A 57,671-nucleotide genomic window follows, 5' to 3' on the forward strand; every position below is an offset into this window, starting at 1 on the left:
CTCCCCGGCCGAGCCGGGGAGCGCCCCTCCGTCGTGCGTGCGGTCGTCGTCCGTCAGTGCCGACGCGGTTCGTCGTCGACCACGCCCGCGGGCTCGTAGGCGCCGACCAGCGTGGACTCCGTCTCCTCCGTGAGCGTGATGCGTCCGGGGGTGGCGTCCACCGGGGCGTCCGAGCCGAGCAGGGCGGCCTCCTTCTCGAGGCGCTCCTGGAGGCCGGTCTTGGTGCCGAGCGGCACCTCCTTGAGGAACGACACGGCGATGAGCGCGACGAGCGCGAGCGGCACCGCGACGAGGAAGATCTCGGCGATCCCGTCGCCGTAGGACTTCTCCACGAGGTCCTTGACCGGTGCGGGCAGGGTCGAGACGTCGGGCACGGCGTTGCCGCCGCCCATCGAGCCGGCCGGGACGCCGAGCTGCGTGAGGCCGTCCTGGATCGACGTCGTGACCTTGTTCGCCAGCACCGCGCCGAGCACGGACACGCCGATCGCGCCGCCGAGGCTGCGGAAGAACGCCACGGTCGAGGTCCCGGCGCCCATCTCCTCCACGGCGAGCGTGTTCTGCACGGCGAGCACGAGGTTCTGCATGAGCATGCCCATGCTCACGCCGAGGAAGAACAGGTAGACGCTGATCAGGGTGAAGCTCGTGTGGTAGTCGATCGTCGACAGCGCGAACAGCGAGGCGACGAGGACCGCGCCGCCGGTGACCATGAAGGCCTTGTAGCGGCCGTAGCGCGTGATGAGCTGGCCGAAGAGGGTCGACGCGACGAACGTGCCGACGATCATCGGGATCGTGAGCAGCCCGGACTCGGTCGGGGTCTTGCCCCGCGCCACCTGCATGTACTGGCTGAGGAACACGGCGGTGCCGAACATCGCGACACCGACCGCGACGGACGCGACGACCGCGAGGACGAACGTGCGGTTCTTGAACAGGTGCAGCGGGATGAGGGGCTCGGGCGTCACGCGCTCGACGAGCACGGCACCGACGAGCGCGACGACCGCGCCGCCGACCATGGCGAACGTCTGCCACGACAGCCACTCGAAGTTCTGCCCGGCGAACGTGACCCACAGCAGGAGCGAGGAGACGCCGGCGCTGATGAGGATCGCGCCCCAGTAGTCGATGCGCACGACGCGGCGCGCGACCTTCGGCAGGTGCAGCGTGCGCTGGAGCACGATGATCGCCGCGATGGCGAACGGCAGGCCCACGAAGAAGTTGAGGCGCCAGCTCACGGCGTCGGTGAGGACACCGCCGAGGAGCGGCCCGCCGATCTGGCTGACGGCCATGATGCCGCCCATGAGGCCCATGAACTTGCCGCGCTCGCGCGGCGAGATGATGTCGGTGATGAGCACCGTGGCGAGCGCCATGAGGCCACCGGCGCCGATGCCCTGGAACGCGCGCAGCGCGATGAGGGTGCCGACGTTCTGCGAGAGCCCCGCGAGCGCGGAGGACACGACCGCGACGACGAGCGCGATCTGGATGAGGACCTTGCGGTTGGTGAGGTCGGCGAGCTTGCCCCAGATGGGGGTCGAGATCGTCATGGCGAGGAGGGTCGAGGTGACGACCCACGTGTACGACGACTGCGAGCCGTCGAGGTCGCTGACGATCTTCGGGAGCGAGCTCGAGACGATCGAGCTCGCGAGGATCGCCACGAACATGCCGAGGAGGATCCCGGAGAGGGACTCCATGACCTCGCGGCGGGTCATCGGTGCGGGGGCGCCGGCGGTGCCGGGCGGTGCGGTGCGTTCTGCGGGGGTGCTGGTCATCAGGCGCTGGGTTCCTTGCTCACGAGGCCGGGGCGGGGCGCACGTGTCGGGGGCGGTGTCAGGTGGTCGGGGGCCGGTCCGCGGTGCGGTCGGCGGTCGGGGGACGTGCCCGACGGCGCGGGGCCGCCGGGCGCCGCGGTCACCCGGCGCTGCGGGGGGAGTCGTGGACCGCGACGACCGCCGCGGCGACGCGCTCGATGTGGCGCGTGGCCTCGACGATCTCCTCGTCGCCCCACTCCGCGAACGTCGTCGCGGCGAGGACGTCGATGTGCGCGTACGCCCGTACCAGGAGCGCACGACCCTCCTCGGTGAGCTCGACGGTCCGGGCCCGCCGGTCGTCGTCGTCCACCGTGCGGCGCACGAGGCCCGCGTCGACGAGGTGGCTCACCTGGCGGCTCGCGACGGAGAGGTCGACCCGGAGCTTCGCCGCGACGTCCCCGAGCTGGACGGGGCCGCAGTGCTGGAGCATCCGGAGGAGCCCGAACGACGCGCGCGGCATGTCGAGGTCGCGGGCGATCCGGACGGCGGACTCCCGCTGGGCGCGCGCGAGGTCGTCGAGCGCGCGGACGAGACCCGCCGCGGGGGACGGGTCGGGGGTGAGTCCGGGGTCCGCGACGTCGGTCGCGGGAGGGGCGGTCACAGGCACGGGCACTCCTTGGTTGCTGCAGGCAAGCATACTCCGCGAAGTTGCTTTCAGCAACCATTGTGTGGGGCAAGGAATTCCCGCCCGTCGAGCCCGCGTGGGAACGACGGAGCCCGGGCCCTCCTCGTCGCCGCAGCGGCGGGGGAGGGCCCGGGCTCGGTGGCGACCCGGAGGGCGGTCAGCGCGCGGAGCGGCCCCCGGCCTGGTTGCCCATGTCCTCCAGCTCGACGCCCTTCGTCTCCGGCACCTTGCTCAGGACGAAGACGAACGACAGGGCCGCGAAGATCGCGTACATCAAGTAGGGGATCGAGGCGCCGAAGGCGGCGAGCATCGGCGGGAACGTCAGGGTGATGGCGAAGTTCGCCAGCCACTGCGCCATGGCCGCCACGCCCAGGGCGGCGGCGCGGATGCGGTTCGGGAACATCTCGCCCAGCAGGACCCAGACGAGCGGGCCCCACGACGCCCCGAAGAACACGACGAACGCGTTCGCGGCCACGAGGGCGATCGGGCCCCACGGGTCCGGCAGGCTGATGTTGTCCCCGCTCCCGCTGGCCTGCGTGAAGGCGAGCGCCATGATGCCGAGCGAGAGCGTCATGCCGGCGGAGCCGATGAGCAGGATCGGGCGCCGACCCACCTTGTCGACGAGCGCGATCGCGATGAACGTCACCGCGACGTTCGTCACGGACGTGATCGTCGAGACGAGGAACGACTGGCTCTCGTCGAAGCCGACGGCCTGCCAGAGCGTCGTCGAGTAGTAGAAGATCACGTTGATCCCGACGAACTGCTGGAACACCGAGAGCAGGATGCCGACCCACACGATCGGCTTGAGGCCGAGCGCCGAACCCTTGAGCGTGCCCTCCTGCGCGTTCTGCTCGTCGACGGCGATCGAGCGGTGGATCTGCGCGATGCGGTCGTCCACGTCCTCGTCCGGCCCGAGCACGGACTCGAGCACGGCGCGCGCCTCGGCGTCCCGGCCCTTCGCCACCAGGTACCGGGGCGACTCGGGGATGCGCAGGGCGAGGATGCCGTAGACCGCCGCGGGGATGACGCACACGAGGAACATCCAGCGCCACGCCTCCCAGCCGAGCCACAGCTCGTTGGACGCTCCGCCGGCCGTCTCCGCGAGGAGCTGGTCGGAGAGCAGCGCGGCGAAGATGCCGATCGTGATGGCGAGCTGCTGCAGCGAGCCCATGCGGCCGCGGAGCCGGGCCGGCGCGATCTCCGCGATGTACGCGGGCGCGATGACCGACGCGATACCGATGCCGACACCCGCCATGAACCGCCAGATCGCCAGGTCGAAGGCCGACCAGGCGATCGCCGACAGGATCGAGGAGGCGAAGAACAGCACGGCGCCGAACACCATGACGCGCGTGCGGCCCCACCGGTCGGCCAGGCGTCCGCCCGACCATGCGCCGAGCGCGCAGCCGAGGAGGGCGATCGCGACGACGAGCCCCGTCACCGCGGAGTCGAGGTCGAACTGTCCCTCGATCGCCGCGACGGCGCCGTTGATGACCGAGCTGTCGAACCCGAAGAGGAAGCCGCCGACCGCGGCGGCGACGGCGAGACCGATCGCCTTCCGATGGGCGCTCCGCTCGCTCACGGTCCTCTGACCTGCTGCGCCGCTGCTCGACATCTCGCCCTCCGCTCCGTCCCGGAGCCGGTGGCAGCTCCTGTCGTCCCTCTGTCGTCACTGTAGGGCGGGGTCCCGACCGTGGCGCGGTGAACGGGGTGGGGCCCCGAGCGGCGCCCCGGAGGCTGCGCGCGTCCCGGCGCCGGGTGGAGACTGGGCGGGTGCCAGACTACGTCCCTACCCCCGGAGCGCGGCCCGACCCCGGTCGGTCCGACCGCACGCAGCGACCCCGCCGCCCTGCCATGCTCGACCCGCGCGACGCCGACGAGCTGCCCGGCGAGCTCGACCCCGCGCTCCGCGACCGGGTCGCGCACACCACCGCGCACGCGATCGTGCACCGGGCCCGCGACACCGAGGACCCGGAGGTCGTCGAGCGGCTCGTCCACCTCGTCGAGACCGAGGGTCTCGACGTCGTCGCCGGCCTGTGGTCCGACGCCGCGCCCAACTCCTTGCCCGGCGCGCTCTGGCGGCTCTACGTCCTGCGCGAGTGGGTCCGCCGCGACCCGCAGACCGTCACCCTCCGCTACCGGCTCGGGGTCGACGCCGCGCCCGTCCACGAGGCGATCGCGGGGGTGCCCCGGCCGCCGGGGCCGCAGGACGTGCGCGACCTCGCCGACGCGGTGCTGTCCGGCGTCTTCACGGGCGACCTCGCCGTCGCGCTCGAGCGCGCGGGGTCGTTCTGCCGCATCCTCGCCACCGGCGCCGCGTTCGACGCCGACGCGCGCGAGGTCGCCGACCCCGACGGCGCCCTGCGCACGACCCGGGGAGCGGGCTCGCTGCTGCGGACCGCGCAGGAGCTCGAGCACGCCGCCGAGCTCTGGCGCGCCGACCGCCTCGACTGAGCGCGCACCCTCCCCGCTGCGAGGCCCCGGTCGTCGCCGAGCAGGCGGACCTGGCGCGTCCGTGCCATGTCACGAGCCGAGACCGCCTGCTCGGCCGACCGGAACCTCCTGGTCGGGCCTGTCGGGACCTCGCGGGCGCGGAGGGTGCGGGATCCGCCGTCGGCCTGCACGGCGGGCGGGGGCGGTCTCGCGGAGCGCGAACACGGGTACCCCGACCGGGGTGCGGCACGTACGATGGATCTCGACGCCGGGCCGCGGTAGCCCCGGGCTCCACACTCAGCCGCTACGAGCGGCCACGCGCCGAGAGGCGCTCCCGGTCCGGCGTCACTACTTCCCCCCGCCCACCGCCTCGTGCGGTGCGCGGGCGCGGTGGCCGCACCGGCGAAGACGCCGGGCGCAGGCTGTGGGCGTCCTGAGCATCCGGGACCTTGGACCCGACGATTCCAGCATCGCTCCGCGCGTCGGCTACATTTGACGAGAGTTCGACGTGCGTTCACCGAGAGATCATCCGACCAGAGATCGTGACCACCCCGACCGTCCGGTTCCCCCGGCGGCCGAGCGGCCCTCGCGGCCGACGCCAGCTCAGACCCCTACCCCGCGTCCCTTCCGGAGCCCCCCGTGCGCCTGCGCCTGACACCGCGCGACACCTCGTTCTTCGACCTCCTCGCCGCCTCGGCGCAGCACCTGGTCACAGGGTCCACGCTCCTCGCGGAGCTGCTGGGGGCGGACCGCCCCACGCGCAAGCAGCTCGCGAAGCAGCTGAGCGAGACCGAGCACCTCGCGGACGACGCGACGCACTCGATCATGCGACGCCTCAACCAGACGTTCGTCACGCCGTTCGACCGGGACGACATCTACGCCCTCGCGTCGGCGCTCGACGACTGCATGGACTACATGGAGGAGGCGGCGGACCTCATCGTCCTCTACAAGGTCGACGAGCTCCCGGCCCGCGTGTCCGAGCAGGTCCAGGTGCTCCAGCGGGCGTCGGAGCTCACGGCCGAGGCCATGCCGCGCCTGCGCTCCATGGACGACCTCCCCGAGTACTGGGTCGAGGTCAACCGCCTGGAGAACCAGGCCGACAAGGTCCACCGCAAGCTGCTCGCCGAGCTCTTCGACGACGTGTCCGACCCGGTCCTCCTCATGAAGCTCAAGGAGATCGTGGAGGTCCTCGAGCAGGCGGCCGACGCCTTCGAGAAGGTCGCCAACACGGTCGAGACCATCGCCCTCAAGGAGTCCTGAGCCCCGTGGAGGCAGTGCTCGTCGTCGTCGTCGTGGCCTTCGCCCTGGCGTTCGACTACACCAACGGGTTCCACGACGCCGCGAACGCCATCGCGACCTCGGTGTCGACCCGGGCCCTCACACCGCGCGCGGCGCTCCTCATGGCGGCGGTGTTCAACCTCATCGGCGCGCTGCTCGGCACGGCCGTGGCGCAGACCATCGCGGAGGACATCGTCGCCGTCGGCGACGTGCCACCCCACCAGGGGCTCGTCATCGTCCTGTGCGGGCTGGTCGGTGCCATCACGTGGAACCTCATCACGTGGTGGCTGGGCCTGCCGTCGTCGTCGACGCACGCGATCATCGGCGGCCTCGCGGGCGTCGGGCTCGCGTCCGGGATCACCGTCCACTGGGACGCGATCCTCGACAAGGTCGTGCTCCCCATGATCTTCTCGCCGCTGATCGGCTTCGGCCTCGCGTTCGCGCTCATGGTCCTGCTGCTGTGGGTGTTCCGGAACGCGGCGCCCGCCCGGGCGTTCCGCCGGTTCCGGATCGCGCAGACCGCCTCCGCCGCCGCGATGGCGCTGGGCCACGGCCTGCAGGACGCGCAGAAGACGATGGGCGTCATCGTGCTCGCCCTCGTGGCGGGCGGGTTCCAGGACGACAACACGATCCCGCTGTGGGTCAAGCTGTCGGCCGCGACGGCGATCTCGCTCGGCACCTACGCGGGCGGCTGGCGCATCATGCGCACGCTCGGCCGCAAGATCATCGAGCTCGACCCGGCGCGCGGCTTCGTCGCCGAGTCGGTGTCGGCGGTCGTGCTCTACGCGAACGCGTTCATCTTCCACGCGCCCGTCTCGACGACGCACACCATCACCTCGGCGATCATGGGCGTCGGCGCCACCAAGCGCCTGTCCGCGGTGCGCTGGGGCGTCGCCAAGAACATCGGCGCCGCATGGGTGCTGACGATCCCCGCCGCCGCGCTCGTCGCGGCCGTCGTCTACTGGATCCTCAGCCCGATCCTGCTCTGACCCGCACCGGCGACGCCGGTCCCCGCACGACGACGGCGCCCCGTCGGAGGGCTCTCGCCCACCGACGGGGCGCCGTCGTGCGTCCGGACGTCGCCCGCGCGGCGACGTCGGCCCGGTCTCAGTGCAGCGGCGGGGCGACCTTCTCCGCCGCGACGACGCGCGGGCCCTTGGGCGTGCGTGCCACGTGGGCCACGATCATCTCGCCGGGCTCGAGGAACGGGTCGTGCGCGGGGAGGGCGTTCGCGACCGGTCGGCGCGAGTGCTGGCCGAGGACGTCGAGCACGGTGGGCAGCACGGGCCGGTGCGTGCACAGCACCGACGACCGCTCCGCCTCGAGCAGCTCCCGGACCGTCCGCGCGACGCGCGCGGGGGAGCGCTCGTGCTGCGCCTCGGTGAGGTGGTCGATGCTGACCGTGGCGAGCCCGGAGGCGGTCGCGTAGGGCGCGATCGTCTGGGCGCAGCGGTCCCAGCGGCTCGTGACGATCGTCTCGACGCCGTAGGCCGCGAGCACCGGCACGAGCGCCACCCCCTGGGCGTGGCCCGCGGGCGTGAGCGGGCGGTCCTGCTCGTCGCCGTGCCACGCCGACCGCGCCACGGCCTTGCCGTGGCGCGCGATGACGACGACGTGCGTCGCGACCCGGCCCTCGTCACGCTCGCGCACGAGCGCCTCGAGCGGCGCCCGGTCGGCCTGCCGGGTGAGGCGCCGCGCGGCGTCGTCCGTGGAGAGCCACGCGGCGCGGTCGATCTCCTGGGGCGACACCGGCGGGACGGGGGCGCGAGCGGCGAGCGCGCCGGCGTCGGACCGGCCCGACGCCCGGCGTGCGGCCCAGTAGTGCACGCGCTTCACGCGGCCCTCGGGCGTGAGGTACTGCAGCCCGGGCAGCGGGACCCCGAGCACGACCGGCTTGCCCGTCTCCTCGGCGACCTCGCGCGCCGCGGCCGCCTGGAACGTCTCGCCCGGGTCGAGCTTGCCCTTCGGCCACGACCAGTCGTCGTAGCGGGGCCGGTGGACGAGACGCACCTGCAGCTCGTCGTCGCGCACGCGCCACACGAGGGCACCGGCCGACTCGATGACGGGCGCGTGCGACACGTGCGTCGGGCCGAGCGTGTCCACGAGGGGCACGCCGCCGCGCAGCGCGGAGGACGGCACTCCCATCCGCTACCGCCTCCCGACGAGCCGGCGGCGCTGTCGCTGGACGAGGCTGGCCTGCAGGTCGACGAGCGGGGAGCCGTCGGGCGCGGTGTCGGGGCGGTGCCACGTGCCGTCGGCGTCGAGGTGCCACGACGCCGTGCGCTCGGACATCGACGCGTCGAGCAGGTCGAGCAGCTCCATCACCTGGTCGGGGTCGGTGATGCGCACGAGCGCCTCGACGCGGCGGTCGAGGTTGCGGTGCATGAGGTCGGCCGACCCGATGAACACCTCCGGGCCGCTCTCCGGGCCCTCGCCGATGGCGGGTCCCGCGGAGTTGGCGAACGCGTAGATGCGCGAGTGCTCGAGGAACCGGCCGAGGATCGAGCGCACGCGGATGTTCTCGCTCAGCCCGGGCACGCCCGGGCGGACGGCGCAGATCCCGCGCACCACGAGGTCGACCTTCACGCCCGCCTGCGACGCGCGGTAGAGCGCGTCGAGCGTCGTCTCGTCGACTACGGAGTTGACCTTGATCTTGACCCACGCCTCGTGGCCCGCGCGCGCGGCGACCGCCTCGCGGTCGATCCGCTCGACGAGGCCGGAGCGGACGGTGCGGGGCGCGACGAGCAGGCGGTGGAACCGCGACTGCGGCGCGTACCCGGAGAGCTGGTTGAACAGGCGCGTGAGGTCCTGCCCGACGTCGGGGTCGCACGTGAGCAGGCCGTGGTCGGTGTACAGGCGCGCCGTCTTCGGGTGGTAGTTCCCGGTGCCGACGTGGCAGTAGCGGCGCAGGCCGTCCGACTCCTGGCGCACGACGAGCGAGAGCTTGCAGTGCGTCTTGAGCCCGACGATCCCGTACACGACGTGCACGCCCGCCTGCTCGAGCTTGCGCGCCCACGAGATGTTGGCCTGCTCGTCGAACCGGGCCTTGATCTCGACGAGCGCGAGCACCTGCTTGCCCGCCTCGGCCGCGTCGATGAGCGCGTCGACGATCGGCGAGTCGCCCGACGTCCGGTACAGCGTCTGCTTGATCGCGAGCACCGCCGGGTCGGCCGCCGCCTGCTCGAGGAACGTCTGCACCGACGTCGAGAACGAGTCGTACGGGTGGTGCAGCAGGACGTCGCGCTCGCGGATCGCGGCGAACACGTCCGTCGGGGACGAGCTCTCCACCTCGGCGAGGAGGCGGTGCGTCGTCGGGACGAACGGCGGGAAGTGCAGGTCCGCCCGGTCGAGGTCGGCGATGAGGTTGAGGCCCGTGAGGTCGAGCGGCAGCGGGATCTCGTACACCTCCTCCTCGACGACGCCGAGCTCGCGCACGAGCAGCGCGCGGATGCGCGGGCTGATGCCCGGCGTGAGCTCGAGGCGCACGGGAGGGCCGAACCGGCGGCGCAGCAGCTCCTTCTCCATCGCCTGGAGCAGGTTCTCCGCGTCGTCCTCCTCGACCTCGACGTCCTCGTTGCGCGTGACGCGGAACAGGTGGTGCTCGCGCACCTCCATGCCGGGGAACAGGTGGTCGAGGTGCTGGGCGATGACCTCCTCGATCGGCACGAACGAGGTCGGCCCGCGGTCGGGCGACGCCGTCTGCGACGTCGGCGCGCTCGGGCGGCCCCGCGCGTCCACGGCGATGAACCGGGGCAGCAGCGGCGGCACCTTGACGCGCGCGAAGTGCTCCTTGCCCGTCGTCGGGTTGGCCACCACGACCGCGAGGTTGAGCGACAGCCCGGAGATGTACGGGAACGGGTGCGCCGGGTCGACGGCGAGCGGCGTGAGCACGGGGAAGATCTGCTTGCGGAAGAACTTGTGCAGGCGCTCCTGCTCGCGCGTCTCCAGCTCGTCCCAGTGCACGAGCGTGATGCCCTCGGCGGCGAGCGCCGGCTGCACGTCGTCGGCGAAGACCCGCGCGTGGCGGTCCATGAGCTCGTGCGCGCGCTCGCTGATCGCGTCGAGCACCTGGCGCGGCGACAGGCCCGAGGCGGCCGTGACCGCGATGCCCGTCGCCATGCGGCGCTTGAGGCCGGCGACGCGGACCATGAAGAACTCGTCCAGGTTGGACGCGAAGATCGCGAGGAACCGCACCCGCTCCAGCAGCGGCTGGCTCGGGTCCTCCGCGAGCTCGAGCACGCGCTGGTTGAACGCGAGCCAGCTCAGCTCGCGGTCGGCGAACCGGTCGTCGGGCAGCGGACCGAGGTCGAGCTCCGCACCCACCGGTTCGATCTCCGGCTCCTCGGCGATGTGCTCCGCGATGTGCGCGGCGAGATCCGGGTCGAGGGTGCGCTGCGTGGACGTGTCGGTCATGGGTTCATGGTGGCACCAGATGATGAACGGTGCGTGACGCGGGTCACCGCGCGGTCGCCGCGGTCGGTGCGGGGGTCAGCGGGCGGGGCGGGCGTACTGCACGTGCACGGCGCGCCGCACGAACCCCGCCCGCTCGTACGTCCGCACCGCCGGGACGTTGTCGCCGTCCACGTACAGCACCGCCGTGCGTGCCCCACGCTCCGCGAGGTGCGCGAGCCCGACGGCGGTCAGCAGCCGCCCGAGCCCCTCGCCCTGGGCGGACGGGACCACGCCGACGACGTAGATCTCGCCCTCGCGCACGGCGTCCGGCTGGCCCGCCGGGATCTTGGTCCAGACGAACCCGACGAGCTCGGGCGCACCGCCGCCGGGCGCCGGGTCGCGCTCGAGGAGCAGGAGGCCGGCGGCGTCGAACCAGTCCTCGCGCATCCGCGCGGCCAGGTCGTCGACCGTGAGCCGGCCCTGCTCCGGGTGGTGCGCGAACGCGAGCGCGTTCGCCCGGACCCACGCCGCGTCGTCGTCCCCGGGTACGAACGCGCGCAGCCGCAGGCCTGCCGGGACCGTAGGGCGCGGGTGCTCCGCCGGGCCGCCCAGCGGGCGCTCGAGCACGAGCAGCTCGCGCACGACGGCGTACCCCGCCCGTGCGGCGAGGGCCTGCGCCGCGGGCAGGTCGCCGTGGGCCCACACGCGCAGCGGCGGGACGCCCCTGCCGAGGGAGGGGGTCGGCGCGGGGGCGCCGTCCGCCGGGCCCCCGTCCGGGAGGTGCTCGTGCGGGGTGCCCGTGTCCGCGGCGCGCTCGGACGGGCGCGGCTCGACGGCGCGGTCCGCGGCGCTCCCGAGGAGGTGGAAGCCGAGGCCGTGGCGGCGGTGCGCCGGGCGCACGACGAGCTCGGCGCTCGGCGCGTCCCCGCGCTTGTCCACCTGCGCGTAGCCGGCGAGCTCGCCGCCACGCCACGTGAGGAGGTGCACGACGTCGTCGGTCGCCTCGCGCAGGTTGAGCAGCGGCTGCTCGGAGAGGGGCGCGACGCCGTCCTCCCGCTCCGCCGCCGCGGCGAGGTCGTGGACCTGCGCGATCTCGACGTCGTCGATGAGCGGCCCGGTGTGCCAGAGGATCGCGGTCTCCACCGGTCCATCTTGCCCCCGGCGCCCGCGCACGACCGAACGCGCGCCGCCCCCCGCCTGCGGGACGGCGTCGTCGTGGCGGGAAGGTTCGGGACGGGGTGACGGTTGTCACGTCCGTGAGCGACCGGCCGTGAGGCGCGGGACCCGGGGGGCCGCGTCGGCCTGCCCGCCCCGGCGTCGTCCGACCGGTCGGACGACGGCGACGGGCTGAGAGGCAGGCGGCATGGGCGGGTGCGCGGTCGAGGAGGCGGCGGAGGTCGCGGCGGTGAGGGTCCCGGTCCAGGAGAGGGCCCCGGACCGGCCGGCCGGGGGACCGGGGGAACCGGGCAGACCGGGGGAACCGGGCGGACCGGGGGAACCGGGCAGACCGGGGGGACCGGCCGTCTGGTCGCGGAACTTCCGGTACTACTTCACCGCGCGCAGCGCGGGGCTGCTCAGCTGGGCGATGCTGCCGGTGGCGGTCTCGGCCGGGCTGCTCGCCTCGGGTTACGGGCTCGCGGTCGCGGGGTACGCGATGGCGTTCCTCGTCGCCCCGTTCGCGGGCCTCGTGCTCTTCGGCGGCGTGCTCGCCGACCGGTTCACCGCGCGCCGGATGATGATCGTCGCCGACCTCGCGAACCTCGCCGCGCACGTGCTCCTCGCGATCCTGTTCGTGCGGGGGATCGACCACCTCTGGCACCTCTACGCCCTCCTCGCGGTCGCCGGCACCGCCAACGCGTTGTTCCAGCCCGGCGCTGCGTCGACCGTGCCGCTCGTCGCGCGCGACGTCCAGGGGGCGAACGGCATCCTCCGGACCTCCGAGGCGATCACCGGCCTCGGCGGCCCGGCGCTCGCGGGCGTCCTCGTCGGGTTCGGGTCGACCGGCGGGGTGATGATCCTCTCCGCGGTCGCGTACGCGACGAGCGCGCTGTGCCTGCTCGCGCTCCGGCTCGGCGTCGTGCCGGCGCCCCCGGCGGGTACCGGGCTGTGGCGCAGCCTGGCCGTCGGGTGGCACGAGTTCCGCTCCCGCACGTGGCTGTGGGGTGTCGTCGTCATCTGGATGGTCTACGCGGTGCTCGCCTGGGGGCCGCAGCTCCCCCTGGCGGCGAGCGTCGTCGTGCCCACGCACGGGGCGACCGCGTTCGGCGTGCTCAACAGCGCGCTCGGGGTCGGGACCGTGGTCGGCGGGCTGCTCGCGATCCGGTACAAGCCGCGGCGGCCGCTCGCCGCGGGCGCGGTGGCGCTCGTGGGCTACCCGCTCTACCCGCTGGGGCTCGTGCTGGGCTGGCCGGTCGGGGCGCTCGCCGTCGCGCAGGTGCTCGTGGGCGTCGGGGTCGGGGTGTGGGGCGTCATGTGGGCCACGAGCGTGCAGACGCAGGTGCCGGGCGACGTGCTCAACCGTGTCCACGCCTACGAGGTCGCGGGGTCGGTCGGGATGTACCCGATCGGGGCCGCGCTGGCCGGTCCCGCCGTGGCCGCGTTCGGGACGGACCGGGTGCTCCTGGTCGGCGCGGTCGTGGGGACGCTCACGGTCGTGGCGCTCCTCGCCGTCCGGCCGGTCCGCACGCTCGGTCGCGTCCCGGAACGCGCCTGAGCGCGGGCAGCACGCGCGGCGGGACGTCGCCGAGCACGGGGTCGTGCGCCCTCGACCACGGGGTTGCCGTCGTCCAGAGCGCGATGAGGACGGCAACCCCGTGCTCGACACCTCACCTCGGGGCGGGAAGGTTCCGTCAGGGCGGGTCGTTGTGGTCGGCGTGAGCGAGCGGACGCACGGGCGAGAGACGGCGGCACCGGGCACGGCGGGCGCGGACCCGATCGGCCCGGGCGGGACCGTGCACGACGTCGTGGTCGTCGGTGCGGGGCAGGCTGGGCTGTCGGCCGCGTACCACCTGCGGCGCGCCGGGCTCGACCCGCTCGTGCTCGACGGCGGTCGCGGCCCGGGCGGCGCGTGGCAGGACCGCTGGGACGCGCTGACGATGGCCGAGACGCACGCCGTGCACGACCTCCCGGGCGTCCCGCTCCCGGCCGGCGACCCGGGCGAGCGCGCGAACGTCGCCGTCCCGCGCTACTACGCGGCGTACGAGCGCGAGAACGACCTGCGCGTGGTGCGCCCCGGCACGGTGCACGACGTGCGCGACGACCCCGACGACCCCGCGCTCCTGCGGGTCCGCGCGACGGTCGGCGCCGGGCCGGACGCGCGCGACGTCGTCGTCCGCACGCGCACGCTCGTCAACGCGACCGGCACGTGGACCCGCCCGTTCTGGCCGCGCTACCCCGGGATGGAGACGTTCCTAGGTCGCCAGCTCCACACGCACGACTTCCGCGCCGCCGAGGACTTCGCGGGGCAGCACGTCGTGGTCGTCGGTGGCGGGGCGTCCGCGACGCAGCTCCTGCTCCAGATCGCGCCGCACGCGTCGGGCACGACGTGGGTGACGCGCCGCGAGCCCGTGTGGGTCGAGGAGGAGTTCTCGCCCGAGCTGGGCCGGGCCGCCGTCGCGCGCGTCGCCGAGCGGACGGCCGCTGGCCTGCCGCCCGGGAGCGTCGTCTCGGTGACGGGCCTGCCGCTCACGCCCCGCTACCGCGCGGGCATCGCGAGCGGGGTGCTGCGGCGTCGGCCGATGTTCGCGCGCGTCACGGCGACCGGCGTCGAGTGGGCTCCCGGAGCGAACGACGACGGCCTCCTGCACCAGCCCGCCGACGTCATCCTCTGGGCCACCGGGTTCCGGGCCGCGCTCGACCACCTGGCGCCCCTCGGCCTGCGCGCGCCCGGCGGCGGGATCGTGCTCGACGGCACGACGGCGGCGAGCGACCCGCGCGTCCAGCTCGTCGGCTACGGACCCAGCGCCTCCACGATCGGGGCCAACCGGGCGGGGCGCGAGGCGGCACGCGGCGTGCTGCGGGCGCTCGGCCGACGGCCCGAGCGCGGCCCCGCGGCAGGATCTCGGCGACCGGTGGCGGCGTGAGGTCTCGTCAGCGCCCGCCGTCGAGCCCTAGCGTGCACCCGTGAGCACCGAGTCCCCCGACCCGTACCCCGAGCGCGAGCCCGCCCCGGCCGCGGCCGACGCGCCCGCCCTGCCGACGCAGCGCCGCACCCTGACGACCCTCGCCGCGACCCAGGTGCTGTCCGGCGTCGGGGTCGCGAGCGGCATCGCCGTCGCGCCGCTCGTCGCCTCGGCGCTGTCCGGGTCCGACGCGATCGCAGGGCTCACGTCGACCTCCGGCGTCGTCGGCGCGGCGCTCGTCGCGCTGCCGCTCGCCCAGGTCGCGGGCCGGCGCGGCCGTCGGCCGTCGCTCCTGCTCGGCTTCGGCCTCGCGACCGGCGGCGCCCTCCTCGCGACGGTGGCCGTCCTGCTGGGCTCGTGGCCGCTGCTCGTCGTGGCGATGCTGCTCTTCGGCTCCGGCACGGCCGCCGGTCTCGCCTCCCGCTTCGCCGCGACGGACCTCGCGACGCCGCAGCGCCGGGCCCGCGACCTGTCCGTGGTCGTGTGGGCGACGACCGTCGGGTCCGTCGTCGGGCCGACGCTCGCGGGCGTCGCCGACCGGGTCGCCGGCCCCGCCCTGCGCCTCGGGGACGCGCACGCCGAGCACGGGAGCACCGCGCCGAGCGCGGCCCCGTTCGTGCTCGCGACGCTCGCGTTCGCGCTCGCGGCGACCGTCGTCGCGGTGTGGCTGCGCCCGGACCCGCTGCTCGCCTCGCGTGCGCCCTCGGGGGCGGGTGCGGTGGGCGCGGGTGACGCGGAGGGTGGCGCCGCGCCGGGCCCCGCGTCGTGGCGCGACGGCCTGCGCGCCGGCTGGGCCGTGGTCGCGGCCAGCCCGACGGCGCGCCTCGCCCTCGGTGCGATCGTGCTGAGCCACCTCGTCATGGTCGGCCTCATGTCCATGACCCCGGTCCACATGAACCACGGCGGCGCGACGCTCCAGGTCGTGGGGCTCGTGATCAGCGCCCACATCGCGGGCATGTACGCGCTGAGCCCCGTGGTCGGATGGCTCGCGGACCGGCTCGGGCACGCGCGCGTGCTGTACGCCGGAGGCGCGCTGCTCCTCGCCGCGGCGGTCGTCGTGGCGGGCGCGCCGGGCGAGGACTCCGCGCGTCTCACGGTCGGCCTGGTGCTGCTGGGGCTCGGGTGGTCGTGCGGGCTCGTCGCCGGGTCGGCGCTGCTCGTCGACGCGACGCCCGGGCCGTCGCGCACCGCCGTGCAGGGCCTGTCCGACCTCGCGATGAACACGGGCGGCGCCGTCGGCGGCATCCTCGCCGGGGCGATCATCGGGTTCTCCTCGTACGGCGCGCTCGCGTGGGGCGCGGCGGTGCTCGTCGTCGTGTGCGCGGTCGTGGCGGCTCCGCTCGCGCGGCGGGCCGCGCTCCGCTGACGACGGCCGCCGAGATCGGCACCCGGAGGCGGGATCGGCGGTCGCGACCGCCGACCTCGCCCGCCGACCTCGTCCGCGGGCGCCGACCTCGCGGGGTGCGCGGCCGGGGGAGGGTCAGGCCAGCACGGCCGGGAGCGCGGTGCGCTCGTCGCGGCGGACGGCGCCGACCTGCGCCGGCGTGAGGAACAGCGCCCGGGAGAGGTCCGTGCCGCGCGCGTCGGCGCCCCGCAGGTCGGCGCCGAGCAGGTCGACGGCGTCGAGCCGCGCTTCCCGCAGGTCGGCACCCAGGAGCAGCGCGCCCCGCAGGTCCGACGCCGTGAGGTCCAGCCCGCGGAGGTCGGCACCGACGAGGTCGGCTCCCGGCCGCAGCCGACGACGCAGCCCGGCGCCCGGAGCGCGGTGCCGCGCTCCGTCGTCGGGCGGGGCCGCTGCGCGCGTGCCGTGGTGCCGCGTGGCGCCGTCCTGTGCGGGGCGGTGCCGCGCGTCAAGGCTCCGACCCGCCCGGGCCGTGTCCCGCACGAGCGCGCTCGCCCGGTCGACCAGCGGACCGACGTCGCGACGGACCGCGCCGACGTCGAGCGCGAGCAGGTCCGCCGCGGCGAGGTCGACGAGGGGCGCGGTGCGGTCGAGCGCCTGCCGGGCGTCGTCGTGCACGGCGGCGGCCGCGGGGAGCGCGAGCACCTCCGCGAGGTACCAGAGCAGCTCCTGGAGCTGCGTGACGACGGGCAGGGCGGCGAAGGCGTCGCGCGCGGCGGCGGGGTCGTCGCGCCAGGTCGCGCCGTCGTGCGCCGCCCGGACAGCCGCGGTCACGCGCTGGCCCGCGCCCAGGCAGTCGTAGGCGACGCACCCGGGGAAGCCGGACTCGGGCAGCCGGGCGTGGATGCCGCAGCCGAAGTCCGTGCGCAGGTTCGGGCAGGGCGTGCCGGCGGGCTTGTCGATCGCGAAGTCGGCGGACCGCACGAGGTGCAGGCCCACGCAGCACAGCCCGGTGCAGCGGGAGCAGTCGCTGCGCAGGTCGAGCTGCTCGACGAGGAGGGCGCGGCCGTCGGCCGCGGGGACGCGGGGCACGCCTCGACGCTACGCCGTCGCGGGGACGCCGGGCACGGGCATATCGCCGTGCGCACCGGCCGGGCGGTCGGCGCACGACAACGGGGCCGGTGCCGTCGTCGCGCGGACGACGGCACCGACCCCGTGGTCGGCGTGCGGCGCGTCAGTCGTCCGAGGACGACGGCTTCTGCAGGCCCGCCGAGATGAGCTCCATCACGGACGAGTCCGCGAGGGTCGTCGCGTCGCCCACCGTCCGGTTCTCCGCGACGTCGCGCAGGAGGCGGCGCATGATCTTCCCGGACCGCGTCTTCGGCAGCTCCGGCACGACGAGGATGCGCTTCGGCTTGGCGATCGGGCCGATCTCCTTCGCCACGTGGTTGCGCAGCTCGGTCTGCACGGCGGCCGCGCCGTCGGCGTCCGACGCCCGGCCGGCGTGCTCGCCGCGCAGGATGACGAACGCGACGACGGCCTGGCCCGTGAGGTCGTCGCTCGCGCCGACGACCGCGGCCTCCGCCACGGTCTCGTGCGAGACGAGCGCGGACTCGATCTCCGTCGTGGAGAGGCGGTGGCCCGAGACGTTCATGACGTCGTCGACCCGGCCGAGCAGCCAGATGTCGCCGTCCTCGTCCTTCTTGGCGCCGTCGCCCGCGAAGTAGATGCCCGGGAAGCGCGACCAGTACGTGTCCTTGAAGCGCTCGAGGTCGCCCCAGATGCCGCGCAGCATCGACGGCCACGGCTCGGACAGCACGAGGTACCCGCCGCCCCCGTTCGGCACGGAGCGCGCCTCGTCGTCGACGACGTCCGCCACGATGCCCGGCAGCGGTACCTGGGCGGAGCCCGGCTTGGCCGCCGTGACGCCCGGCAGCGGCGAGATCATGATCGCGCCCGTCTCCGTCTGCCACCACGTGTCGACGATGGGCGTGCGGTCGCCACCGATGACGCGGCGGTACCACATCCAGGCCTCGGGGTTGATGGGCTCGCCCACCGACCCGAGCACGCGCAGCGACGACAGGTCGAACTTCGCGGGGATCTCCTCGCCCCACTTCATGCACGCGCGGATCGCCGTCGGCGCGGTGTAGAGGATCGAGACCCGGTACTTCTCGACGATCTCCCACCAGCGGCCCTGGTGCGGGGAGTCCGGGGTGCCCTCGTAGATCACCTGCGTCGCGCCGTTGAGCAGCGGGCCGTAGACGACGTACGAGTGGCCCGTGACCCAGCCGATGTCGGCGGTGCACCAGTAGACGTCGGTCTCGGCCTTGAGGTCGAACACGTTGCGGTGCGTGTACGCGGCCTGCGTGAGGTAGCCGCCCGTGGTGTGGAGGATGCCCTTGGGCTTCCCCGTGGTGCCCGACGTGTAGAGGATGAACAGCGGGTGCTCCGCCTCGACCCACACCGGGGTGTGCGTCGGGTCGGCGGCCTCGAGCGCGTCGTGCCACCACACGTCGCGGCCCTCGGTCCACGCGGTGTCCTGGCCGGTGCGGCGCACGACGAGGACGTGCTCGACCGTCGTCGGCTCCGCGCCCTCCTTCGGCGCGAGCGCCTCGTCGACCGCGGGCTTGAGCGCGGAGGCCGCGCCGCGGCGGTAGCCGCCGTCGGCCGTGACGACGAGCTTCGCCTCGGCGTCCGCGATGCGGCTGCGCAGCGCGTCGGCGGAGAACCCGCCGAACACGACCGAGTGCGGGGCGCCGATGCGCGCGCACGCGAGCATCGCGACGACGGCCTCGACGACCATCGGCAGGTAGATGACCACGCGGTCGCCCGTCTCGACGCCGAGGGCCGCGAGCGCGTTGGCCGCGCGCGAGACGTCGCGCTGCAGCTCGGCGTACGTGACCGTCCGGGTGTCGCCCGGCTCGCCCTCGAAGTGGATCGCGACCCGGTCGCCCAGACCCGCCTCGACGTGGCGGTCCACCGCGTTGTACGCGGCGTTGAGCGTGCCGTCGGCGAACCAGCGCGCGACGGGCGCCTGCGACCAGTCGAGGGTCTCGGTGAACGGGGTCTGCCACGTGACGAGGTCGTTCGCCTGCCGCGCCCAGAACGCGAGCCGGTCGGCGCGCGCCTCCTCGTACAGCTCGGGCTGCGCGTTCGCCTGCGCGGCGAACTCGGGGCTCGGGGGGAAGCTCCGGGTCTCGTGGAGGAGGTTCTCCAGGCTGGACGTGGTGGCCGCTGCTGCGGCCTCGGGCTCGTTCTCTGGCACGCTGACCTCCGGTGCGCATCGACTCTGGTGCGGTCCCGCCGACCGCGGCGGCCGCCCGGGGGCGGCGTGACGGTACGACGGTACGACGGGGCGGACGGCCGCACGACCGGGGCCCCGACCTGGCGAGTGTAGACCTCCTGCGGTGAGCGCGGTCACATCCGTCCGGGATTCGGCGAGAGTGCTCGCAAAGGAGCGGGCGAGCGCCTGGGACGGCGGGGGAGCGCGCCGTCGGACGACCCGCCGGGCGCCCCGGCGCGCTGTTGCCGCACGGGGGGTGGTGCCCCACCATGGGCTCACGTTCCTCGCGGAGCGTGCGGCCTCACGGCGAGGCACAGGGGGCGGGTTGGCGTACGCGGCGGTGCGGGGCGCGCGGTCGCGCCCTGCCGTGCCCGCACGCCGGGACGACGGCGTCGACGTCGCGTCCCGGGACCGCGTGCTCGCCGTCGCGGTGGCCGCCGGGCTGCGCTCCGTCGGCCGCTGCGGGGCGCGCACGGTCCCCGAGGACGCCCTCCGGCCGGGCTCCGGCGGCCGCCGCGGGCTCGTGCTCGTGGCCGACGACGCGGGCTCCCTCCCCGGCCCCCCGCTGCTCGCGGTCCTGCGGCGCCCGGGCCCGGTCGTGGTCCTGGGAGGCGCGGTCGCGGCGGAACGGCTGCTGGTCGCAGCACGCGCCGGCGCCCTGGTCGTCGCCGCGGAGCGGCCGTTCGGCGACCAGGTGCGGACGGTCGCCCGCATGCTCGCGGGGGACGTGCGCGCGGGCGACGCGCTGCTGGTCGACCAGCTCGTCGGGGTCGTGCGCGACCGCCGGGCGGTGGCGTCGCTCACGGGCCGGGAGACCGAGGTGCTGGAGCACCTCGCGGGCGGTCGGTCGGTGGCCGAGATCGCGGCAGCGCTCGTGCTGTCGGTCGCGACCGTGCGCGCCCACGTCCGCTCGATCCTCGGCAAGCTCGGCGTCTCCTCGCAGCTCGCGGCCTCGGCCGCCCTGGCACGCGCACGGGGCGGCCGTCCCGTCCGCAGATAGTCAGAACTGACGATGTGGGGCAGTGCGCGGCCGGCAGATCCTGGCGACGGACCCGGACGAAGGCACCGGGCCGACGGCGGGGCGACGCAGCCCCGCCGACGCACGAGAGGGGGCACGACATGCTGGTGGTCTGCACACAGGACGACGACATCCGCGAGGCCGTCGAGGAGCACGGTTCCGGGGCGGACGCGTGGGGCGAGGTCGTCCTGCTTCCGAAGGGTTCACGGGCCGCCGCGGAACGGGCGCTCGTCGCGGCGCTCACGACGGCGCGGGGCCCGGTCTGCCTGTCCGCGCACGGCAACGACGAGGAGATCGGCGACGAGGGGAACGGCGCCGACGACTGGGGGTGGAGCCGGCGGCAGGTCGCGCGGCTCCTCGCCCGGGTGCCCGGGCCGGTCGGACCGGTGCTCGTGCACGCGTGCGCCGAGAACGTCTCCAACTTCTCGGCGGGGCTCGCCCTCGCGCTCGAGGAGGAGCGGGCGCTCGAAGGCGTCTGGGTCTACGGCTACAACCGGCCCGTCCCGGCGGACGCCCGCTACCCGCGGCCGGACGCGCTGAGCAGGCAGGTCGACCTGCAGGGCACGCAGGTCCTCTTCTGACCTCGCGCCACGGGAGCGGGGCCGTCGCCGCGCTCCGACACCGCACCACACGTCATCGGAGGAAGTCATGTCGCTCGTGAGAGACATCGTCAAGCAGTTCGACAACAGCGACGAGCTCGCGCAGACGCAGCGCGAGGTCGTGGAGTCGCTCGCACGGCTCGGGGAGACCAAGGCCGAGCTGTTCGACGCGAAGATCCAGGAGTCGCTCCGCGGGGCGGGGGGCACGAACTCGACCGTGCCCATCACGTCCATCCTCGCGTCCAAGAAGGAGGTGCACGCCTTCACGTCCACGTCGGCGGAGCACCTCGCCGACACCGTGAAGTCGTCGCTCAAGTCGTTCGTCTCGGGGACGGCGGACAGCATCATCGACGGGGTGGGCGGCCTCATCTCGGAGGCCCTCACCGTGTTCCTCGGCGGCGCGTCCGCGTCGACGGGCACGATGGAGGAGTACTACGTCGTGACCGAGGGCCTGTCCATCGTCCGGGTGGACCTCAAGGCGTGGTACCTCAACGTCTCCGCCCGCGGCATCTACGAGAGGATGGAGCGCATCAGCGCGTTCGTCGCGGTCAAGTCCACGGTGGACCTGACGAAGATCGACTTCAACACGTTCCTGTACCTCTACCAGAACCAGCTGACCGCGGCTCGCCTCGACAAGAGCCAGATCAAGCAGGCGCTGCAGGAGGCGAAGGAGATCTACCAGGAGTTCAACGGGGCCGGCCTGCGCACGGCGGCGGTGCACCACATCACCCGTGCTCCGGGCAGCACGGCGCCGCGCTCGTCCTGACGCGGGGACGACGGCGGGTGCGGCACCTCCGGGACGCCGCACCCGCCGTCGGACGTGTGCCGTCCGCGGCCGGTCCGTCAGCGCGCCCGGCGCTGCCGCACGGCCTCGTACAGCACGACCGTCGTCGCGCTCGCGGCGTTGAGCGAGCTCGCCGAGCCGAGCATCGGGATGCTCACCATGACGTCGCACGCCTCGCGCCACCCCGCGCTGAGGCCGGTGGTCTCGTTGCCCGTGACGACGAGCGTCGGGCCGGTGAGGTCGTGCTCGGCGAGCTCGACGTCGCCGTGCTCGTCGGTCCCGAGCAGGGTCAGCGGGACCCCGGAGGAGCGCTGCGCGGCGACCCAGTCGAGGACGTCGCGCCCCGCGGGGACGCGGACCGTCGGCACGGAGAAGATCGAGCCGGTGCTCGCGCGCACGGCGCGCGGGTCGTACGGGTCGGCCGCGTGCCCGGCGACGACGAGCCCGCTCCCGCCGAACGCGTCGAGCGACCGCGCGACGGTGCCCACGTTGCCGGGGCTCGTGGGCCGGTCCAGCACGACGCCGAGGAAGTCGGCGCCCACGGTGCCGCCGCCGATCCGGCCGAGGTCGTCGGGCGGCGTCGCGACGACGGCGAGGAGCTCGGGCGTCTCGCCCTCCTTGCCGCCGAGCTCGCGCAGGAGCGCGGACGACACGGCGAACCGCTGCGCGCGGACGCGGTCGAGCATCGCGTGGGCCCACGACGACAGCGACCGGTCGGCGTCGACGAGCCACGTCCGCACGGTCCACCCGGACTCGACGGCGAGCGTGATGGGCCGGACCCCCTGGACGACCATCTCGCCCGCCCGGTGCCGCTTCGTGCGGTTGGTGAGGAGCGCCTCCCACTGCTGGAACGCCGCGTTGCGGGTCGTGACGCGCTGCACGCTCAGGCCTCCGGGGCGGTGGTCGGGGCGGACGTCGTCGTGGTCGCGACGCGCGGGAGGCCGCCGGTCAGCGCGGGCGGCTCGGCGACGCCGTCCTCGCGCGCGGCGCGCTCGACCGCCGCGGCGACGAGCGTCGTCACCTCGGGGTTGAACACGCTCGGGATGATGTAGGTCGGGTTGAGCTGGTCCTCGTGGATCGCGGACGCGAGCGCGCGGGCGGCGGCGAGCAGCATCGCGTCGGTGATCCGGTGCGACCGCGCGTCCAGCAGGCCGCGGAACACGCCCGGGAACGCGAGCACGTTGTTGATCTGGTTCGCGAAGTCGGAGCGCCCGGTGCCGACGATGGCCGCGTGCTCCGCCGCCTCGACCGGGTCGACCTCGGGCCGCGGGTTCGCCATCGCGAACACGATGGCGTCTGGCGCCATGCGCGCGACGTCGTCGCCCGTGAGGACGTCCGGCGCGGAGACGCCGATGAACACGTCCGCGTCGACGACGGCCTCGCGCAGCGTGCCGGTGACCCGCCGGGGGTTCGTGTTGACCGCGGTCCACGCGAGGGACGGGGACAGGCCCGGGCGGCCCGGGTGCACGACGCCCTCGATGTCCGCGACGACGACGTCGTGCGCGCCGGCCGCGAGGAGCAGCTTGAGCACCGCGGTCCCGGCCGCGCCCGCGCCCGAGAGGACGATGCGCACGTCGGGCAGCTCCTTGCCCACGACCTTGAGCGCGTTGGTCAGCGCGGCGAGCGCCACGATCGCGGTGCCGTGCTGGTCGTCGTGGAACACGGGGATGTCGAGCTCGGCCCGCAGCCGCGCCTCGATCTCGAAGCACCGGGGGGCCGAGATGTCCTCGAGGTTGATCCCCGCGAAGACGGGCGCGATGGCCTTCACCGTCCGCACGATCTCGTCGACGTCGGTCGTGTCGAGCGCGATGGGGAACGCGTCGATGTCCGCGAACCGCTTGAACAGGGCCGCCTTGCCCTCCATGACGGGCAGCGACGCGAGCGGGCCGATGTCGCCCAGCCCGAGCACGGCCGACCCGTCGGTGACCACGGCGATGGTATTGCGCTTGATCGTCAGGCGGCGGGCGTCGTCGGGCTTGGCCGCGATGGCCTCGCACACGCGCGCGACGCCGGGCGTGTAGATCATCGACAGGTCGTCGCGGTTGCGGATCGGCACCTTGGACTCGATCTTCAGCTTGCCGCCGAGGTGCAGCAGGAACGTGCGGTCGGAGACGCGGTCCACGACGACGCCCGGGAGCGCGCGCAGCGCCTCGACGATCTGCCCGGCGTGCTCCTCGCCGCGCGTCGCGACGGTGACGTCGACCGTGATGCGCTCGTGGCCCGACGCCGTCACGTCCAGGGCGGTGACGATGCCCCCGGTGTGCTCGATCGCCGTCGTCAGCTCGCTCACGGCGGTGGGGCGGGCCTCGACCTGGAGGCGGGCGGTGATGGAGGAGGAGACACTCGGCGCTGACGTCATGGGCCCCAGTATCGCCCCGCGGGCAGGCCGCGACGCGGGAACGGGGCGCGTGAGCCCAGACACGACGACGGCGCCCTCGCGGACGCCGTGGTCGCCAGCGGCGACGGTGAACAGGCGCGCTCGCTCCAAGTCGCTGCAACGGGTCGGGGGCCGTCGTGGCCGGGTCCGCTCCGGTCAGCGCGTCCTTCGGTGGACTGCCCTGCGCGTGGGTACCGCCGCGATGCTGTTGTCCTTCCATGACAGCCCGTCGGGACGGCGGGCGCAAGCGCTCCGGGGGTTCTTCCACACCGTGTTCTACCGGGGTTCGAACACGCCGGTGCGGTTGGTCCGGGAGGTCCGGATCGGGCCCTTCGGCGCGCGTCCGCGGGTGTCGGACGGGTGGCTCAGCCGCGCGAGCGGCGGCGCCACGCCCGCCACACGAGCCACCCGACGACGCCGAGCCCGACGAGGCCCGCGGCGGCGAGCACCGGCGTCGGCGCGGCGAGCTGCGAGCGCAGGGCGACGGGCCGCGAGAACGTCAGCGCACCCCACCCGTGCTCGGCGGCCAGACGGCGCAGCGTCCGGTCGGGGTTGACGACGAACGCGTGCCCGACGGCGCTCAGCATCGGGGCGTCGGTCACGGAGTCCGAGTACGCGTAGCTCGCCGCGAGGTCGTAGCCCTCACGCTCCGCGAGCTCGCGCAGGGCGACGGCCTTGTTCTCGCCGTACGCGTAGAAGTCGATCGCCCCCGTGTAGCGGCCGCCCTCGACGGCCATCCGCGACGAGATGGCGTGGTCGGCGCCGAGCACCGCGGCGATGGGCTCCACCACCTCGCTGCCCGAGGCGGAGACGATGACGACGTCGTGCCCGTGCTCGTGGTGCGACTCGATGAGCTCGACCGCCTCCGCGTACACGACCGGGTCGATGTGCTCGTGGAGCGTCTCCTCGACGATGCGGGAGACGGTCGCGACGTCCCAGCCGGTCACGAGGTTCGACAGGTGCGCGCGCATGCGCTCCGTCTGGTCCGCGTCGGCGCCGCCCACCATGAACAGGAAGTGCGCGTACGCGCTGCGCAGCACGTCCCCGCGGTTGATGAGCCCGCCCGCGAAGAACGGCCGCGAGAACGCCGCGGCCGACGACGTCGCGATGATCGTCTTGTCCAGGTCGAAGAACGCGGCGACCCGGCCGGCGCGCGGCGGGTCCGTCGGGTCCGGGAGCGGGGTCACGGTCGCGAGCCTAGCGGCGGAACGTGGCCGTCCCCAGGAGCGCTCGCCGACGGGCCCGTCCCCAGGGTCGGCGACGGGCCGACGGCGGCCCGCGTCGCCGGGCCAGGGTGGTCCCCGGTCGACGGAGGGCGGGGGAGCGCGATGGACGGAGCGGTCGTGGCGGTGGTCGGTGCGCGCGGCGGGGCGGGGGCGAGCGTCGTCGCCGCGTCGTTGGCCCGGGCGGTCGCCCGGCGGCGCGCGCCGACGTGCCTGGTCGACCTCGCCCTCCTGGGCGGGGGCCTCGACGTCCTCCTGGGCGTCGAGCAGGACCCGGGCGTGCGTTGGCCGGACCTCGCCGACGCGCGGGGCCGGCTCGACGGCGACGACCTCCTCGCGCGCCTGCCCCGCTGGGGCACCGTGCCGGTGGTCAGCACCGAGCGCGGCGGGGGCCCGGAGCAGGCGGCGCTCGCCGACGTGGTCGCCGCGCTCGCCGAGGCCACGGCGGCGAGGTCCGGGGTGCTCGTGCTCGACGCCGACCGCGCGGCCCTCGCGCCGGGTGCGGCCGGGGCGTCGTTGCTCGAGGCCTGCGACGAGGTGCTCCTCGTGACACCGCTCGACGTCGCCGGGGTCGCGGGCGCGGCCGCGGTGCGCGACCGGCTTCCCGGCCGGGCCGCCCTCGTGGTCCGCGGTCCCGCGCCCGGTCGGCTCTCGCCGCCCGAGGTGGCCGCCGCCGTCGGGCTCGACGTCGCCGCGACGGCCGGGTGGGACCGCGCGCTCGCGGGCGCGGTCGAGCGCGGGCAGGGACCGTGCGCCGGCCGCGGCCCGGTCCTGCGGGCCGGTCGCGAGCTCGCCGCACGCTACCTCGGGCCCGTCCGGTGACCGGGCGGGAGGCGCTGCGCGGTGGGCGCGGTCGAGACGGGAGTGTCGCGGACGACGCGCACCGGCGCGGGGAGGTGCCGCCGCGTGCCGAGCGCGGCCGGGTCGCGCTGCTCGACGGCGTCCGGGACCGCCTCGTGCGGTCGGGCGACGAGCAGGGCGGTGCCACCGAGACGCTCGGCGACGCGGCCGTCGCGGACGCGCTGCGGGCGTCGGGCCGGGTGCTCGGCACGACCGCGCTGCGCGAGCTGACCCGGACGGCCCACGCGGAGATCTTCGGGGCCGGGCCGCTCCAGCGGTACCTCGACGAGCCCGGCGTGACGGACGTGCTCGTCAACGGGCCCGACGACGTGTGGGTCGACCGCGGCGCCGGGCTCGAACGGGTCGAGGTCGCGCTCGGCGGCCCCGAGGCCGTGCGGGCGCTCGCGGTGCGCCTCGCAGCGGCCGGCGGGCAGCGGCTCGACGACGCGTCGCCCGTCGTCGACGCCCGCCTCCCGGACGGGACGCGGCTGCACGCCGTCGTCGCGCCCGTGTGCGCGACGGGGGCGGTCGTCTCGCTGCGCGTCCTGCGGACCCGGACGTTCCGGCTCGACGACCTCGTCGCGGGCGGCACCGTCCCGCACGCGTGGGAGGCGGTGCTGCGCGGGCTCGTCGCGCGGCGCGCGAACGTCCTCGTGTCCGGCGGCACGGGCACCGGCAAGACGACGCTCCTCGCCGCGCTCCTCGCGCTCGTCCCGCGCGACGAGCGGGTCGTCTGCGTCGAGGAGGCGCGCGAGCTCGACCCCGACCACCCCCACGTCGTCCCCCTCACCGCCCGGCGGCCGAACGTCGAGGGCGCGGGCGGCGTGGACCTCGCCGACCTCGTGCGCGCCGCGCTGCGGATGCGCCCCGACCGCATCGTGCTGGGCGAGTGCCGCGGGCCGGAGGTCCGCGAGGTGCTCATGGCGCTCAACACCGGCCACGACGGCGGCCTCGCGACGATCCACGCCAACGACGTCGAGGTGGTCCCCGCCCGGCTGGAGGCGCTCGCGGCGCTCGCGGGGATGGACCGGGCCGCCGCCGCCGCGCAGGCCGCGGGCGGGCTCGACGTCGTGCTGCACCTGCGCCGCGTCCGCACGGCGGGCACGACCCGGCGGGTCCTCGCGCAGCTGGGCGTCGTGCGGCAGGACGAGCGCGGCGCCCTGCGCGTGGACGTCGCCGGGTCGTGGGACGGGACGGTCGTGCCGCCGGGCGGTGGGTCGGCGGGCGGTGGGCCGACGGGCGCGGCGGGGCCCGTCGCGGGACCGGCGTGGGACGAGCTCGTGGGGCGGTGGTCGGCATGACGCGGCGGCGTGGCGTGGGCCGGCGACCGGGTGCGGCGCCGACGACGCGCGGCGGGAGAAGCGGCGCATGACGGTCGTCGTGGGTGTGCTCGTCGGTGCCGCGGTCTGGTGCGCCACGGCGCCGGTCGGGCGGTCGGCGCGTCGCGTCGTCGGCCGGCCGGCGTCGCGCGCCACGCGGTGGTCCGTGCTGCGCCGCCCCGGCCGACCGCGGGCGGTGCCCGAGCTCGTGCGCGTCGTCGTGACGCAGGTCGGGTCGCTCCTGCGGTCGGGAGCCGCGCCCGGCGTCGCGTGGACCCGTGCGGTCGGGGTGCGCGTCGACGGCGGTGGCGTCCCCCGCGTCGCGGACCTCGCGCCGCACGTCGGCGGCCCGGCGACGGCGCGTGCCCTCGTCTCGGCGTGCCGGCTGGCCGCGGAGCTGGGCGCGCCGCTCGCGACCGTGCTCGACGAGGTCGCCGCGTCCGTGGCCGCGGACGCCGAGGCGCGCGCCGAGCGGGAGGCGGCGCTCGCCGGACCGCGCGCGACCGCCCGCGTGCTGCTCTGGCTCCCCGCGGTCGGCGTGCTGCTCGGCTACGTGCTGGGCGCCGACCCGCTCGGCACGGCGACCGACGGCGGCCTCGGGACGGCGGGCGTGCTCCTCGGGGTCCTGCTGCTCGCGGCGGGGCGCACGTGGTCCGCGCGGCTCGTCGAGCGGGCGCGCACGGCGGGGCAGGACCGGTGACCGTGCTGCGCGCGAGGCCCGCCCGGGAAGGAGAGCACCGATGACCCTCGTCCTCCTGGCGCTCTGCGTGCTGGCGGGCGCCGCGCCGTGGTGGTCCGCGCGCGCCGAGGCCGGGCGGCGCGCGGCCGCCGTCGGGCGGGCAGGACGCGGGCGCGACGCGGCCCCCGCCGGGGAGGGCGGTCGACGGCCACGGGGCGACGACCGCGACCCCGGCATCGAGACCGGGGTGCTCCTCGAGCTGCTCGCGGCCGCCGTCGGGTCGGGTGCGGCGGTCCCGCGAGCGCTGGACGTCGTCGGGACGTGCGTCGGGGGCCGCGACGGTGCCGGGCTGCGTGCTGCGGGAGCCGCGCTCCTCCTGGGGGCGTCGTGGGACGGCGCCTGGGCCGGCGCGCCGCCGCGGCTCGGGGTCGTCCAGCGGGCGCTGCGACCCGCGTGGCTGCACGGCGCTGCTCCCGCGTCGTCGCTGCGGGCTGCCGCCGCGGCGTCGCGGCAGGACCGGACCGGAGCGGCCAAGGCGGCCGCGGCGCGGCTCGCCGTGCACCTCGTGCTCCCGCTCGGTGCGTGCTTCCTGCCCGCGTTCGTGCTCGTCGGGCTGCTGCCCGTCCTCGTCTCCCTCGGCGCGGGCCTGCTCTCCGGCTAGGAGCTCGGGAGGTCGGGACGGGAGGCCGCGCTCGCTACGGTGTCCGCATGGAACCGTCTCCCGCCGCCCGCGTGCCCGGCCCGCTCCGAGACGACGCCTGGCGCGAAGCAGGGAGCGGTGAGTCCTCGGCCCGTGTGCTCGTCAGCGCGGACGGCTCCCGGTACGCCAAGGTCGTGGGCCCGGACCAGGTGGCCGCCCTGGTGGGCGAGCGAGACCGCGCGCTCTGGGCGGCCGCCCGCGGGATCGCCGTCCCCGAGGTGCTGGCGTGGGAGGACACGGGGGAGGGAGCCGTCCTCGTGACGCGCACGGTGCCGGGGGTGCCCGCCGACACGGTCCGCCCCGACCAGGTCGACCGCGCCTGGACGAACGTCCTCGCGGCGGCGCGGACCCTCCACGACCTCCCCGTCGACGGCTGCCCGTTCGACCGGAGCCTCGACGCCATGGTCGCCCTCGCCCGCGACGTGGTCGACGGCGGCCGCGTGCACCCGGAGTTCCTGCGGCCGGAGCAGGAGTCCCGGGACCCTGCGGACCTCCTCGCGGAGCTCACCGCCGAGCTGCCGGCGCGGCGGGAGCAGCAGGTGGCGGACCTCGTGGTCTGCCACGGCGACCTGTGCCTGCCCAACGTCCTGCTCGACCCGGAGACGCTGGAGGTCCGCGGGTTCGTCGACGTCGGGCGGCTCGGGGTCGCGGACCGGCACGCCGACCTCTCCCTCCTCCTGGCGAACGCCCAGGACACCTGGCCGGAGCACGCCCGTGCCCTGGAGGAGTCGCTGGCGCCGCGGTACGGGTCCGCGGTCGACCCGGGCCGGCTCCGCTTCCACCTCGAGCTCGACCCCCTGACCTGGGGCTGACCGCACGCGCCGTCGACCAGGGGGGGTCGCTCGATCCGTCGACCGAGCCGCGCGCTTCGACCCGTCGACCGGGCGGGCGTGTCGCCCTGTCGACCGGGTCGGCCGCGTCGACCTGTCGACCCGGGCTGGACGCTCGGCCCGTCGAACCGGGCTGGACGCTCGCCCTGTCGGCGAGGGCTGGGCGCTCGGGCCGTCGACGCGTGCGGAGCGCTCGCCGCTGTGCACAGGTCGTCGCCCCGAGGGCCCCGTCCACCGGCGCTGCGAGGTGGGGTGCGCCGCAGCCGCCGGTCCCGGCAGGGTCGCTCCGACCGCCCGCACGACGCGGGCCACGAGAGGGGAGCCGGAGATGACACGACAGCCGCGACGCGCGTTCGCGCGCCTGACGGGGACGAGCACGGGGCAGGACGGCGAGGCGGGTCTCGCGACCGCGGAGTACGCCATCGCGACGGTGGCCGCGGCGGGCTTCGCCGGGCTGCTCATCGTCGTGCTGAAGAGCGGCGAGGTGCGCGAGATGCTGCTCGGCATCGTGCGCAGCGCGCTCTCGCTGGGCTGAGCCGTGCGACGGGACGCCGGGGCCGAGGGCCGCCGGCCGAGGGGTCGGACCCGCGAGGGCGGCGAGCGCGGTGCGGTCACGGCCGAGCTCGCGGTCGCCCTGCCGGCGGTCGTCCTGGTTCTCGTCGTGGTCCTCACCCTCGCCGCGGCGGCGGGCGCCCAGATGCGCTCCGCCGACGCGGCGAGGGCCGCCGCCCGGGCGGTGGCCATCGGCGAGGACGACGCGACCGTGCGGGCGACGGCGCTCCGGGTCGCCGGAGCCGGCGCGACGGTCGGCGTGGTGCGGGGCGACCCGTGGGTCGAGGTGCGCGTCACGACGCCCGTCGTGGGCGGGTGGCTCGCGGGCTCGCCCTTGCGCGCCAGCGGCGAGGCCGTCGCCTGGGCCGAGCCATGACCACGGCGCGGTCACCTCGGGGGCGGTGCACCGAGACCGAGGCCGAGGCCGAGGCCGTGGCCGTGGCCGTGGGTCGGACCGGGGCCGAAGCCGCAGCGGAGACCGAGACGGACACCGACGGGCGAGCGGGGGTGGGGCTCGGGGCGGTCACCGAACCCCACATCGATGCAGAGCGCGGAGCGGGCACCGTGCTCGTGCTCGGCGTCGTCGCGGCGCTCCTCGTGCTGGCGGTCGCGCTCGGCGCGCTCGCGCAGGCGCAGGCGGCGCGTGGCACGGCGCAGACCGGAGCCGACCTCGCGGCGCTCGCGGCGGCGGCGGCAGCACGCGACGGGTGGGAACCGTGCGGCCGGGCGCGCGAGACCGCGGCGCACAACCGGGTCGTGGTGGTCGCGTGCACGGAGCAGGGCGCGGGGGTCGTCCGGGTGGACGTCGAGTCGAGAGCCGGCGTCACGTTCCTCGGCGCCTCGCTCGGCCGCGCGACCGCCGCAGCACGTGCCGGCCCGGCGAGCGCGCGGTGAGCCGCAGCGGTCCGTCGGGCGGCGGCACCTGTCCGGGCCCGGCAGCAGCGGTGCTCGACCCCGCGGGGGAAGCGGTGCCCTATCGCGGGGAACCGGCGCTCCGCCCCGCGGGGTCGGTCTCGGCGACCGGGGCGTGCGCGAGCACGGCGTCGAGCAGCCGGACGGCGGCGGCCTTCTCGAGCGGGGCGTTGTACGACCCGCACTTCGGCGACTGCACGCACGCCGGGCAGCCGTCGTGGCACGGGCAGCGGGCGATGGCGTCGCGGGTCGCGCGGAGCCAGGTCGCGCCGAGCTCGAACCCGCGCTCGGCGAAGCCGGCTCCGCCGGGGTAGGCGTCGTGGACGAACACGGTGGCCTCGCCGGTGTCGGCGTGCAGCGCGGTGGACACCCCGCCGAGGTCCCAGCGGTCGCACGTCGCGAGGAGGGGGAGCAGGCCGATCGACGCGTGCTCGGCGGCGTGCAGCGCGCCGGGCAGCTCGTCGGCGTCGACGCCCGCCTCCTCGATCACGGCGGCGGGGACGGTCCACCAGACGGCCATCGTCGGCAGCGTGCGCTCGGGGAGGTCGAGGGTCTCCGTGCCGAGGACCTGCATGTCGAGGAGGCGGCGGCGTTGGAAGCTCACCACCTGGGAGCACACGTCGACCGGGCCGTAGCCCCAGCCGACCGGGCCCCAGCTGCGCTCGACGACGTCGCGGCCCGTCGCGACGTCCCCGCCCGTGGGCTCGTCGACGATCGTGATGGACGTGGTCGACCGGGACCACGTGCCGTGGTCGACGTCCTGCCGACGCACGAGCGCGACGTGGTCCGCGAGGTCGAGGTGCTCGACGACGTAGGTGCGGCCCTGGTGGACGTACACCGCGCCGTCGTGCACCGAGCCGTCCGCGGAGGCGGCGTCGACGGTCCCGAGCAGCCGGCCGGTGCGTGCCTCGGCGACCCGGACGGGCGCGCCGCCGGAGCCGCGCAGGTCGGTCATGCCCGACGCGGGCTGCGCGTGCGTCCAGTACCAGCCGGACGCCCGGCGGCGCAGGGCGCCGCGCGCGACGAGCACGTCGAGCAGGCCGCGCACCACGTCGGGCGCGCCGAACGCGGCGAGGTCCTCCGACCGCAGCGGCACCTCCGCCGCCGCCGCGCACAGGTGCGGCGCGAGGACGTAGGGGTTCGCGGGGTCGAACACGGTCGCCTCGAGCGGCGCGTCGAACACGGCCTCGGGGTGGTGCACGAGGAACGTGTCGAGCGGGTCCTCGCGCGCGACGAATGCGACGAGGCCGTCGGCGCCCGCCCTCCCGGCGCGGCCCGCCTGCTGCCACACGGACATGCGGGTGCCGGGCCAGCCTGCGATGAGCACGGCGTCGAGCCCCGAGATGTCGACGCCCAGCTCGAGCGCGTTGGTCGTCGCGAGGCCCAGCACGTCGCCGGTGCGCACCGCGTCCTCGAGCTCGCGCCGCTCCTCGGGCAGGTACCCGCCCCGGTAGGCGGCGACGCGGCGCACGAGCCGGGGGTCGACGACGCGCACGCTGTCCTGCGTCTGGACCGCGACGGACTCCGCGCCGCGGCGCGAGCGCGTGAACGCGAGCGTGCGGGCGCCCGCGATGACGAGGTCGGCGAGCAGGTCGGCCGTCTCGGCCGTGGCGCTGCGGCGCGGGTGCTCGGGTCCCTCGGCGGGCGTCGCGACCGCGGGGTCGTCGTCGTGACCCTCCGCGGGCCCGGCGTCCGCGGACGCCTCGAAGCCCACGACGACGGGCGGCTCCCACAGCGCGAACGTCTTGCGCCCCGCGGGCGAGGTGTCGCGCGCGACGGTCACGACGTCGTCGGGCTCGACCCCGACGAGCCGGGCCGCGCTCGTGGCCGGGTCGGCGGTCGTCGCCGACGCGACGACGAACGTCGGAGGCGGGTCGCCCTCGCGCGCGTAGTGCGCGGCGAGCCGGCGCAGGCGCCGCAGGACGAGGGAGACGTGCGCGCCGAACACCCCGCGGTAGGCGTGCCCCTCGTCCACGACGACGTACCGCAGGTCCCGCAGCAGCCGCGTCCAGCCGCGGTGGTGCGGCAGGAGCGCGAAGTGCAGGAAGTCCGGGTTCGTGAGGACGACGTCGGCGTGCTCCCGCACCCACCGGCGCTCGTCCTGCGCGGTGTCGCCGTCGCACGTCGCGACCCGCACGTCGCGCGTCCCGGCGGCGTCGAGGAGGCGCTGGAGACCGGAGAGCTGGTCGGCCGCGAGCGCCTTCGTGGGCGAGAGGTAGAGCACGGCACCACGGCGCGCGACCGACTCGATGCGACCGGGGTCGAGCACGCGCGCCGCGGCGTCGGCGCGGACGGCCGTGAGCGCCGGGAGCCAGAACGCGAGCGACTTGCCGGAGCCCGTGGAGGTCGCGAGCGCAACGTGCCGGCCCGACCACGCGGCGTCGGCGGCCTCCACCTGGTGCTCCCAGGGCCGCTCCACGCCGAGCGCGCGGTACCCGGCGACGAGCGACGCGTCGGCCCACGCGGGCCACTCGCCCTGCGTGCCGGGGCGCGCGGGGAGCTCGCGCACGTGCCGCAGCCGCTCGTCGCGCCGCCCGCCCGCGCGCAGCACGTCGAGCAGCGTCGCGCTCGTCGGTCGCGGGGAGGTGGTGGGGGCGTGCAGCACGTCTCCGAGTGTCCCACCTCCGGCCCACGGTCCGGCCGAGGGCCGCCGTGCTCGGGACCTCCGGCCCTCGCGCGGGGCGGGGCGCACGGCCGACGATCGACGCATGGCAGCGTGGCGCGGGGTCCGGGTCGTGACGACGACGGCGCTCGCCGTCGGGGCGCTCCTGCTCACCCGGCGCCTGACCCAGACGTGGGGCACCTGGGAGGGCGAGCACGAGTGCGTGCTCCCGGGCGACGACCTCGTGCCCGACGCGCGAGCCGTGGTCGCGACGCGGGCCGTGACGGTCGACGCGCCGCCGGCCGCCGTCTGGCCGTGGCTCGTCCAGCTCGGCCAGGGCCGCGGCGGCTTCTACTCCTACGACGCGCTCGAGGACCTCGTCGGCCTGGGCATCCGCAGCGCGGACGCGATCGAGGAGCGCTGGCAGGGCCTGGCCGTGGGCGACGACGTCCACCTGGCCGACGAGGCCGTGCTGCGGGTCGCGGCGCTCGAGCCCGGTTCGCACCTCGTGCTGCTCGGTGCGCCGGGGCCCGGGCAGCCGGACACGATGCCGTTCCGGTTCTCGTGGGCGTTCGTCGTGCGGCCGCTCCCGCCGGGGCCGGACGGCACGCTCCGGTCACGTCTGCTCGTCCGCGAGCGGTACCTGCCGCTGGGCGCCGCGGGCCGCGCGATCGTCGAGGCGGTGCAGCCGGTGAGCTTCCTCATGACGCAGAAGATGCTGCGCGGCGTCCGCGCCCGCGCGGAACGCCCCTGACTGGTCCCGACCAGGCCATCGCGGCTGCCCGACCAGGCGGTCGTGGTCCGTCCGGTGTCCTGGACGGGCCGGAACCGCCTGCTCGGCCGGTGAAGGGGGTGGAGGTGGGGGGGCTCAGCCTTGGAAGATCTTGAGCACCGCGCGGGACAGGTACCACGGGTCCACGACGGCGGTGAGCTCGCGCGCGGAGTGCATCGAGAGGATGGGGACGCCGACGTCGACCGTGCGGATGCCGAGACGGGTCGCGGTGAGCGGCCCGATGGTCGAGCCGCACGGCACGGTGTTCTTCGACACGAACTCCTGGCTCGGCACCCCGGCCCGGGCGCAGGCGCGTGCCCACGCCGCCGCGCCGTGCGCGTCGGTCGTGTAGCGCTGGTTCGCGTTGATCTTGAGGATCGGCCCGCCGCCGGCGAGGGGCCGGTTCGCGGGGTCGTGCCGCTCGGGGTAGTTCGGGTGGACGGAGTGGCCGACGTCGCTCGACACGCACAGCGACCCCGCGAGCTGGCGGTGCCGCTCCTCGGCCGTCGCGCCGAGGCCGGCCGCGACCCGGTCGAGCACGTCGGCGAGGAACGGGCCCGACGCGCCGGAGCGCGACTCCGACCCGATCTCCTCGTGGTCGAAAGCGGCGAGCACGGGGATCGTGGCGCCCTCGACGGGCCGGTCGGGCGTGCCCGCGACCTCGAGCAGCGCGACGAGGCCGGCGTGCACCGACAGCAGGTTGTCGAGCCGCCCGGACGCGAGGAACGCGTCGTGCGCGCCGAACACGCGGGGTGCCTGGGTGTCGGCGACGACGACGTCGTACCCCGCGACCTCGCTCGCCCGCACGCCCCCGTGGTGCGCGAGCTCGGCGAGCACGTCCCCGCCGCTCGTCCCGTGCGGCGCGCCCGCGACGTCGGACCCGGCCGGACCGGACGCCGACGCGAGCCCCCACACGGGCTGCGTGTGCTGCTGCTTGTCGAGCGTGAGCCCGTCGTTCGCGGCGCGGTCGAGGTGGATCGCGAGCTGCGGGATGCGCAGCAGGGGACCGGTGCGCACGAGGTGCTCCTCGCCGTCGGCGGTGACGAGCCGCCCGGCGAGCTCGAGCTCGCGGTCGAGCCACGAGTTGAGCAGCGGACCGCCGTAGACCTCCACGCCCGCCTGCCACCAGCCCTCGCGGCCGACGCTCGGGCGCGGCTTGAGCTTGAAGCCGGGGGAGTCGGTGTGGGCGCCGAGGATCGCGAACGGCGTCGTCGCGGTCGCGCCCGCGGGCACGGCCCAGGCGATCACCGCGCCGTCGCGCACGACGACGTACCGCCCGCCCGCGGGCCCGCCGCCCTCGCCGTCGGTCGCCGACGGCCACGCCGCGGTCTCGTCCAGGCGCTCGAAGCCGACGGCCTCGAGCCGGCGCGCGACCTCGTGGGCGGCGTGGTACGACGACGGGGACGCCTCGACGAACGTCGCGAGGTCGTGCGCGTGCGCGAGGGCGCGGTCGTGCGGGGTCGGGTCGGTCACGGGGGTGCTGGGCGTCGACACGGGCTCCACCCTACGCACGCCCAGGAGCGCTCCGTAGGGTGGTCGCGCACCGCGAGAGAGGGAGTCCGCATGACCTGGGTCGTCCTGCCGGGCCTGGCGCTCACGCCCGAGGACTTCGCCCCGCTCGCACGTACCCTCGGCGCTGCGTCCGGCACCGACGACGTCCGGGTCCTCGACGCGTGGCGCGTGCCCGTGACGGGACCGGTCGACGTGGTGCGCGCGGGCCTCGGTGTCGACGGGTCGGAGCCCGTGGACCTCGTCGGGCACTCCGTGGGCGGGCTCACGGCGATCGAGTGGGCGCTGCTGCACCCGGGCGAGGTCCGGCGGCTCGTGCTCCTCGACCCGACGAGCCCGTGGGAGGTCCATCTCCCGGCCCTGCACACGGGCACCGTCGCCGCCCGGGCGGGCACGGCGGTGGCGGGCGCCCTCGCGGCCGGTCTCGCCGTGACCGGGCCGGCGCTGCGCCGCGCGGGCGTGCGGGTGGTCACGCGCGCGCCGGACCGTCTCCCGCGCGACGTCGCCCGCGCCCGCTACGGGTCGCGCGACGCGTGGACCCTGCTCGCCCACCAGTGGTTCGCGAGCTGGGAGCAGGCGCCGCGCGTGCGCGCGCTGCTCGACGACGGCCACCGCCTGCCCGCGGGCGTCGAGCCGCTGCTCGTCACCGGGCTGCGCGCGAGCGCCCGGTTCCTGCGCGCGCAGCGCGAGCTGTCGGACCGGCTTGCGGTCCCGCGCGTCGGGCTCGCGGGGGAGGGCCACCTCTACCCGCTCACCCGGCCCGACGCCGTCGCGCGCCTCGCCGTGGGCCCCCGCCCAGGGGCCGCGCGTCCGCCGGGCTGACACGCCCGAGGGCGCTGTCGCCGAGCACGCTCGTGACGTCCTGCACGAGTGGTCGTGACGTACGACACACGTGCGTAGACTCACCCCCATCGCTCCGGCAGGGGACCGGCGCGACGGTCGCGCGGTTCGTCAAGGAGGACGGATGCTCACGCTCGGTACGGAAAGTCTCACCATCGTCGCGGTCATCGCGGCGATCGCCCTCGTGGCCCTGGCCTTCGCGGTCGTCCTGCGCAGACAGGTCCTCGCCGCGGACGAGGGCACGGCGAAGATGCAGGACATCGCCCAGGCCGTGCAGGAGGGCGCCGGCGCGTACCTGAGCCGCCAGTTCCGCACGCTCGCGCTGTTCGCGGCGATCGTCTTCGGCCTCCTGTTCCTGCTGCCGGGCGACGGCGGCATCCGCGTGGGGCGCTCGGTCGCGTTCCTCGTGGGCGCCGGGTTCTCGGCCGCGATCGGCTACCTCGGGATGTGGCTCGCGGTGCGCGCGAACGTGCGCGTCGCCTCGGCCGCGACCCGACCGGGCGGGCGCTCGGAGGGCGCGCGCATCGCGTTCCGGACGGGCGGCGTCGTCGGCATGTCGGTCGTCGGGCTCGGCCTGCTCGGCGCCGCGGGCGTCGTGCTCGTCTACAAGGGCGACGCCCCGGCGGTGCTCGAGGGCTTCGGGTTCGGCGCGGCGCTGCTGGCGATGTTCATGCGCGTCGGCGGCGGGATCTTCACCAAGGCGGCCGACGTCGGCGCCGACCTCGTCGGCAAGGTCGAGCAGCACATCCCGGAGGACGACCCGCGCAACGCCGCCACGATCGCGGACAACGTGGGCGACAACGTCGGCGACTGCGCGGGCATGGCGGCCGACCTGTTCGAGTCCTACGCGGTGACGCTCGTCGCCGCGCTCATCCTCGGCAAGGCGGCGATGGGCGAGGAGGGTCTCGTCTTCCCGCTCGTCGTCACGGCGCTCGGTGCGCTCGTCGCGGTGCTCGGCGTCTTCATCACTCGCGTGCGGGGCCAGGAGAACGGGCTCAAGGCGATCTACCGCGGCTTCTACCTGTCGGCGCTCGTCGGCGCGGCGCTCGCGGCCGTCGCGGCGTTCGTCTACCTGCCGTCGTCGTTCGCCGCGCTCGACGGCACGGCGGACCTCGGCGAGCTGTCCGGCATCGCGGCGGACCCGCGCGTCGTCGCGAGCCTCGCCGTCGTCATCGGCATCGTCCTCGCGGGCATCATCCTGTGGATCACGGGCTACTTCACCGGGACGACGTCGAAGCCCACCCTGCACGTGGCGGCCACCTCGCGCACGGGCGCGGCGACGGTCGTGCTGTCCGGCATCGGGGTCGGGTTCGAGTCGGCCGTGTACACGGCGGGCGTGATCGCCGCGGCGATCTGCGGCCTGTTCCTGCTCGCGGGCGGGTCCGTGTGGCTCGCGCTGTTCCTCGTGGCCCTCGCCGGGTGCGGCCTGCTGACGACGGTCGGCGTCATCGTCGCGATGGACACGTTCGGCCCCGTCTCCGACAACGCCCAGGGCATCTACGAGATGTCGGTGGGCGAGTCGGGCGACGGCGACGAGGAGGCGGCCCAGATCCTCACGGACCTCGACGCCGTGGGCAACACGACGAAGGCCATCACCAAGGGCATCGCGATCACGACGGCCGTCCTCGCCGCGACGGCGCTGTTCGGGTCGTACGCGGACGCGATGAGCCACGCGATGGCCGACGTCGAGCGGGTGGGCGGAGGGCTCGTCGCGTCGATGCTCGACTACGAGATCATCTCGCCGATCACGCTCGTGGGCCTGATCCTCGGTGCCGCGACCGTGTTCCTGTTCTCGGGCCTCGCGATCGACGCCGTGACCCGCGCCGCGGGCGCGATCGTGTTCGAGGTGCGCCGCCAGTTCCGCGAGCACCCCGGGATCATGACGTTCCAGGAGCGCCCCGAGTACGGCAAGGTCGTCGACATCTGCACGCGCGACTCGCTGCGCGAGCTCGCGACCCCCGGTCTGCTCGCGGCGTTCGCGCCCATCGCCGTCGGCTTCGGCCTGGGCGTCGGGCCGCTCGCCGGGTTCCTCGCCGGGGCGATCGGCGCGGGCGTCCTCATGGCGGTGTTCCTCGCCAACTCGGGTGGGGCGTGGGACAACGCGAAGAAGATCGTCGAGGACGGCGCGTACGGGGGCAAGGGCTCGCCGGCGCACGACGCGACGGTCATCGGCGACACGGTGGGCGACCCGTTCAAGGACACCGCCGGCCCCGCGATCAACCCGCTCATCAAGGTGATGAACCTCGTGTCGGTGCTCATCGCGCCGGCGGTGGTGCTCATGAGCGTGCCCGAGGACGCGAACCACGTCCTGCGCATCGGGATCGCGGTCGTCGCGGCCGCCATCGCGTTCGGCGCGGTGATCATGTCGCGGCTGCGGGCGGCGCGCGTCGACCGCGAGGAGTCCGCCGTCGAGCGGGAGCGCGTCGCGACCGGCGCCTGACGCGCGGCCACCCCGCACCACGGAGGGCGCCCGGGTCGACCCGGGCGCCCTCCGTGACGCGCACGGCGCGTGCCTGGAGCCCTCGGGGCTACCCCGTGACGGTGAACGTCGCGCGCAGGAGCGCGTCCTCGCGCGACGACGGCCCGACGCGCAGCTCGAACTCGCCCGGCTCGACGACGCGGCGCCCGCGCGCGTCGACGAGCGTGCAGTCCGCCACGGGCACCTCGAGGCCGACGGTCGTCGACTCGCCCGGCGCGAGGTCCACCTTGCGGTAGGCCTTGAGCTCCTTCTCGGCCCAGGTCACGGACGTGACGGTGTCGCTCACGTAGACCTGGACGGTCTCGCGCACGGGGCGCGGCCCGGTGTTCGTCAGCGTGACCTCGGCGCGCACGACGTCGTCGGGCCCGTGCTCCGTGCCGAGCACCCGCAGGCCGTCGTACTCGACGGTGGTGTAGCTCAGGCCCTCGCCGAACGCGAACGCGGGGCTCTGCGTGAGGTCGGCGTAGCGGACGCCGTGCTGGCCGCGGACCACGTTGTAGTACGTGGGCTGCTGGCCGGCGTGGCGCGCGAACGAGATCGGCAGGCGCCCCTCGGGCTCGATCAGCCCGAGCACGAGCTCCGCGACGGCCTGGCCGCCCCGCATCCCGGGGTTGGCCGCCCAGACGACCGCCGCCGCCGCGTGCGCCGACGGCGGCAGGACGAGCGGCTTCGACGCGACGACGACCACGACCACGGGGGTGCCGGTGGCGACGAGGGCGTCGAGCAGCGCGACCTGGCCGCCGACGAGCTCGAGCGTCGCGGTCGAGCGGCCCTCGCCCACGAGCTCGATGCGGTCGCCCACCACCGCGACGGCGAGGTCGGCGTCGCGCGCGGCGGCGACGGCCTCGGCGATCAGCGCGTCGTCGGGCGCGACGGGGACGACGACCTGCGGCCGGGGCTGCCCGTCGGGGAACAGCTCGCCCTCGGGGTCGGGCGCGAGCGTCAGGACGTCGGCGCCGCGCGCGTGCGTCACGGCCCAGCCCTCCGGGGCGAGCGCGCGGAAGCCGTCGAGCACGGTCGTCGTCATCTCGCGCGGGTGGCCGTCGGGCAGCCAGTCGGCCTGCCCCGACGCGCCCGCCCAGTCGCCGAGCTGGGTGTGGTCGTCGTCCGCGTTCGGGCCGACGACGGCGATCGTCCGGGCGGGCGCACCGTCCGGGGCGAGGGCCCGGCCGTCGGGCACCCCGGCGGCGCGGGCGAGCCCGCCCGCGAACGGGAGGGTGCCGTCGTTGGTGAGGAGCACGAGGGAGCGGCGCGCGACCTCGAGGTTCACCGCGGTGTGCTCGGCCGACGCGATGACCGCCTGCTGGCGCGCGACGTCCGGCCGGCGGGGGTCCTCGAACAGGCCGAGCCGGAACTTGAGCGTGAGGATGCGTCGCACGGCGGCGTCGATCGCGGCCTCCTCGACGAGGCCGCGGTCGACGGCCTCGAGCGCTCCCTCGAAGAAGCGCGGCGTCGTCATGACCATGTCGTTGCCGGCGCGCACGGCCGCGGCGGACGCGTGCACGTAGTCGGGCTGGATGTGCTGCTCCCAGACCATGCGGCCCACGTTGTCCCAGTCGGTGACGAGCGTGCCGGTGTACCCCCACTCGCCGCGCAGGACGTCGTCGAGCAGCCAGCCGTTCACGGTGACGGGCACGCCGTCCATGGACTGGTAGCCGAGCATGAACGTGGCGCAGCCCTCGCGCGCGACCCGCTCGAACGGGGGCAGGAACCACGACCGGAGCTTGCGCTGCGAGATGTCGGCCTCGCTCGCGTCGCGCCCGCCCTGCGTCTCGGAGTAGCCCGCGAAGTGCTTCGCCGTGGCGAGGATTCCCGTCGGGTCGGACAGCCCGTCGCCCTGGTAGCCGCGGACCATCGCGGACGCGAGCTCGCCGATGAGGAACGGGTCCTCGCCGAACGTCTCGTCGACGCGGCCCCAGCGCAGGTCGCGCGCGATGCAGAGCACGGGGGAGAAGGTCCAGTGGACGCCGGTGGCGGCGACCTCGACCGCGGTCGCGCGCGCGACGCTCTCCACGAGCGCGGGGTCCCACGTCGCGGCCATGCCGAGCTGCGTGGGGAAGATCGTCGCGCCGACCCAGAACGAGTGGCCGTGGATGCAGTCCTCGGCGATCAGCAGGGGGATGCGCAGCCGCGTCCGCCCGGTGAGCTCGTGCGCGGCGAGGACGTTCTCCGGCGAGGTGTGCAGCAGCGAGCCCGCGTGCTTCTCGAGCACCGCGGGTCCGACGCCGTCGCGCGCGTCGAGCTGGAGCATCTGGCCGACCTTCTCGGGCAGCGTCATGCGGGCGAGGAGGTCCTCGACGCGGTCGGCCACGGGCACGGCGGGGTCGAGGTAGGGCAGGGTGCTCACGGACGGTCCTTCCACGGCGGCAGCGACGGCACCCGGCCGCGCCGCGGGTGCAGGCACGGCGTCGGCGGACCGGGCGCCGCCACTCTACCGGGAAACCAAGTAACTGGTCAGTAAGTTTGCGCTCAGCGCCAGTGGTCGAGGAAGCGCGCGGCGGTCCGCGCGGCGTGGTCGAGCACGTGGCCGTCCTCCGCGGCGGCCCCCGAGAGCAGCGCCGCGTCCACGACGTGCGCGACGAGGTCGGTGTCCGTCACGTGCCCGTGACCCGACGCGTCGAGCACGGTCCGCGCGGCGGCCAGCAGGCGCGGGCGCGACGCGCGCATGATGGGCCGCAGCGCCGGGTCCCGCATGGCCGTGAGCATGGGGTCGAGGCGCACGTCGACCACCGAGTCGTCCACGTGCGGGGCGTACAGCGTCTCGATGAGCTCGCGCGCCGTCGCGGTGCTCGAGCGACGCCGGTGGGCGAGCGCGTCGGCGCGTTCCTGCGCGGCCGTCGCGCGCACGTCCTCCGCTGCCTCGACGGCCGCGGCGACGAGCGAGGCGCTCGTCGGGAAGTAGTACGAGGCCGAACCCTGCGGCACGCCCGCGGCGCGCGCGACCTGCCGATGGGTCACGGCGGCGAAGCCCTGGTCGATGAGCAGGTGCGCGGCGGCGCCGACCATCGCGCGCTGCCGCTGCGCGCTGCGCCCCTGCACCGTGGCGCGTGCGCCCCGCGCGCCGCTCGTCGCCGACTGGTCCCGGGCACCCGCAGCGTCGTCCACGCGGCCATCGTAGTGAGGAATAACCTATACGTGCGTATGGTTATCGCCCTCGGACCGCGAGCGCGGCCCGTGGAACGAACGAGGAGTGGAGAAGGATGGTCGCCGCCGAGGGGCTCGTCATCGACTGGGCGCAGATGCCCACCTACAACACCGTGATGTCCGTCGCCGTGGGCGCCGGGCTGATCCTGCTGGTCATGCTCGGCCGCGAGCTCCTGCGGGCGCCCGGGAAGATCGTCGTCGAGGGCTGGTCGCTCGCGTTCGGCGTGCTGGGCACGATCCTCACGGCGACCGGGCTGCACATGACGCTCACGTGGCCGCTCGCCGCGGGCGGCTTCCCGTTCGACAACATCATCTTCGGCGAGACGAGCCTCGCGTTCGGCGTGCTGCTCCTCGCCGCAGCGTTCTACCTGTGGACGCGCGGCCGTGCCGCGCTCGAGCGGGCCGACGCCACCGAGCACCTGCAGGCCGTGGCGCGCCCCGTCTCGGTGTTCGTGCTCGGCATGGGCCTCGGCCTCGTCGCCATCGCGATCGCCGGCGTGACGTACCAGCTCTTCGCCGCGCCGCCGGAGGAGCCGATCTCCGGCGCGTTCGCCGCCTACCCGCTCGTCGAGGCGATCTTCATGTCCGGGCTCATCGCGCTCGTGGGCGTCGGCGCGATCCTCTTCCCGTTCGCGGTCCGCTCCGGGCGCCGCGTCGTGCGGGTCGTCATCGGGTGGGCCTGGGGCCTGTCCGGCGTCGCGTTCCTGCTGTTCGGCGCGATGAACTTCTTCACCCACATCGGCCTCATCGTCAACACGATGGGCTGACGCCGCGGCGACCGTGAGGACCCCGTGGGCCGGCCCGGCCCGCGGGGTTCTTCGCGCGCGCGGGAGGCGTCATCATAGGGGCCATGCAATCACCGGTGCGCGCCGTGGCCCATGCCGCGGTCCTCGCCGTCGTCGCCGGGCTGTGCCTCGCGGTCGTGGCGAGCGGGGCGTTCGACGTCGTGTCGCTCCCGGGCTCTGCGCCCGCCGCCGCACCGCCCCCGCCGGCCGCTCCCGGGCCCGGTTCCCCGGGCGCCGGGGACCCCGCGGACGGCGACGCGGCGCCGTCCGACGGCACGGACCCCGACCCCGCGGATCGCGGCACGACGGTCCCCGGCGCGACCACCGCGCCGGACGGCGGCGCGGACGCGGGGGCGGGCGCCGTCGACCCGGCGTGCCGCGAGGCGGAGGTCGCGTGGGCCGCGGCGGCCAAGGCGCAGGTGAACCTCACCGTGGAGCACCCCGTGGCGCTCGTCGAGGGGTTCACCACCGCCCGCGACACGCTCGCCGGGGCCACCCCGCCCGCGGCGGTCGCGCGCGACTGGGCCGTCGTCACGACCTACCTCACGATGATCGCGGACGAGGTCGAGGCCACGGGCACGCGGGACACGGGCGAGCTGTCGCGGGCGATCGACCGTGTGGGTCGCCGGATCGACACGGCCGCTCTCACGTCGTCGTCGCGGGCCGTCACCGAGTACTTCCGGGCCGACTGCGCGCTCTGACCTCCCGGCCGAACTTCACCCCGTGGCGATGGCCACATGGGGAGCGGTCCCCACTTCGCGGTCCTGAGGGCGCGCGACGCGCGTCCGTGGGAAACCATGGTCGTCATGCGCACCCGACTGACGATCACCCAGACCACGACCGCCCTCGCGACGAGCGCTCTCCTCGTGCTCGGCCTGGCCGCCTGCGGCGGCTCCGGCGACGACGCGAGCACCGACTCCGACACCACGGCGGCGGAGGAGACCAGCACCCCGGCCGAGGAGGAGACCACCCCGGCCGAGGAGCCCACCGAGGAGGAGTCCGGCGACACCGAGGCGTCGGGCGACTTCTGCACCGCCTACGACGCCCTGCTCGACGCCCAGACGACCCTGAGCTCGATCGACACGAGCGACCCGGCCGCCGCCGTGACGCAGTTCGAGACGTTCACGGCGTCGCTCGAGGCCGCGGAGGCCCCGGCCGAGATCAGCACCGACTGGGACAACGTCACCGGCGTCTTCCGCCAGCTCACCGACACGCTCGAGACCGCGGTCGAGGACCCGGCGAACGCCGACACCTCCTCGATCATGTCGCTCATGACGGACGAGACCTTCCAGACCTCGGCGCAGAACGTCGCGGTCTACGGCACGCAGAACTGCTGACCACGCCGTCCCCCACGCAACCCGACGGACCCCCGGCACGCCTCGGCGCGCCGGGGGTCCGTCGCGTCCGGGGCGGCGCGAGCCCACGGTCGCGCGCGCGGGATCGGTGAGGATGGACCCATGCCTCCCGCCTCCAGCACCCCGAGCCCGTCGTCGCGCACCGTCGCGGACCGGCCCGGCCCCGTCCCGCCCGGCGCGGGCCTCGCGCCTGCCGACCTCGCGGCCGCGGCGGCGACGCTGCGCGAGGACCTCGCGGCGGCGGACTTCACGGTCGACGGCGTCGAGCGCGCGCTCGGCCCCGTCGCGTCCGCCGCGCTGCACCGCGAGCAGGCCGTGCCCGCGCGGCGCGCGCTGCGCGACCGCGGTCCGGAGCAGGCCGACCCGACGGCCGCGCTCGCTGCCCTCTTCCTCCTCGGGGACGACGTGCCCCGACGTGCCCTCGACGCGGCGCTCGGGCGGACGGGCGTCGACGGCGCACGGCGGCTGGGCCTCGTCGAGGCGGCGGGCGCGGGCGACGACGACGCGGTGCGCGCGCTCGTCGACCTGCGGCCGTACGCGGCGACCGACGCCGCGGGCCCCGTCACGTGGTGGCTGTCGTCGGACCTGGGCGAGCTCGCGACGGGTCGCCGGCTCGCCCCGGACCACGTGCTCGGTGCGGGCGGCGCGTCCCTGACGCTCGCCCAGGTGACCGTCCGGACGCCGGTCGGGCGCGTGCTCGACCTCGGGACGGGCTGCGGCATCCAGGCCCTGCACGCCGCGCGGCACGCGCGCGCGGTCGTCGGCACGGACATCTCGCGCCGGGCGCTCGGCTTCGCCGCGTTCAACGCGGCGCTCGACGCGGCGTTCGACGAGGCGTCGGGCCCCGCCGCCGGAGCCGCACCCCACGGCCCGGCGACCGGGCGCGTCGAGCTGCGCGAGGGCTCGATGCTGGAGCCGGTCACGGGCGAGCGCTTCGACCTCGTCGTGTCGAACCCGCCGTTCGTCATCACGCCGCGCGCCGCCGGGGCCGCGCTCCCGGACTACGAGTACCGCGACGGCGGCCGGTCGGGCGACGACCTCGTGCGCGACCTCGTGACGGGCGTCGGGGCCGTGCTCGAGCCCGGGGGCGTCGCGCAGCTCCTCGGCAACTGGGAGCACCGCCGCGGGATCCCGTGGGACGAGCGCGTGGGCGCGTGGCTCGACGAGGCCGGCCTCGACGGCTGGGTGATCCAGCGCGAGGTGCTCGACCCCGCGGAGTACGCCGAGACCTGGATCCGCGACGGCGGCACGACCCCCGAGCGCGAGCCCGCGGCGTGGGCGGCGGCGTACGGCGCGTGGCTCGACGACTTCGCCGCGCGCGACGTGGAGGCGGTGGGCTTCGGCATCGTGACGCTGCGCCGTCCGCTCGCAGGCGCCCGCCCGACGCTGCGGCGGCTCGAGGAGCACACCGGGTCGGTGCGCCAGCCGCTCGGCGCGCACCTCGCGGCGTCGCTCGCGGCGCACGACTGGCTCGCGGCGCGCGACGACGCGGCCCTCGGGGGCGAGCGGCTCGCCGTCGCGCCCGACGTCACGGAGGAGCGGTTCCACACGCCCGGCGCGCCCGACCCCACGGTCGTCCTGCTGCGCCAGGGCGACGGCCTGGGCCGTGCCGTGCGGGCGACGACGGGCCTGGCGGCGCTCGTGGGCGCGAGCGACGGCGAGCTGACGGTCGGGCAGCTCGTGGGCGCGATCGCCGCGCTGTTCGAGGTCGGCGCCGAGGACCTCGCGGGCGAGCTCCTGCCCGACGTGCGCGGGCTCGTGCGCGACGGCTTCCTCGTCCCCGTGGGCTGACGCGCGCGACACGCCCCGGCCGCACCGATACGTTGGGGCGGCATGGACCTCGAGGTGCGGCACCTGCGCATGATCGTGACGGTGGCCGAGACGGGCAGCGTGACCAAGGCGGCGGCGTCGCTCGGCCTCGCGCAGCCCGCCCTCACGGCCCAGCTCAACCGGATCGACCGCACGCTCGGCGGGTGCGTCTTCACGCGCGACCGCCAGGGCGCGCGCCCCACGGAGCTCGGCGAGCTCGTGCTGCGGCACGCGCGCGTCGTGCTGCCCGCGATGTCCGCCCTGGTCGACGACGCCCGGCGGCTCACGAGCGAGCACGGCACGGTCGGCCGGGTCCACGTGGGGACGGTGAGCTCCGCGATCGGCGGGCTGTTCGCGAGCCGGCTGCACACCGCGCTGCCCGGTGCGCTGGGGGTCGACGACCTGCTCGTCACGACGGCAACGTCGTGGTCGGTCGAGGAGACCGCGGACCGGCTCGCGAGCGGCACGCTCGACGTCGCGCTCGTCGGCATGTGCGGTGACGCGTCCCCGCCCGCGACCGGGGGCCTGGTGTGGACGGCGGTGTCCACCGACCCGGTGTTCGTGCTCGTCGACGAGTACCACCCCGTCGCGGCGCGCGACGCCGTCGGCCTGGAGGAGCTCGCGGACGCGCTGTGGCTCACGGCCCCGGGCAGCGGGTGCTTCGAGCGCTGCTTCGTCGGAGCGTGCGCGCGGGCGGGCTTCACGCCGCGCGCCATGGGGGAGTCGGACCGCACGTCGTGCATCGACCAGGTGCGCGGCGGGCACGCGGTCGCGCTCGTCCAGCCGGTGCTCCTCGACGCCCCGGGCGTGCGGACCGTCGCGCTCGACGGCGCCCCGCTGCGCTGGACGCACCACGTGGGGTGGCGGCGCGACGCCGTCGACCGCCTCCCGGTCGACGCGGTCCTGCGGGCCGCGACGGGCGCGCACCGCGACGCCGTGCAGCGCTCGCCCCGCTACCGGCGGTGGCGCGCCGAGCACCCGGTGGAGACCGCGTAGGGGCGACCCCGCACATAGCGCCCGCGTATGACCTGATCGTGATCTGGGCGTGCCCTGGACGCGTCCCTAGCGTGGCCTCGACCGGGCCACCCGGGCCCGGCGAAGGGAATGGACGACATGACACGACCACTCCGCAGGAGGCTCGCCGCGGTCACCGCCGCGGCGACGCTCCTGGCGGGCGGGGCCGCGACGCACGCCGTCGCCGCCACGCCCGCACCCGACGACCAGCGCGCGACGGTGCGCGCGGTCCCCAAGACGGCCCCCGGCCTGGAGCGCGCGCTGGAGCGCGACCTGGGCCTCAGCGCGCGGGACGCACGGACGCGCCTCGCCTTCCAGTCCGACGCGGCGGGCACCGAGGCCGCGCTCGAGCGGCGCCTCGGCGCCGACTACGCGGGCGCCTGGGTCGACGACGCCGCGAACGTCCTCTACGTCGGCGTCACCGACGCCGCCGACGCGCGCACGGTCCGCGCCGAGGGCGCCACCGCGGTCGACGTCGACCACACGCTGGCCGACCTCGAGACGTGGCGCGCGACGCTCGACGGCGCGCTCGCCGACGACCCGGCGGCGCTGCCGGGCTGGTACGTCGACGTGACGCGCAACCGCGTCGTCGTCGCGGTGCGCGAGGGCGGCCAGGCCGACGTCGCCGCCCAGGTCGCCGCCGCGGGCGTGCCCGCCGACGCGGTCGCGTACGAGGAGACGACGGAGTCCCCGCAGCCGCTGATCGACGTCGTGGGCGGCAACGCGTACACGATCGGCGGCGGCAGCCGGTGCTCCGTCGGGTTCGCGGTCCAGGGCGGGTTCGTCACCGCCGGGCACTGCGGCTCGACGGGCGCGCGCACGTCCGGGCCGGCGGGCACGTTCCGCGGGTCGAGCTTCCCGGGCAACGACTACGCGTGGGTCCAGGTCGACGCGGGCAACACGCCCGTCGGCGCGGTGAACAACTACGCGGGCGGCCGCGTCGCGGTCGCGGGCGCGACGCAGGCGCCGGTCGGGGCGTCCGTCTGCCGGTCGGGCTCGACCACGGGCTGGCACTGCGGCACCGTCCAGGCGTACAACGCGTCCGTCACCTACCCGCAGGGCACGGTCACCGGGCTCATCCGCACGACGGTGTGCGCCGAGCCCGGCGACTCCGGCGGCTCGCTCCTCGCGGGCAACCAGGCGCAGGGCGTCACGTCCGGCGGGTCCGGGAACTGCAGCTCCGGCGGGACGACGTACTTCCAGCCGGTGGGCGAGATCCTCTCGGCGTACGGCCTGACGCTCGTCACGAGCGACGGCGGGGGCGGCACGCCGCAGCCGCCGACGGGCTGCAGCGGCTACGCCCGCACGTACACCGGGTCGCTCGCCGCGGGCACGACGGCCGTCCAGCCGAACGGGTCGTACTACACGGCCGGGGCCGCCGGGACGCACCGCGCGTGCGTGAGCGGCCCGAGCGGCGCCGACTTCGACCTCTACCTCCAGCGCTGGAACGGGTCGACGTGGGCGACGGTCGCGCAGTCGACGTCCCCCGGCGCGAACGAGTCGGTCTCCTACTCCGGGGCCGCGGGCTACTACCGGTTCGTCGTCCAGGCGTACTCCGGCTCGGGCGCCTACACGCTGGGGGCGACGACGCCCTGACCCGCCCACCGCGCGCCGAGCACGAGGCTGCCGTCGTTCCCGTCTGCTTCCCGGGAGCAGCCTCGTGCTCGGCCGCGTGGGCCGTCAGGCCAGCAGCGCCGGACCGTACTTGAGCACCACGAGGACGGCGAGGACCACGAGCCACGCCGCGACGAGGTAGCCGTACGCGCCCGACCGCACGAACCCGAGCAGCCGCGCCTGGGCGCCGCGCGGCAGGTACAGGTTGTCCTCCAGGACGTTCCAGTGGAGGAGCGACGCGAACACGAGCGTCGTGGAGACCGTGATGAGCAGGCACCACGGGCACAGCGCGCCGATGACGAACATCGACTGGTAGAAGAGCCAGTACGCGAACACGACCCCGAGCAGGTACACGCACTGCGCGGCGAAGAGGAACCACCGCGGGAAGCGGGTCCCGCCGAGCGCCGCGACCGCCGTCGTGATGACGATCGGCTCGGCGATCAGCCCGAGGAACGCGTTGGGGAAGCCGAACACCTGCGCCTGCCACGACTGCGCGACCGTCCCGCACGACAGCACGGTGTTGACGTCGCACGACAGCACCGCGCCGGGGTTCGCCGCGAGGAGGACCGCGTCGTACGACAGCACGAACGCCGCGGTGAGGCTCAGCAGCCCGAACAGGAGCATCTCGCCGAACAGCACGGAGCGGGAGTGGGTCCAGCCGGTGGGCCGGGCGAAGGGGTCGAAGCCCGCGTCCGGCGTGGTGCCCGACGCCGTCGGGCCGGCCGAGCGGGCGTCGTCCGCGAGCGCGGTGGTCGTTCCGGTCACGGGCGGTCCTCGGGTCCGCGGGGCCCCGCCGGATCGGTCCGGCGGGCGGGCAGAAGGTGGCGCCGGCCGGCAGGGTGGGCGCGCTGCCGGCCCGGCGCCGCACCCAGCGTACGAACGCGCGCGGCGGCCCCGACAGGGACCATGGTCCCGGATCCGGGGCGCTTCTCGGGTGGTCCCGGGCCGCCCGGTCGGACGCCCGCCGAGCACGTCGGGAGGGCGGCCCCGCGGTGGGTCGTGGGGGCGGTGGGGGCGGTCCGCCCTAAGATCTGGGGGCGCCCCCGCGTGTGGCGCGCCCCGGCCGCCGCCGGGCACCGACCCACCCCGCCCGAGAGGACCTGCGTGCAGCACGACGACGTCGACTCCCTGCGACGGTCGAGCGCGGCGTGGCGGCTCCTGCGCGCGGACACCGCGCCGCTCGTGCTCTCGTTCCTCGGCACCCTGTTCGTCGAGGACAACGTGCGCGCCATCCCGGAGAGCGAGCTCGTCGCGCGCCTCGACGACCACCTGTGGGCGGTCGACGGCCGGGCCGCGCGGGCCTCCGGGACGGAGCCGCGGTACCCGCGCGCCCCGCAGGCCTACGTGGACCACTGGACGCACCCGGACCAGGGCTGGCTGCGCGCCTGGTACCCGCCCGGCTCGGCCGAGCCGCACTACGACGCGACGCCCGCCGTCGAGCAGGCCGTGCGCTGGGTCGCGTCGCTGCGCGGGCGCGGGTTCGTCGGCACCGAGTCCCGGCTCAACACCGTCTTCGAGCTGCTGCGCCAGCTCGCCGTCGGCACGCAGACCGACCCGGCGGAGCGCCTGCGCGAGCTCGAGGAGCGCCGCGCCGCGATCGACGACGAGATCGCCCAGGTGCGCGCCGGGCGCGTCGCGGTCCTCGACGCGGCGGCGCAGCGCGACCGCTACCAGCAGCTCACCCAGACGGCGGCCGACCTGCTCTCCGACTTCCGCGAGGTCGAGGCGAACTTCCGCTCCCTCGACCGGGAGCTGCGCGAGCGCATCACCGGCTGGGACGGCGCGAAGGGCGAGCTGCTCGAGGAGGTGGTGCGGTCGCGCACGGCCATCGCGGAGTCGGACCAGGGGCGGTCGTTCCACGCGTTCTACGACTTCCTCCTCGACCGGCGCCGTCAGGAGGAGTTCGCCGCGCTCGTCGACCGCGTCCAGTCCCTCGACGCGATCGCGCCCGACGTCGTCCGCCCGGCACCCGGGACGCGCGGCCCGGTCGTGGACGCCGCCGCCGCGCAGGCCGCGGCCCGGGAGCAGGAGCACCGCCGCCTGCGCCGCGTCCACTACGACTGGCTTGACGCCGGCGAGCGCACGCAGGCGACCGTGCGGACCCTCTCCGAGCAGCTTCGCCGCTTCCTCGACGACCAGGTGTGGCTCGAGAACCGGCGGGTCATGGACATCCTGCGCGGCGTCGAGGCGAAGGCGCTCGCCGCGCGCGACGTCGCCCGCGCGGCGGGGCGCGCCGGTGCCCCGCCGGGGATGCCGGTCGACGCCGTCGCGCCCGAGGTCGTGCTGCCGACGGAGCGGCCGCTCTTCACGCCGCGTCCCACGGCGCGCCTCGACTCCGACCACGTCGAGGTCGGCGACGACGACTTCGAGGTCGACGCGCTCTACGACCAGGTGCACGTCGACCCCGAGCGCCTCGCGCGCACGGTCCGCGCGACGCTCTCGCGGCCCGGGGGCCCGGGGGAGGTCGCGCTCGCGGACCTGCTCGCCGACGCGCCGCTCGAGCACGGGCTGGCCGAGCTCGTGACGTACCTGTCGCTCGAGGACCCGCGGTTCGTCGTCGTGCACGACGACGAGCGCACCGACGAGGTGCGCTGGGAGGGCGAGGCCCCGGCGGGGCCCGTCGCCGAGGACGGCGCGCCGGACCCGGTGGTCCGCGTCGCGCGCCTGCCCCGCGTCACGTACGCGCGGCGGACGAGCGGCTCCCCGCCCGGCGGGCCCCCCGCCGCACTCGTCGCACGACCCGACGCACGACCCGACGCCGTCCCCGACCCGAGCCCGGAGGAGACCCCGTGAGCACGACCCGCACCGCGCGCGACCCGGAGCTGTCCGTCGTCGTGACGTCGCTGCTCAAGGGCGTCGTCTACCGCGAGTCCGGCGAGGCGCTGTGGCGCGACCTGCTCGCGCGCGAGGCGCAGGTGCGCGACGCCGTCGCGATGCTCGGGCTGCAGGTCGTCGTCGACGAGGGCGACGGCTACGCCTACCTGCGCTCGCAGCCGGAGCACGAGCGCGACGAGCGCGTGCCGCGCCTGATCCCGCGCCGCGAGCTGCCGTTCGACGTCAGCCTGCTGCTCGCCCTCCTGCGCAAGCGGCTCGCGCAGGCGGACTCGGAGGGTGGCGAGACGCGCCTCGTGCTCACGCGCTCGGAGATCGTCGACCTGCTGCGGGTCTTCCTCACCCAGGACGCGGGCGCCGCGGCGAACGAGGCGCGGCTCGTGGACCGGGTCGACGCGCTCGTCCGGCGGGTCGTGGAGCTCGGCTTCCTGCGCCCGGCGGGCCGCCCGGACCCGGACGGCCCCGACGCCGCCGTGTCGGGGGACCCCGGCGACCCGGCCGACGGGGAGGCCCGGCGGTACGAGGTGCGCCGCATCCTCAAGGCGTTCGTCGACGCGCAGTGGCTCGCGGACTTCGACGCGCGCCTCGCGCAGTACCTGGAGCTCGCCGCGGACGGCGGCGGCCCGGGGTCGGGGGCGCGCGCCGGGGCCGGCGCGGGGACAGGCCTGGCGACGGGCACGGCGGGCACGACGACGAGGACGGTGGCGTGATGGAGGGCCTGTTCAGCGCGGTCGAGCTGCACGACCCGGCGGCCGACCTCGACGCGCGCGCCGGGTTCCGGCTCGAGCGCCTCGAGGTGCTCAACTGGGGCACGTTCGACCAGCGGGTGTGGGCGTTCGACCTCGACGGGCGCAACGCCCTCCTCACGGGCGACATCGGCTCGGGCAAGTCGACCATCGTCGACGCGGTCACGACGCTGCTCGTGCCGTCGCACCGGATCTCGTACAACAAGGCGGCCGGGGCGGGCGCGCGCGAGCGCTCGCTGCGGTCGTACGTCGCGGGGCACTACAAGTCGGAGCGCGACGAGGCGACGGGCACGACGCGCCACGTGGGCTTGCGCGAGCGCGGCACGTACTCGGTGGTGCTGGGGAGGTTCTCCAACCGCGGGTTCGACCAGGAGGTCACGCTCGCGCAGGTGTTCTGGCTCGCCCCGGGCCAGGCGGGCCAGCCGGACCGCTTCTTCGTCACGGCGGACCGCCCGCTGACGATCACCGAGGACTTCGCGGGCTTCGGCGGTGACGTCGCGGCGCTGCGCCGCCGCCTGCGCGAGTCCGGCGCGCAGGTGCGCGACCACTTCCCCGACTACGGGCGCGACTTCCGCCGCCTGCTCGGCATCCCGTCGGAGCAGGCCATGGACCTGTTCCACCAGACGGTGTCGATGAAGTCGGTCGGCGACCTCGGCGAGTTCGTGCGCGAGCACATGCTCGAGCCGTTCGACGCCGACCGCTGGACCGACCGGCTCGTCGCCCACTTCGACGACCTGACGAGCGCCCACGACGCCGTCGTGCGGGCCACCGCCCAGATCGAGCGGCTCGCGCCCCTGCTGGCGGACTGCGACGCGCACGACGCGCTGGGGGAGCGGGCCGACGCCCTCGTCGCGCGCCGCGACGCCCTGCGCGCGTTCACCGCGTCGCGCCGCGTGGCGGACCTCGACGGGCTCACCGGCGCCCTCGACGAGCGCGTGGCCGACGGCGAGGCCCGCCGTCGCCGGGTCGTGGACGAGCTCGGGCTGCTCGGGGCCGAGCGGCAGCGGCTCGAGCTGGAGCGCGCGGGCCACGGCGGCGACCGGCTCGCCGCGATCGAGGGCGAGGTCGCGCGCCGCGAGGTCGAGCGCGCCGCGCGCGAGCGCCGCGTCGCCCAGCTCGCCGGGTACGCGGCGGCGGCCGGTCTGACGCTCGGCGCCGCGCAGGGCGCCGAGGCGAGCGGGACGCGCGCCGACGGGGACGCGGCACGCGTGGCCGCCGCGCTCGTCGACGCCGAGGCGTTCGCCGCGCTCCGTCGCGAGGCCGACGACGCCGCCGTGCGCGTGCGCGACGACCTCGCCCGGGCGGAGGAGCACGCGAGCGAGGTCGCGGCGCAGGTCCGCGCCGTCGAGCAGGAGACGGCCGACGTCAAGGCCGAGCTCGCGAGCCTCGCCGACCGCCGGTCCAACCTGCCGCGCACCCACCTGGAGGTCCGGGACCGGCTGTGCGCCGGCGTCGGGCTCGCGCCGGGCGACGTCCCGTTCGTGGGCGAGCTGCTCGCCGTCCGCCCCGAGCACGCCGACTGGGAGGGCGCGGCCGAGCGCGTGCTGCGCGGCTTCGCGCTCTCGCTCCTCGTGCCGGCGGCGCACTACGACGCGGTGTCCGCGTGGGTCGACCGCGAGCACCTCGGGCTGCGGCTCGTCTACCACCGGGTGCCCGAGCGCGTCCCGGCCGCCCGTCCCGCGCCGCGCGAGGACGGCGTGCCGCTCCTCGCCGACCTGCTCGACGTGCGCCGTCTCGACGACGCGCCGACCCTCACGGCCTGGGTCGAGGCCGAGCTCGAGCGCCGGGCCGACCATGCGTGCGCTCCGGACCTCGACGCGTTCCGCCGCCTCCCGCGCGCGATCACGCGCGCCGGGCAGGTCAAGCACTCGCCGGACCACCACGAGAAGAACGACACGCGCGCGGTCGACGACCGCCGGGGCTACGTGCTGGGCTGGTCGACGCAGGCGAAGATCGACGCGCTGCTCGAGCAGGCCGCCGAGGTCACGGCGCGTCGCGACGCGCTGGCACGGCGTCGGGACGACGCGGCCGCCGCGCGCGAGGCCCTCCAGGCCCGCTCCGCCGCGCTCGGGCGGCTCGACGTCTACCGCGACTGGGACGAGCTCGACCGCGGCGCCGAGACGGCGCGCATCGCCGAGCTCGCCGAGGAGAAGCGGCGGCTCGAGCAGGCGAGCGACGAGCTCGGCCGCCTCGCGGCGCTCCTCGACGACAACGCGCGCCGTCAGGCGGAGCTCGAGGCGGAGCGCGACCGCGTCGTCGCGACGCTCGGCGCCGACCGGCACGCGCTCGACGAGGCGCGGACGGCGCGCGAGCGGGCCCGCGCCGTGCTCGACGGCGCGGGCGAGACGCTCGACGCGGAGACGACGGCGGCCCTCGCCGCGGAGTTCGACCGGGAGCTCGCGGGGTCCGGTGGCGCGGGCCCGGACGGCGGGGCCGACGGCCCGACGCGCGCGGCCGACCTCGACGCCGTCGAGAACGCGGTGCGCTCGCGGCTCACCGCCGAGGCCGAGCAGGCGCAGCGCGAGCGCGCGGACCTCGGGACCCGGATCGCGGGCCAGATGGCCTCGTTCCGGTCCGCGTACCCCGTCGAGACCGCGGAGCTCGACGCGGACGTGCGGTCGGCCGACGGCTACCGCGAGATCCACGACCGGCTCGTGCGCGACGACCTCCCGCGGTTCGAGGCCGACTTCAAGGCGTACCTCAACACCAACGCGATCCGCGACATCGCGGGCTTCGCGGCCGAGCTCGCCAAGCAGGCCGACGTCATCCGCGACCGGATCGACACGATCAACGACTCGCTCCGCGCGATCGACTACAACCCGGGCCGGTACATCCGCCTGGAGATGTCGCGCACGCCCAACCTCGAGGTGCGCGAGTTCCAGCAGGACCTGCGCGCGTGCACCGACGGCGACGGGATCCTCGCCGAGGACGACCGCGCCCTCGCCGAGGGCGACGGGTCGCTCGCCGACGGCGCGCTGTCGTACTCGGAGGACCGGTTCCTGCGGGTCAAGGCGCTCGTCGAGCGGTTCCGCGGCCGGGAGGGCATGACGGACCTCGACGAGGCGTGGCGCCGCCGCGTGACCGACGTCCGCAACTGGTTCGTGCTCTCCGCGTCCGAGCGTTCCCGCGCCGACGACTCCGAGCACGAGCACTACTCCGACTCCGGCGGCAAGTCCGGCGGCCAGAAGGAGAAGCTCGCCTACACGGTGCTCGCGGCGTCGCTCGCCTACCAGTTCAAGCTCGACTGGGGAGCGGTGCGCTCGACGGCGTTCCGGTTCGTCGTCATCGACGAGGCGTTCGGCCGGGGGTCGGACGAGTCGACGCGCTTCGCCCTCGAGCTGTTCCGGCGACTCGGGCTGCAGCTCCTCATCGTCACGCCGCTGCAGAAGATCCACGTCATCGAGCCGTACATCTCGGCCGTCGGGTTCGTGGACAACCCGACCGGCCGGTCGTCGCGCCTGCGGACGCTGTCCATCGCCGCGTACCGCGAGGGCCGCCGGGAGGGCGACGCCGCGCCGTCGGTGGGCGAGGCCTCCCCGTCGGTGGGCGACGCGACGCCGTCGGAGGGCGGCGCCGAGCGCGCGGTCGAGGCGGTGCCCGAGACCCTGCCGGAGGCCGTGCCGGAGAGCGTGGCGCCGTAGCGCGTCAGGCGAGCGGGCGGGGCCGCCGGGCGCCCGCCAGGGTCGCGGCGAGGACGGCCTCGATCGCGAACGCGGTCGCCTCCGCGAGGTCGACGGCGTCGGGGTCGAGCAGCCACTGGGTCTGGAGGCCGTCCATCGCGGCGATGATCGTCGACGCGGCGAGGTCGAGCGCGCGGTCGTCGGGCACGGCGGCCGTCTCGTCGCCCGCGGCCCGCCGCTCCTCGACGACCTCGCGGAGCGCGCCGGCGACGTCGGCGCGCAGCCCGGCGAAGCGCGCGGTGACCCACGCGCGCGCCGGGTGGTCGTCCGTGACGGCCTCCCCGGTGAGGACCGTGTAGGTCTGCACGATCCCCGGGCGCTCGGTGTTGGCCGCCGCGGTCGCGACGAGGTGCCGGAGCAGGTCGAGCCCGGCCGGCATGTGCTGCCCCTCGAGGTGTGCGACGCCGTCGCGGTCGCGGGCCGCGAGGACCTCGGTGAGGAGGCGCTCCTTCGAGCCGAAGTGGTGCAGCACCCCGGCGTGCGTGATCCCCACCTGCTCGGCGACCTCCGCGAGCGAGCCCTGGTGGTAGCCCCGGGACCCGAAGACGCGCGTCGCCGCGCGGAGGATCTCCTCCCTGCGCTCCGCCGTCCCGGGGCGCGGGCGCCGGGGCCGCGGACCGGGGGAGGACGCGGGGCCGCTCGCGCCGCCGTCGGCGTCGGCGCTCGGCGCGGGGGAGGCGTCGGTCATGGCGTCACCCTACTGGCGGCCCGCGGCGCGCCGTCCGGGACCGTCGACCGGGACCGTCGACCGGGGCGTCCGGACCACGCGCCCGGACCGGTCCGAGGCAGCGCCCGGAGCTCTTCCCGCCGTCTTCCCCGAATGCGCACACGCGTCCTCTACGGTGGTGGGATGCCTTCCGACCACGCCCCGACCCGGCCGCTGCCGACCAGCGGCGGGGCGGGTACGCGGCCGCTCCCGGCGACGCAGCCGATGCCGCCCACGCCCGGACCGGCGGCCGCGCCGCCGCCCGCCGCAGTGCCCCCAGCGGGCCCCGCCGCAGGCCTCCCCGCAGCGCCCTCCGCCGGGACCCCGTACCCGCCCGTCCCGCAGGCCGCGGGCGCTCCCCCCGCCCCGGCGCCGCGCAGGGCGCCGCACGCGCACGCCGTCCCGGGGCCCGGCGGGCCGAGCACGGGCTCGCGCGTGGTCGCGGGCGTCGTCGCGCTGCTCGCGGTCGCGGGGGCGTGGCTCGTGTGGCGGTTCTTCGTCGACACGTTCGCCGGGCAGATGCTCGAGCGGGCGGCGTTCGACGGCGCCGTGACCGGCCAGGGGGAGCTGTGGGCGGTCGCCGAGCCGGTGCTCGACACGGTCTCGGTCGCGTTCGTCGTGGGCGGTCTCGGCGCCGCGATGGGCATCGCGCTGCTGCGCCGCCGCTGGGGCCTCGCGGTG

47 protein-coding genes (1 of these 47 running past the window's edge) are annotated in these 57,671 nt (G+C 75.9%); 30 read left to right on the top strand and 17 right to left on the bottom strand.

Annotated features, from left to right (window positions below; all coding sequences use genetic code 11):
• Positions 1 to 53 precede the first annotated feature (53 nt).
• From AC3WT4_RS14910 to AC3WT4_RS14920, 3 genes are all read right to left on the bottom strand, one after another.
• Entirely contained in the window at positions 54 to 1,760 is a 1,707-nt protein-coding gene (locus AC3WT4_RS14910; protein ID WP_492315806.1) for an MDR family MFS transporter, read from the bottom strand.
• A 139-nt stretch (positions 1,761 to 1,899) separates the two neighbouring features.
• Entirely contained in the window at positions 1,900 to 2,400 is a 501-nt protein-coding gene (locus AC3WT4_RS14915; protein ID WP_167405783.1) for a MarR family winged helix-turn-helix transcriptional regulator, read from the bottom strand.
• A 181-nt stretch (positions 2,401 to 2,581) separates the two neighbouring features.
• A complete protein-coding gene (locus tag AC3WT4_RS14920; RefSeq protein ID WP_074810376.1) occupies positions 2,582 to 4,036 on the bottom strand; it encodes a sugar porter family MFS transporter in 1,455 nt (484 codons plus the stop codon).
• Positions 4,037 to 4,275: 239 nt separating this feature from the next.
• Between AC3WT4_RS14920 and AC3WT4_RS14925 the strand changes: the two genes are divergently transcribed.
• The 3 genes from AC3WT4_RS14925 (at position 4,276) to AC3WT4_RS14935 (ending at position 7,121) form a co-directional block, all read left to right on the top strand.
• Entirely contained in the window at positions 4,276 to 4,875 is a 600-nt protein-coding gene (locus tag AC3WT4_RS14925; protein WP_043655142.1) for a hypothetical protein, read from the top strand.
• Between the two features lie 618 nt (positions 4,876 to 5,493).
• Complete coding sequence (locus AC3WT4_RS14930) at positions 5,494 to 6,114, top strand: DUF47 domain-containing protein (protein ID WP_021482999.1); 621 nt, start codon at positions 5,494 to 5,496, stop codon at positions 6,112 to 6,114.
• A gap of 5 nt (positions 6,115 to 6,119) precedes the next feature.
• Entirely contained in the window at positions 6,120 to 7,121 is a 1,002-nt protein-coding gene (locus tag AC3WT4_RS14935; protein WP_021482998.1) for an inorganic phosphate transporter, read from the top strand.
• A gap of 118 nt (positions 7,122 to 7,239) precedes the next feature.
• Here AC3WT4_RS14935 and AC3WT4_RS14940 read toward each other — a convergent pair whose 3' ends face one another.
• From AC3WT4_RS14940 to mshD, 3 genes are all read right to left on the bottom strand, one after another.
• A complete protein-coding gene (locus AC3WT4_RS14940) occupies positions 7,240 to 8,277 on the bottom strand; it encodes an NUDIX hydrolase (RefSeq protein WP_492315807.1) in 1,038 nt (345 codons plus the stop codon).
• Between the two features lie 3 nt (positions 8,278 to 8,280).
• Positions 8,281 to 10,545 carry an RNA degradosome polyphosphate kinase gene (locus AC3WT4_RS14945; protein ID WP_074810374.1) on the bottom strand — a complete coding sequence of 755 codons (2,265 nt, stop codon included), beginning with the start codon at positions 10,543 to 10,545 and terminating at the stop codon, positions 8,281 to 8,283.
• 75 nt (positions 10,546 to 10,620) lie between these two features.
• On the bottom strand, positions 10,621 to 11,667 hold the full coding sequence (mshD, locus tag AC3WT4_RS14950; RefSeq protein WP_492315808.1) for a mycothiol synthase: 1,047 nt from the start codon (positions 11,665 to 11,667) through the stop codon (positions 10,621 to 10,623).
• A 220-nt stretch (positions 11,668 to 11,887) separates the two neighbouring features.
• Here mshD and AC3WT4_RS14955 point away from each other — a divergent pair, with 220 nt between their 5' ends.
• The 3 genes from AC3WT4_RS14955 to AC3WT4_RS14965 all read left to right on the top strand — a co-directional run bounded on the left by AC3WT4_RS14955 (position 11,888) and on the right by AC3WT4_RS14965 (position 16,011).
• Positions 11,888 to 13,237 (top strand): MFS transporter, encoded by a 1,350-nt coding sequence (locus AC3WT4_RS14955; protein WP_492315809.1) that lies wholly within the window; start codon positions 11,888 to 11,890, stop codon positions 13,235 to 13,237.
• Positions 13,238 to 13,397: 160 nt separating this feature from the next.
• Positions 13,398 to 14,606: an FAD-dependent oxidoreductase gene (locus AC3WT4_RS14960; protein WP_428978471.1), complete on the top strand. Its 1,209-nt coding sequence runs from the start codon at positions 13,398 to 13,400 to the stop codon at positions 14,604 to 14,606.
• A 40-nt stretch (positions 14,607 to 14,646) separates the two neighbouring features.
• Positions 14,647 to 16,011: an MFS transporter gene (locus tag AC3WT4_RS14965; protein WP_108050290.1), complete on the top strand. Its 1,365-nt coding sequence runs from the start codon at positions 14,647 to 14,649 to the stop codon at positions 16,009 to 16,011.
• A gap of 114 nt (positions 16,012 to 16,125) precedes the next feature.
• Here AC3WT4_RS14965 and AC3WT4_RS14970 read toward each other — a convergent pair whose 3' ends face one another.
• Together AC3WT4_RS14970 and acs are read right to left on the bottom strand one after the other, a co-directional pair.
• Complete coding sequence (locus tag AC3WT4_RS14970; protein WP_257418050.1) at positions 16,126 to 17,079, bottom strand: pentapeptide repeat-containing protein; 954 nt, start codon at positions 17,077 to 17,079, stop codon at positions 16,126 to 16,128.
• 142 nt (positions 17,080 to 17,221) lie between these two features.
• Positions 17,222 to 19,252, bottom strand: coding sequence for an acetate--CoA ligase (gene acs / locus AC3WT4_RS14975; protein WP_074810366.1), 2,031 nt, complete (start codon positions 19,250 to 19,252; stop codon positions 17,222 to 17,224).
• A 385-nt stretch (positions 19,253 to 19,637) separates the two neighbouring features.
• On the opposite strand from acs, the gene AC3WT4_RS14980 reads away from it, so the two are divergent.
• The 3 genes from AC3WT4_RS14980 to AC3WT4_RS14990 all read left to right on the top strand — a co-directional run bounded on the left by AC3WT4_RS14980 (position 19,638) and on the right by AC3WT4_RS14990 (position 21,653).
• Positions 19,638 to 20,270 (top strand): LuxR C-terminal-related transcriptional regulator, encoded by a 633-nt coding sequence (locus AC3WT4_RS14980; RefSeq protein ID WP_143031255.1) that lies wholly within the window; start codon positions 19,638 to 19,640, stop codon positions 20,268 to 20,270.
• Positions 20,271 to 20,395: 125 nt separating this feature from the next.
• Positions 20,396 to 20,869 carry a hypothetical protein gene (locus AC3WT4_RS14985; protein ID WP_074810362.1) on the top strand — a complete coding sequence of 158 codons (474 nt, stop codon included), beginning with the start codon at positions 20,396 to 20,398 and terminating at the stop codon, positions 20,867 to 20,869.
• Between the two features lie 67 nt (positions 20,870 to 20,936).
• A complete protein-coding gene (locus AC3WT4_RS14990; RefSeq protein WP_074810360.1) occupies positions 20,937 to 21,653 on the top strand; it encodes a hypothetical protein in 717 nt (238 codons plus the stop codon).
• 77 nt (positions 21,654 to 21,730) lie between these two features.
• Here AC3WT4_RS14990 and AC3WT4_RS14995 read toward each other — a convergent pair whose 3' ends face one another.
• From AC3WT4_RS14995 to AC3WT4_RS15005, 3 genes are all read right to left on the bottom strand, one after another.
• Positions 21,731 to 22,552, bottom strand: a complete 822-nt coding sequence (locus AC3WT4_RS14995; protein ID WP_492315810.1) for a TrmH family RNA methyltransferase — start codon at positions 22,550 to 22,552, stop codon at positions 21,731 to 21,733.
• A 2-nt stretch (positions 22,553 to 22,554) separates the two neighbouring features.
• The gene (locus tag AC3WT4_RS15000) at positions 22,555 to 24,030 is read right to left on the bottom strand and encodes an NAD-dependent malic enzyme (RefSeq protein ID WP_083385463.1); all 1,476 of its coding nucleotides are present in this window, start codon (positions 24,028 to 24,030) and stop codon (positions 22,555 to 22,557) included.
• Positions 24,031 to 24,413: 383 nt separating this feature from the next.
• Positions 24,414 to 25,235 carry an HAD family hydrolase gene (locus tag AC3WT4_RS15005; protein ID WP_061266569.1) on the bottom strand — a complete coding sequence of 274 codons (822 nt, stop codon included), beginning with the start codon at positions 25,233 to 25,235 and terminating at the stop codon, positions 24,414 to 24,416.
• 141 nt (positions 25,236 to 25,376) lie between these two features.
• On the opposite strand from AC3WT4_RS15005, the gene ssd reads away from it, so the two are divergent.
• The 8 genes from ssd (at position 25,377) to AC3WT4_RS15045 (ending at position 31,085) form a co-directional block, all read left to right on the top strand.
• Entirely contained in the window at positions 25,377 to 26,093 is a 717-nt protein-coding gene (ssd, locus tag AC3WT4_RS15010) for a septum site-determining protein Ssd (protein WP_255180475.1), read from the top strand.
• 74 nt (positions 26,094 to 26,167) lie between these two features.
• On the top strand, positions 26,168 to 27,412 hold the full coding sequence (locus AC3WT4_RS15015) for a TadA family conjugal transfer-associated ATPase (RefSeq protein WP_492315811.1): 1,245 nt from the start codon (positions 26,168 to 26,170) through the stop codon (positions 27,410 to 27,412).
• A gap of 67 nt (positions 27,413 to 27,479) precedes the next feature.
• Complete coding sequence (locus AC3WT4_RS15020; protein WP_257419496.1) at positions 27,480 to 28,130, top strand: hypothetical protein; 651 nt, start codon at positions 27,480 to 27,482, stop codon at positions 28,128 to 28,130.
• Between the two features lie 40 nt (positions 28,131 to 28,170).
• Positions 28,171 to 28,770: a type II secretion system F family protein gene (locus AC3WT4_RS15025; RefSeq protein ID WP_492315812.1), complete on the top strand. Its 600-nt coding sequence runs from the start codon at positions 28,171 to 28,173 to the stop codon at positions 28,768 to 28,770.
• A gap of 47 nt (positions 28,771 to 28,817) precedes the next feature.
• Positions 28,818 to 29,621, top strand: a complete 804-nt coding sequence (locus AC3WT4_RS15030) for an aminoglycoside 3'-phosphotransferase (protein WP_257418934.1) — start codon at positions 28,818 to 28,820, stop codon at positions 29,619 to 29,621.
• A 346-nt stretch (positions 29,622 to 29,967) separates the two neighbouring features.
• A complete protein-coding gene (locus AC3WT4_RS15035) occupies positions 29,968 to 30,174 on the top strand; it encodes a DUF4244 domain-containing protein (RefSeq protein WP_043655695.1) in 207 nt (68 codons plus the stop codon).
• 3 nt (positions 30,175 to 30,177) lie between these two features.
• A complete protein-coding gene (locus AC3WT4_RS15040; RefSeq protein ID WP_257418935.1) occupies positions 30,178 to 30,567 on the top strand; it encodes a TadE family type IV pilus minor pilin in 390 nt (129 codons plus the stop codon).
• 188 nt (positions 30,568 to 30,755) lie between these two features.
• The gene (locus AC3WT4_RS15045) at positions 30,756 to 31,085 is read left to right on the top strand and encodes an Rv3654c family TadE-like protein (RefSeq protein WP_257418936.1); all 330 of its coding nucleotides are present in this window, start codon (positions 30,756 to 30,758) and stop codon (positions 31,083 to 31,085) included.
• 79 nt (positions 31,086 to 31,164) lie between these two features.
• On the opposite strand, the gene AC3WT4_RS15050 is transcribed toward AC3WT4_RS15045, so the two are convergent.
• Positions 31,165 to 33,708 (bottom strand): DEAD/DEAH box helicase, encoded by a 2,544-nt coding sequence (locus tag AC3WT4_RS15050; protein WP_257418937.1) that lies wholly within the window; start codon positions 33,706 to 33,708, stop codon positions 31,165 to 31,167.
• 103 nt (positions 33,709 to 33,811) lie between these two features.
• On the opposite strand from AC3WT4_RS15050, the gene AC3WT4_RS15055 reads away from it, so the two are divergent.
• The gene (locus AC3WT4_RS15055; RefSeq protein WP_257418938.1) at positions 33,812 to 34,459 is read left to right on the top strand and encodes an SRPBCC family protein; all 648 of its coding nucleotides are present in this window, start codon (positions 33,812 to 33,814) and stop codon (positions 34,457 to 34,459) included.
• 114 nt (positions 34,460 to 34,573) lie between these two features.
• On the opposite strand, the gene AC3WT4_RS15060 is transcribed toward AC3WT4_RS15055, so the two are convergent.
• Entirely contained in the window at positions 34,574 to 35,971 is a 1,398-nt protein-coding gene (locus AC3WT4_RS15060) for a M18 family aminopeptidase (RefSeq protein WP_428978496.1), read from the bottom strand.
• Between the two features lie 69 nt (positions 35,972 to 36,040).
• On the opposite strand from AC3WT4_RS15060, the gene AC3WT4_RS15065 reads away from it, so the two are divergent.
• Both AC3WT4_RS15065 and AC3WT4_RS15070 read left to right on the top strand, forming a co-directional pair.
• Positions 36,041 to 36,808: an alpha/beta fold hydrolase gene (locus tag AC3WT4_RS15065; RefSeq protein ID WP_074810341.1), complete on the top strand. Its 768-nt coding sequence runs from the start codon at positions 36,041 to 36,043 to the stop codon at positions 36,806 to 36,808.
• Positions 36,809 to 36,950: 142 nt separating this feature from the next.
• Entirely contained in the window at positions 36,951 to 39,266 is a 2,316-nt protein-coding gene (locus tag AC3WT4_RS15070; RefSeq protein WP_492315813.1) for a sodium-translocating pyrophosphatase, read from the top strand.
• Positions 39,267 to 39,354: 88 nt separating this feature from the next.
• On the opposite strand, the gene AC3WT4_RS15075 is transcribed toward AC3WT4_RS15070, so the two are convergent.
• Positions 39,355 to 41,652, bottom strand: coding sequence for an exo-beta-d-1,3/1,6-glucosidase (locus AC3WT4_RS15075; RefSeq protein WP_257418939.1), 2,298 nt, complete (start codon positions 41,650 to 41,652; stop codon positions 39,355 to 39,357).
• A 122-nt stretch (positions 41,653 to 41,774) separates the two neighbouring features.
• Complete coding sequence (locus AC3WT4_RS15080; RefSeq protein ID WP_492315814.1) at positions 41,775 to 42,410, bottom strand: TetR/AcrR family transcriptional regulator; 636 nt, start codon at positions 42,408 to 42,410, stop codon at positions 41,775 to 41,777.
• 95 nt (positions 42,411 to 42,505) lie between these two features.
• Between AC3WT4_RS15080 and AC3WT4_RS15085 the strand changes: the two genes are divergently transcribed.
• The 6 genes from AC3WT4_RS15085 to AC3WT4_RS15110 all read left to right on the top strand — a co-directional run bounded on the left by AC3WT4_RS15085 (position 42,506) and on the right by AC3WT4_RS15110 (position 49,008).
• The gene (locus AC3WT4_RS15085; RefSeq protein ID WP_021482095.1) at positions 42,506 to 43,216 is read left to right on the top strand and encodes a DUF981 family protein; all 711 of its coding nucleotides are present in this window, start codon (positions 42,506 to 42,508) and stop codon (positions 43,214 to 43,216) included.
• A gap of 83 nt (positions 43,217 to 43,299) precedes the next feature.
• Positions 43,300 to 43,935 (top strand): hypothetical protein, encoded by a 636-nt coding sequence (locus tag AC3WT4_RS15090; protein WP_492315815.1) that lies wholly within the window; start codon positions 43,300 to 43,302, stop codon positions 43,933 to 43,935.
• A gap of 105 nt (positions 43,936 to 44,040) precedes the next feature.
• Positions 44,041 to 44,571: a hypothetical protein gene (locus tag AC3WT4_RS15095; RefSeq protein WP_143031253.1), complete on the top strand. Its 531-nt coding sequence runs from the start codon at positions 44,041 to 44,043 to the stop codon at positions 44,569 to 44,571.
• Between the two features lie 120 nt (positions 44,572 to 44,691).
• Positions 44,692 to 46,380, top strand: coding sequence for a DUF7059 domain-containing protein (locus tag AC3WT4_RS15100; protein ID WP_257419154.1), 1,689 nt, complete (start codon positions 44,692 to 44,694; stop codon positions 46,378 to 46,380).
• Positions 46,381 to 46,422: 42 nt separating this feature from the next.
• Positions 46,423 to 47,394, top strand: a complete 972-nt coding sequence (locus AC3WT4_RS15105; RefSeq protein WP_257419153.1) for a LysR family transcriptional regulator — start codon at positions 46,423 to 46,425, stop codon at positions 47,392 to 47,394.
• Between the two features lie 117 nt (positions 47,395 to 47,511).
• Positions 47,512 to 49,008, top strand: a complete 1,497-nt coding sequence (locus AC3WT4_RS15110) for a S1 family peptidase (RefSeq protein WP_257419152.1) — start codon at positions 47,512 to 47,514, stop codon at positions 49,006 to 49,008.
• An 84-nt stretch (positions 49,009 to 49,092) separates the two neighbouring features.
• On the opposite strand, the gene AC3WT4_RS15115 is transcribed toward AC3WT4_RS15110, so the two are convergent.
• The gene (locus AC3WT4_RS15115) at positions 49,093 to 49,791 is read right to left on the bottom strand and encodes a vitamin K epoxide reductase family protein (RefSeq protein ID WP_257419151.1); all 699 of its coding nucleotides are present in this window, start codon (positions 49,789 to 49,791) and stop codon (positions 49,093 to 49,095) included.
• Between the two features lie 339 nt (positions 49,792 to 50,130).
• Between AC3WT4_RS15115 and AC3WT4_RS15120 the strand changes: the two genes are divergently transcribed.
• From AC3WT4_RS15120 to AC3WT4_RS15130, 3 genes are read left to right on the top strand one after another with little or no spacing between them, the layout of a single operon-like run.
• Complete coding sequence (locus AC3WT4_RS15120; protein WP_257419150.1) at positions 50,131 to 51,819, top strand: DUF3375 domain-containing protein; 1,689 nt, start codon at positions 50,131 to 50,133, stop codon at positions 51,817 to 51,819.
• Positions 51,816 to 52,568 carry a DUF4194 domain-containing protein gene (locus tag AC3WT4_RS15125; RefSeq protein ID WP_257419149.1) on the top strand — a complete coding sequence of 251 codons (753 nt, stop codon included), beginning with the start codon at positions 51,816 to 51,818 and terminating at the stop codon, positions 52,566 to 52,568. Before AC3WT4_RS15120 ends, AC3WT4_RS15125 begins: the two co-directional genes overlap by 4 nt.
• Positions 52,568 to 56,245 (top strand): ATP-binding protein, encoded by a 3,678-nt coding sequence (locus tag AC3WT4_RS15130; RefSeq protein ID WP_492315848.1) that lies wholly within the window; start codon positions 52,568 to 52,570, stop codon positions 56,243 to 56,245. The genes AC3WT4_RS15125 and AC3WT4_RS15130 overlap by 1 nt, the downstream gene beginning before the upstream one ends.
• Before the next feature lie 4 nt (positions 56,246 to 56,249).
• On the opposite strand, the gene AC3WT4_RS15135 is transcribed toward AC3WT4_RS15130, so the two are convergent.
• The gene (locus AC3WT4_RS15135) at positions 56,250 to 56,972 is read right to left on the bottom strand and encodes a TetR/AcrR family transcriptional regulator (RefSeq protein WP_492315816.1); all 723 of its coding nucleotides are present in this window, start codon (positions 56,970 to 56,972) and stop codon (positions 56,250 to 56,252) included.
• Positions 56,973 to 57,134: 162 nt separating this feature from the next.
• On the opposite strand from AC3WT4_RS15135, the gene AC3WT4_RS15140 reads away from it, so the two are divergent.
• Positions 57,135 to 57,671, top strand: the 5' end (the start) of a protein-coding gene (locus tag AC3WT4_RS15140) for a phosphatase PAP2 family protein (RefSeq protein WP_492315817.1). It continues 594 nt past the right edge of the window; the window shows 537 of its 1,131 coding nt (coding positions 1-537); its start codon is at positions 57,135 to 57,137; its stop codon lies off the right edge, out of view.

Source organism: Cellulosimicrobium sp. EB106-03-01-XG111 (assembly GCF_058792115.1).

Excerpts from the sequence above, each read along its gene's own strand:
- AC3WT4_RS14910 (WP_492315806.1), bottom strand. The coding sequence starts at position 1,760 with ATGACCAGCACCCCCGCAGAACGCACCGCACCGCCCGGCACCGCCGGC.
- AC3WT4_RS14920 (WP_074810376.1), bottom strand. The coding sequence starts at position 4,036 with ATGTCGAGCAGCGGCGCAGCAGGTCAGAGGACCGTGAGCGAGCGGAGC.
- AC3WT4_RS14925 (WP_043655142.1), top strand. The coding sequence starts at position 4,276 with ATGCTCGACCCGCGCGACGCCGACGAGCTGCCCGGCGAGCTCGACCCC.
- AC3WT4_RS14940 (WP_492315807.1), bottom strand. The coding sequence starts at position 8,277 with ATGGGAGTGCCGTCCTCCGCGCTGCGCGGCGGCGTGCCCCTCGTGGAC.
- AC3WT4_RS14945 (WP_074810374.1), bottom strand. The coding sequence starts at position 10,545 with ATGACCGACACGTCCACGCAGCGCACCCTCGACCCGGATCTCGCCGCG.
- AC3WT4_RS14955 (WP_492315809.1), top strand. The coding sequence starts at position 11,888 with ATGGGCGGGTGCGCGGTCGAGGAGGCGGCGGAGGTCGCGGCGGTGAGG.
- AC3WT4_RS14990 (WP_074810360.1), top strand. The coding sequence starts at position 20,937 with ATGTCGCTCGTGAGAGACATCGTCAAGCAGTTCGACAACAGCGACGAG.
- AC3WT4_RS15000 (WP_083385463.1), bottom strand. The coding sequence starts at position 24,030 with ATGACGTCAGCGCCGAGTGTCTCCTCCTCCATCACCGCCCGCCTCCAG.
- ssd (WP_255180475.1), top strand. The coding sequence starts at position 25,377 with ATGGACGGAGCGGTCGTGGCGGTGGTCGGTGCGCGCGGCGGGGCGGGG.
- AC3WT4_RS15020 (WP_257419496.1), top strand. The coding sequence starts at position 27,480 with ATGACGGTCGTCGTGGGTGTGCTCGTCGGTGCCGCGGTCTGGTGCGCC.
- AC3WT4_RS15025 (WP_492315812.1), top strand. The coding sequence starts at position 28,171 with ATGACCCTCGTCCTCCTGGCGCTCTGCGTGCTGGCGGGCGCCGCGCCG.
- AC3WT4_RS15030 (WP_257418934.1), top strand. The coding sequence starts at position 28,818 with ATGGAACCGTCTCCCGCCGCCCGCGTGCCCGGCCCGCTCCGAGACGAC.
- AC3WT4_RS15035 (WP_043655695.1), top strand. The coding sequence starts at position 29,968 with ATGACACGACAGCCGCGACGCGCGTTCGCGCGCCTGACGGGGACGAGC.
- AC3WT4_RS15055 (WP_257418938.1), top strand. The coding sequence starts at position 33,812 with ATGGCAGCGTGGCGCGGGGTCCGGGTCGTGACGACGACGGCGCTCGCC.
- AC3WT4_RS15065 (WP_074810341.1), top strand. The coding sequence starts at position 36,041 with ATGACCTGGGTCGTCCTGCCGGGCCTGGCGCTCACGCCCGAGGACTTC.
- AC3WT4_RS15070 (WP_492315813.1), top strand. The coding sequence starts at position 36,951 with ATGCTCACGCTCGGTACGGAAAGTCTCACCATCGTCGCGGTCATCGCG.
- AC3WT4_RS15085 (WP_021482095.1), top strand. The coding sequence starts at position 42,506 with ATGGTCGCCGCCGAGGGGCTCGTCATCGACTGGGCGCAGATGCCCACC.
- AC3WT4_RS15090 (WP_492315815.1), top strand. The coding sequence starts at position 43,300 with ATGCAATCACCGGTGCGCGCCGTGGCCCATGCCGCGGTCCTCGCCGTC.
- AC3WT4_RS15095 (WP_143031253.1), top strand. The coding sequence starts at position 44,041 with ATGCGCACCCGACTGACGATCACCCAGACCACGACCGCCCTCGCGACG.
- AC3WT4_RS15100 (WP_257419154.1), top strand. The coding sequence starts at position 44,692 with ATGCCTCCCGCCTCCAGCACCCCGAGCCCGTCGTCGCGCACCGTCGCG.
- AC3WT4_RS15105 (WP_257419153.1), top strand. The coding sequence starts at position 46,423 with ATGGACCTCGAGGTGCGGCACCTGCGCATGATCGTGACGGTGGCCGAG.
- AC3WT4_RS15110 (WP_257419152.1), top strand. The coding sequence starts at position 47,512 with ATGACACGACCACTCCGCAGGAGGCTCGCCGCGGTCACCGCCGCGGCG.
- AC3WT4_RS15130 (WP_492315848.1), top strand. The coding sequence starts at position 52,568 with ATGGAGGGCCTGTTCAGCGCGGTCGAGCTGCACGACCCGGCGGCCGAC.
- AC3WT4_RS15135 (WP_492315816.1), bottom strand. The coding sequence starts at position 56,972 with ATGACCGACGCCTCCCCCGCGCCGAGCGCCGACGCCGACGGCGGCGCG.